The organism is Brevundimonas guildfordensis (assembly GCF_014836405.1).
In the GTDB taxonomy this organism is placed as follows: Bacteria; Pseudomonadota; Alphaproteobacteria; order Caulobacterales; family Caulobacteraceae; genus Brevundimonas; species Brevundimonas guildfordensis.
Genome location: NZ_JACSQU010000001.1, coordinates 1,455,731 through 1,510,507 on the forward strand (window position 1 = coordinate 1,455,731; position 54,777 = coordinate 1,510,507).

Annotated in this window: 56 protein-coding genes, 1 tRNA gene and 1 other annotated feature (2 of these 58 only partly in view); of the genes, 26 read left to right on the forward strand and 31 right to left on the reverse strand. The window is 66.9% G+C overall.

The genetic code is table 11. The features are described from left to right. On the reverse strand, nucleotides 1–445 hold the beginning of the coding sequence (locus tag H9656_RS07105; protein ID WP_191743466.1) for a tetratricopeptide repeat protein. 2,384 nt of this gene lie to the left of the window's left edge; the window shows 445 of its 2,829 coding nt (coding positions 1–445); its start codon is at nucleotides 443–445; its stop codon lies beyond the left edge, outside the window. Nucleotides 446–603: 158 nt separating this feature from the next. Between H9656_RS07105 and H9656_RS07110 the strand changes: the two genes are divergently transcribed. After that, a complete protein-coding gene (locus tag H9656_RS07110; RefSeq protein ID WP_318240604.1) occupies nucleotides 604–1,056 on the forward strand; it encodes a DUF983 domain-containing protein in 453 nt (150 codons plus the stop codon). 58 nt (nucleotides 1,057–1,114) lie between these two features. Here the strand turns inward: H9656_RS07110 and H9656_RS07115 are convergent, their stop codons facing one another. From H9656_RS07115 to H9656_RS07130, 4 genes are all read right to left on the reverse strand, one after another. Then, entirely contained in the window at nucleotides 1,115–3,490 is a 2,376-nt protein-coding gene (locus H9656_RS07115; protein ID WP_191743467.1) for a TonB-dependent receptor, read from the reverse strand. A 119-nt stretch (nucleotides 3,491–3,609) separates the two neighbouring features. Next, nucleotides 3,610–3,843, reverse strand: a complete 234-nt coding sequence (locus H9656_RS07120) for a hypothetical protein (protein WP_191743468.1) — start codon at nucleotides 3,841–3,843, stop codon at nucleotides 3,610–3,612. 37 nt (nucleotides 3,844–3,880) lie between these two features. Beyond that, nucleotides 3,881–4,357: a hypothetical protein gene (locus tag H9656_RS07125; protein WP_225212258.1), complete on the reverse strand. Its 477-nt coding sequence runs from the start codon at nucleotides 4,355–4,357 to the stop codon at nucleotides 3,881–3,883. A gap of 81 nt (nucleotides 4,358–4,438) precedes the next feature. Beyond that, nucleotides 4,439–4,999 (reverse strand): response regulator transcription factor, encoded by a 561-nt coding sequence (locus tag H9656_RS07130; protein ID WP_191743469.1) that lies wholly within the window; start codon nucleotides 4,997–4,999, stop codon nucleotides 4,439–4,441. 82 nt (nucleotides 5,000–5,081) lie between these two features. On the opposite strand from H9656_RS07130, the gene H9656_RS07135 reads away from it, so the two are divergent. After that, the gene (locus tag H9656_RS07135) at nucleotides 5,082–5,867 is read left to right on the forward strand and encodes a prepilin peptidase (RefSeq protein WP_191743470.1); all 786 of its coding nucleotides are present in this window, start codon (nucleotides 5,082–5,084) and stop codon (nucleotides 5,865–5,867) included. Here H9656_RS07135 and H9656_RS07140 read toward each other — a convergent pair. Continuing rightward, nucleotides 5,864–6,709: a hypothetical protein gene (locus tag H9656_RS07140; protein WP_191743471.1), complete on the reverse strand. Its 846-nt coding sequence runs from the start codon at nucleotides 6,707–6,709 to the stop codon at nucleotides 5,864–5,866. The two genes, H9656_RS07135 and H9656_RS07140, sit on opposite strands and share 4 nt — an antisense overlap. A gap of 367 nt (nucleotides 6,710–7,076) precedes the next feature. Here H9656_RS07140 and H9656_RS07145 point away from each other — a divergent pair, with 367 nt between their 5' ends. Continuing rightward, nucleotides 7,077–7,601, forward strand: a complete 525-nt coding sequence (locus H9656_RS07145; protein WP_191743780.1) for an OmpA family protein — start codon at nucleotides 7,077–7,079, stop codon at nucleotides 7,599–7,601. Between the two features lie 263 nt (nucleotides 7,602–7,864). Then, nucleotides 7,865–7,925: a sequence feature (sul1 is cis-regulatory element that is thought to sense ions involved in sulfur or methionine metabolism; They are found in Alphaproteobacteria), on the forward strand. Nucleotides 7,926–7,963: 38 nt separating this feature from the next. After that, entirely contained in the window at nucleotides 7,964–9,436 is a 1,473-nt protein-coding gene (locus tag H9656_RS07150; protein ID WP_191743472.1) for a SulP family inorganic anion transporter, read from the forward strand. A 42-nt stretch (nucleotides 9,437–9,478) separates the two neighbouring features. On the opposite strand, the gene H9656_RS07155 is transcribed toward H9656_RS07150, so the two are convergent. After that, entirely contained in the window at nucleotides 9,479–9,850 is a 372-nt protein-coding gene (locus H9656_RS07155; RefSeq protein ID WP_191743473.1) for an SdpI family protein, read from the reverse strand. Next, entirely contained in the window at nucleotides 9,847–10,140 is a 294-nt protein-coding gene (locus tag H9656_RS07160; RefSeq protein ID WP_191743474.1) for an autorepressor SdpR family transcription factor, read from the reverse strand. Before H9656_RS07160 ends, H9656_RS07155 begins: the two co-directional genes overlap by 4 nt. Nucleotides 10,141–10,413: 273 nt before the next feature. Between H9656_RS07160 and H9656_RS07165 the strand changes: the two genes are divergently transcribed. Continuing rightward, the gene (locus H9656_RS07165) at nucleotides 10,414–13,494 is read left to right on the forward strand and encodes a DUF3857 domain-containing protein (RefSeq protein WP_191743475.1); all 3,081 of its coding nucleotides are present in this window, start codon (nucleotides 10,414–10,416) and stop codon (nucleotides 13,492–13,494) included. 250 nt (nucleotides 13,495–13,744) lie between these two features. Here H9656_RS07165 and H9656_RS07170 read toward each other — a convergent pair whose 3' ends face one another. From H9656_RS07170 to H9656_RS07180, 3 genes are all read right to left on the reverse strand, one after another. Further along, entirely contained in the window at nucleotides 13,745–15,013 is a 1,269-nt protein-coding gene (locus H9656_RS07170; RefSeq protein WP_191743476.1) for a surface lipoprotein assembly modifier, read from the reverse strand. A gap of 74 nt (nucleotides 15,014–15,087) precedes the next feature. Further along, nucleotides 15,088–16,833, reverse strand: coding sequence for a transferrin-binding protein-like solute binding protein (locus H9656_RS07175; protein WP_191743477.1), 1,746 nt, complete (start codon nucleotides 16,831–16,833; stop codon nucleotides 15,088–15,090). Nucleotides 16,834–17,131: 298 nt separating this feature from the next. Then, nucleotides 17,132–17,208: transfer RNA gene (locus H9656_RS07180), tRNA-Arg, on the reverse strand. 287 nt (nucleotides 17,209–17,495) lie between these two features. On the opposite strand from H9656_RS07180, the gene H9656_RS07185 reads away from it, so the two are divergent. Next, the gene (locus H9656_RS07185) at nucleotides 17,496–20,021 is read left to right on the forward strand and encodes a helicase-related protein (protein ID WP_191743478.1); all 2,526 of its coding nucleotides are present in this window, start codon (nucleotides 17,496–17,498) and stop codon (nucleotides 20,019–20,021) included. Then, entirely contained in the window at nucleotides 20,018–20,302 is a 285-nt protein-coding gene (locus H9656_RS07190) for an RNA-binding S4 domain-containing protein (protein WP_191743479.1), read from the forward strand. Before H9656_RS07185 ends, H9656_RS07190 begins: the two co-directional genes overlap by 4 nt. On the opposite strand, the gene H9656_RS07195 is transcribed toward H9656_RS07190, so the two are convergent. After that, on the reverse strand, nucleotides 20,299–20,949 hold the full coding sequence (locus H9656_RS07195; protein ID WP_191743480.1) for a YceI family protein: 651 nt from the start codon (nucleotides 20,947–20,949) through the stop codon (nucleotides 20,299–20,301). The genes H9656_RS07190 and H9656_RS07195 overlap by 4 nt on opposite strands. Nucleotides 20,950–21,118: 169 nt before the next feature. Here H9656_RS07195 and fdxA point away from each other — a divergent pair, with 169 nt between their 5' ends. Together fdxA and H9656_RS07205 are read left to right on the forward strand one after the other, a co-directional pair. Further along, nucleotides 21,119–21,460 carry a ferredoxin FdxA gene (fdxA, locus tag H9656_RS07200; RefSeq protein WP_003166185.1) on the forward strand — a complete coding sequence of 114 codons (342 nt, stop codon included), beginning with the start codon at nucleotides 21,119–21,121 and terminating at the stop codon, nucleotides 21,458–21,460. A gap of 308 nt (nucleotides 21,461–21,768) precedes the next feature. Beyond that, nucleotides 21,769–22,311 (forward strand): CarD family transcriptional regulator, encoded by a 543-nt coding sequence (locus H9656_RS07205; protein ID WP_191743481.1) that lies wholly within the window; start codon nucleotides 21,769–21,771, stop codon nucleotides 22,309–22,311. A 75-nt stretch (nucleotides 22,312–22,386) separates the two neighbouring features. Here the strand turns inward: H9656_RS07205 and H9656_RS07210 are convergent, their stop codons facing one another. Further along, the gene (locus tag H9656_RS07210) at nucleotides 22,387–22,872 is read right to left on the reverse strand and encodes a DUF3617 domain-containing protein (RefSeq protein WP_225212259.1); all 486 of its coding nucleotides are present in this window, start codon (nucleotides 22,870–22,872) and stop codon (nucleotides 22,387–22,389) included. A 229-nt stretch (nucleotides 22,873–23,101) separates the two neighbouring features. Between H9656_RS07210 and rpmB the strand changes: the two genes are divergently transcribed. The 7 genes from rpmB to H9656_RS07245 all read left to right on the forward strand — a co-directional run bounded on the left by rpmB (nucleotide 23,102) and on the right by H9656_RS07245 (nucleotide 31,136). Further along, nucleotides 23,102–23,398: a 50S ribosomal protein L28 gene (gene rpmB / locus H9656_RS07215; protein WP_003170390.1), complete on the forward strand. Its 297-nt coding sequence runs from the start codon at nucleotides 23,102–23,104 to the stop codon at nucleotides 23,396–23,398. 105 nt (nucleotides 23,399–23,503) lie between these two features. Next, nucleotides 23,504–25,201, forward strand: coding sequence for a M1 family metallopeptidase (locus H9656_RS07220; protein ID WP_191743483.1), 1,698 nt, complete (start codon nucleotides 23,504–23,506; stop codon nucleotides 25,199–25,201). Between the two features lie 344 nt (nucleotides 25,202–25,545). Next, complete coding sequence (locus H9656_RS07225) at nucleotides 25,546–26,109, forward strand: hypothetical protein (RefSeq protein WP_191743484.1); 564 nt, start codon at nucleotides 25,546–25,548, stop codon at nucleotides 26,107–26,109. Between the two features lie 125 nt (nucleotides 26,110–26,234). Then, nucleotides 26,235–26,852 (forward strand): hypothetical protein, encoded by a 618-nt coding sequence (locus H9656_RS07230; RefSeq protein ID WP_191743485.1) that lies wholly within the window; start codon nucleotides 26,235–26,237, stop codon nucleotides 26,850–26,852. A gap of 117 nt (nucleotides 26,853–26,969) precedes the next feature. Continuing rightward, entirely contained in the window at nucleotides 26,970–27,722 is a 753-nt protein-coding gene (locus tag H9656_RS07235; RefSeq protein ID WP_225212260.1) for a fimbria/pilus periplasmic chaperone, read from the forward strand. A 4-nt stretch (nucleotides 27,723–27,726) separates the two neighbouring features. Then, nucleotides 27,727–30,183 carry a fimbria/pilus outer membrane usher protein gene (locus H9656_RS07240; RefSeq protein ID WP_191743487.1) on the forward strand — a complete coding sequence of 819 codons (2,457 nt, stop codon included), beginning with the start codon at nucleotides 27,727–27,729 and terminating at the stop codon, nucleotides 30,181–30,183. Beyond that, nucleotides 30,183–31,136: a hypothetical protein gene (locus H9656_RS07245; protein WP_191743488.1), complete on the forward strand. Its 954-nt coding sequence runs from the start codon at nucleotides 30,183–30,185 to the stop codon at nucleotides 31,134–31,136. Before H9656_RS07240 ends, H9656_RS07245 begins: the two co-directional genes overlap by 1 nt. Here the strand turns inward: H9656_RS07245 and H9656_RS07250 are convergent. The 4 genes from H9656_RS07250 to H9656_RS07265 all read right to left on the reverse strand — a co-directional run bounded on the left by H9656_RS07250 (nucleotide 31,133) and on the right by H9656_RS07265 (nucleotide 33,766). Beyond that, nucleotides 31,133–31,555, reverse strand: a complete 423-nt coding sequence (locus H9656_RS07250) for a hypothetical protein (protein ID WP_191743489.1) — start codon at nucleotides 31,553–31,555, stop codon at nucleotides 31,133–31,135. The two genes, H9656_RS07245 and H9656_RS07250, sit on opposite strands and share 4 nt — an antisense overlap. Nucleotides 31,556–31,677: 122 nt before the next feature. Next, complete coding sequence (locus tag H9656_RS07255; RefSeq protein WP_191743781.1) at nucleotides 31,678–32,250, reverse strand: HNH endonuclease; 573 nt, start codon at nucleotides 32,248–32,250, stop codon at nucleotides 31,678–31,680. 139 nt (nucleotides 32,251–32,389) lie between these two features. Then, a complete protein-coding gene (locus tag H9656_RS07260) occupies nucleotides 32,390–33,052 on the reverse strand; it encodes a trimeric intracellular cation channel family protein (protein ID WP_191743490.1) in 663 nt (220 codons plus the stop codon). 60 nt (nucleotides 33,053–33,112) lie between these two features. Continuing rightward, the gene (locus H9656_RS07265) at nucleotides 33,113–33,766 is read right to left on the reverse strand and encodes a DNA-3-methyladenine glycosylase family protein (protein WP_191743491.1); all 654 of its coding nucleotides are present in this window, start codon (nucleotides 33,764–33,766) and stop codon (nucleotides 33,113–33,115) included. A gap of 44 nt (nucleotides 33,767–33,810) precedes the next feature. Between H9656_RS07265 and H9656_RS07270 the strand changes: the two genes are divergently transcribed. Further along, nucleotides 33,811–34,944, forward strand: coding sequence for a JmjC domain-containing protein (locus H9656_RS07270; RefSeq protein WP_191743492.1), 1,134 nt, complete (start codon nucleotides 33,811–33,813; stop codon nucleotides 34,942–34,944). 14 nt (nucleotides 34,945–34,958) lie between these two features. Beyond that, entirely contained in the window at nucleotides 34,959–35,804 is an 846-nt protein-coding gene (gene gluQRS / locus H9656_RS07275) for a tRNA glutamyl-Q(34) synthetase GluQRS (RefSeq protein ID WP_191743782.1), read from the forward strand. A gap of 82 nt (nucleotides 35,805–35,886) precedes the next feature. On the opposite strand, the gene H9656_RS07280 is transcribed toward gluQRS, so the two are convergent. Together H9656_RS07280 and H9656_RS07285 are read right to left on the reverse strand one after the other, a co-directional pair. Continuing rightward, the gene (locus H9656_RS07280; protein WP_191743493.1) at nucleotides 35,887–36,090 is read right to left on the reverse strand and encodes a cold-shock protein; all 204 of its coding nucleotides are present in this window, start codon (nucleotides 36,088–36,090) and stop codon (nucleotides 35,887–35,889) included. A gap of 198 nt (nucleotides 36,091–36,288) precedes the next feature. Then, nucleotides 36,289–37,086 (reverse strand): extensin family protein, encoded by a 798-nt coding sequence (locus tag H9656_RS07285; RefSeq protein WP_225212262.1) that lies wholly within the window; start codon nucleotides 37,084–37,086, stop codon nucleotides 36,289–36,291. A 93-nt stretch (nucleotides 37,087–37,179) separates the two neighbouring features. On the opposite strand from H9656_RS07285, the gene ppk2 reads away from it, so the two are divergent. Continuing rightward, nucleotides 37,180–37,923 carry a polyphosphate kinase 2 gene (gene ppk2, locus H9656_RS07290; RefSeq protein WP_191743494.1) on the forward strand — a complete coding sequence of 248 codons (744 nt, stop codon included), beginning with the start codon at nucleotides 37,180–37,182 and terminating at the stop codon, nucleotides 37,921–37,923. 47 nt (nucleotides 37,924–37,970) lie between these two features. Here ppk2 and H9656_RS07295 read toward each other — a convergent pair whose 3' ends face one another. Continuing rightward, entirely contained in the window at nucleotides 37,971–38,186 is a 216-nt protein-coding gene (locus H9656_RS07295; protein ID WP_191743495.1) for a DUF4287 domain-containing protein, read from the reverse strand. Between the two features lie 125 nt (nucleotides 38,187–38,311). Here H9656_RS07295 and H9656_RS07300 point away from each other — a divergent pair, with 125 nt between their 5' ends. Continuing rightward, nucleotides 38,312–39,331, forward strand: coding sequence for a UbiA family prenyltransferase (locus H9656_RS07300; RefSeq protein ID WP_191743496.1), 1,020 nt, complete (start codon nucleotides 38,312–38,314; stop codon nucleotides 39,329–39,331). A gap of 25 nt (nucleotides 39,332–39,356) precedes the next feature. Next, nucleotides 39,357–40,199, forward strand: coding sequence for a DUF3298 and DUF4163 domain-containing protein (locus tag H9656_RS07305; protein WP_191743497.1), 843 nt, complete (start codon nucleotides 39,357–39,359; stop codon nucleotides 40,197–40,199). A 7-nt stretch (nucleotides 40,200–40,206) separates the two neighbouring features. Here H9656_RS07305 and H9656_RS07310 read toward each other — a convergent pair whose 3' ends face one another. From H9656_RS07310 to H9656_RS07320, 3 genes are all read right to left on the reverse strand, one after another. Beyond that, nucleotides 40,207–41,139 carry an alpha/beta fold hydrolase gene (locus H9656_RS07310; protein WP_191743498.1) on the reverse strand — a complete coding sequence of 311 codons (933 nt, stop codon included), beginning with the start codon at nucleotides 41,137–41,139 and terminating at the stop codon, nucleotides 40,207–40,209. A 124-nt stretch (nucleotides 41,140–41,263) separates the two neighbouring features. Beyond that, the gene (locus H9656_RS07315; RefSeq protein ID WP_025978509.1) at nucleotides 41,264–41,461 is read right to left on the reverse strand and encodes a helix-turn-helix transcriptional regulator; all 198 of its coding nucleotides are present in this window, start codon (nucleotides 41,459–41,461) and stop codon (nucleotides 41,264–41,266) included. Next, on the reverse strand, nucleotides 41,461–41,868 hold the full coding sequence (locus H9656_RS07320; RefSeq protein WP_191743499.1) for a hypothetical protein: 408 nt from the start codon (nucleotides 41,866–41,868) through the stop codon (nucleotides 41,461–41,463). Before H9656_RS07320 ends, H9656_RS07315 begins: the two co-directional genes overlap by 1 nt. 124 nt (nucleotides 41,869–41,992) lie before the next feature. Between H9656_RS07320 and H9656_RS07325 the strand changes: the two genes are divergently transcribed. Both H9656_RS07325 and H9656_RS07330 read left to right on the forward strand, forming a co-directional pair. Then, on the forward strand, nucleotides 41,993–42,565 hold the full coding sequence (locus H9656_RS07325) for a hypothetical protein (protein WP_191743500.1): 573 nt from the start codon (nucleotides 41,993–41,995) through the stop codon (nucleotides 42,563–42,565). Beyond that, entirely contained in the window at nucleotides 42,552–43,217 is a 666-nt protein-coding gene (locus H9656_RS07330) for a class I SAM-dependent methyltransferase (protein ID WP_191743501.1), read from the forward strand. The genes H9656_RS07325 and H9656_RS07330 overlap by 14 nt, the downstream gene beginning before the upstream one ends. A gap of 7 nt (nucleotides 43,218–43,224) precedes the next feature. Here H9656_RS07330 and H9656_RS07335 read toward each other — a convergent pair whose 3' ends face one another. The 3 genes from H9656_RS07335 to H9656_RS07345 form a co-directional block, all read right to left on the reverse strand. After that, nucleotides 43,225–43,797, reverse strand: coding sequence for an NADPH-dependent FMN reductase (locus tag H9656_RS07335; protein ID WP_191743502.1), 573 nt, complete (start codon nucleotides 43,795–43,797; stop codon nucleotides 43,225–43,227). 78 nt (nucleotides 43,798–43,875) lie between these two features. Next, entirely contained in the window at nucleotides 43,876–45,186 is a 1,311-nt protein-coding gene (locus H9656_RS07340) for a nicotinate phosphoribosyltransferase (RefSeq protein ID WP_191743503.1), read from the reverse strand. Between the two features lie 6 nt (nucleotides 45,187–45,192). Next, nucleotides 45,193–47,058, reverse strand: a complete 1,866-nt coding sequence (locus tag H9656_RS07345) for a monovalent cation:proton antiporter-2 (CPA2) family protein (protein ID WP_191743504.1) — start codon at nucleotides 47,056–47,058, stop codon at nucleotides 45,193–45,195. 154 nt (nucleotides 47,059–47,212) lie between these two features. On the opposite strand from H9656_RS07345, the gene H9656_RS07350 reads away from it, so the two are divergent. The 3 genes from H9656_RS07350 to H9656_RS07360 all read left to right on the forward strand — a co-directional run bounded on the left by H9656_RS07350 (nucleotide 47,213) and on the right by H9656_RS07360 (nucleotide 50,799). Beyond that, entirely contained in the window at nucleotides 47,213–47,626 is a 414-nt protein-coding gene (locus tag H9656_RS07350) for a CBS domain-containing protein (RefSeq protein WP_134582385.1), read from the forward strand. Between the two features lie 89 nt (nucleotides 47,627–47,715). Next, nucleotides 47,716–48,309, forward strand: coding sequence for a hypothetical protein (locus tag H9656_RS07355; protein WP_191743505.1), 594 nt, complete (start codon nucleotides 47,716–47,718; stop codon nucleotides 48,307–48,309). Between the two features lie 102 nt (nucleotides 48,310–48,411). After that, entirely contained in the window at nucleotides 48,412–50,799 is a 2,388-nt protein-coding gene (locus tag H9656_RS07360; protein WP_191743506.1) for an ATP-binding protein, read from the forward strand. On the opposite strand, the gene H9656_RS07365 is transcribed toward H9656_RS07360, so the two are convergent. The 5 genes from H9656_RS07365 to H9656_RS07385 form a co-directional block, all read right to left on the reverse strand. Next, complete coding sequence (locus tag H9656_RS07365; RefSeq protein WP_225212263.1) at nucleotides 50,784–51,314, reverse strand: periplasmic heavy metal sensor; 531 nt, start codon at nucleotides 51,312–51,314, stop codon at nucleotides 50,784–50,786. The genes H9656_RS07360 and H9656_RS07365 overlap by 16 nt on opposite strands. Before the next feature lie 2 nt (nucleotides 51,315–51,316). After that, nucleotides 51,317–51,748, reverse strand: coding sequence for a hypothetical protein (locus H9656_RS07370; RefSeq protein ID WP_225212264.1), 432 nt, complete (start codon nucleotides 51,746–51,748; stop codon nucleotides 51,317–51,319). Between the two features lie 18 nt (nucleotides 51,749–51,766). Next, nucleotides 51,767–52,342 carry an RNA polymerase sigma factor gene (locus H9656_RS07375; RefSeq protein ID WP_191743508.1) on the reverse strand — a complete coding sequence of 192 codons (576 nt, stop codon included), beginning with the start codon at nucleotides 52,340–52,342 and terminating at the stop codon, nucleotides 51,767–51,769. A 62-nt stretch (nucleotides 52,343–52,404) separates the two neighbouring features. Further along, complete coding sequence (locus H9656_RS07380) at nucleotides 52,405–53,046, reverse strand: EF-hand domain-containing protein (RefSeq protein WP_191743509.1); 642 nt, start codon at nucleotides 53,044–53,046, stop codon at nucleotides 52,405–52,407. A 67-nt stretch (nucleotides 53,047–53,113) separates the two neighbouring features. Beyond that, nucleotides 53,114–54,777, reverse strand: the 3' portion of a protein-coding gene (locus H9656_RS07385; RefSeq protein WP_191743510.1) for a bifunctional [glutamine synthetase] adenylyltransferase/[glutamine synthetase]-adenylyl-L-tyrosine phosphorylase. It continues 1,222 nt past the right edge of the window; 1,664 of the gene's 2,886 nt are visible here — the last part of the coding sequence; its start codon lies off the right edge, out of view — the gene reads right to left on this strand; it ends in the stop codon at nucleotides 53,114–53,116.

Genomic DNA, 54,777 nt, shown 5'->3' on the forward strand with positions numbered 1-54,777 from the left:
GCACGGGCGAGGGTCGCGAGCCGTCGGCGCGCGCGCCGGGGGCGTAGAGATTCAGCCAGACGGCGCCGTCGGCGGTCCCGCTGGTGACGCCTGCCCCTTCGGCGAGGGTCAGGACCAGCTCCGTAGCCCCCTGGGCGGCGCGCGTCTCGATCTTCTCAAGCCCCTTGGGCGGATCGACGCGCAGGCGGCTGACATCTGGCGCGGCGGTCGCGCCGATGCGCACGACGACGGTGCGGTCGTCCTGGCGCACGCGCGCGCGCGATCCGACCACCCCGGCGAACTCGATCTTGGTGAAGCCCGCATTCGCTCCGATGCGGATCTCGACCGGTGCGCCCGTCTGCGCCTGGGACGGCGCCGGAGCCAGCGGCGCGAAGACGACGACGCCCGCCGCGGCGGCCGCCACGGTCGTCTGCAGAACGCGCTTCTTGGCGGGGGCCCCGGACATATCGCGCGCATGCTCGCGCGAAGGGCTTTAATCGCAGTTAACGGGGCCTAAATCGCCCAAAGCGCCGCTTCGGCCGGCAGATAGGACAAAACACCCGCTTGCTTCCCGGTAGCGAACGGCCGACATCATGGCCATCGTTCGCCGTAGGAACAGGTTGCGTGTCCGATCCCCTTTATCCTCCGATCAGTCCTGTAAAGACTGGCATCCGCGCTCGCTGCCCTCGTTGCGGCAAGGGCCCCGTATTCAAGGGCTATCTGAGCCTTCGCTCGTCCTGCCCCGAATGCGGCCTGGACTACAGCTTTGCCGACCCCGCAGACGGTCCGGCGTTCTTCGTCATGTGCGCGGTCGGCGTGGTCGGCATGGTCGCCTTCATGATTTTCGAGTTCACCGTGCACCCGCCGGTCTGGGTCCACTTCCTGGTGACCTTCCCGGTGCTGGCGGCGATGTGCCTGTCGGTGCTCCGCCCCTTCAAGGGCTGGATGGTGTCCGAGCAGTATTTCCACAAGGCTGAGGAAGCGACCTTCATCAGCGTCGGCAAACATGGCGAAGGCTACGGCTGGCGCGGCCAGGCCGAGCGCGCGGCCAAGGCCGCGGCCCGCGACAAGGACTGAGCGTCCGCGCCGTCAATCAAAAGGACGCCAGCATCGCCGGCGTCCTTTTTTCATGGCCTCAGCGCATGACCCGCAAGGTCACGCCCACCATGCGCGGCGCGCCCAGAAACGCCCCTAGCGTCCCTGTCTGGAACGGCGCGCCGAAGGCCACCTGGCGATAGTCCTGATCGAACAGGTTGCGGCCCCACAGCTCGACACTCCACGCATCGTCCCGCGCCAGGGCGACGCGGCCGTCCACCAGCCAGAAGCCCGGCTGGCTCTTGGCCGGATCGAGGTCCGACCCGGTGTTGTATTCCGACGAATACTTGGCCGCCAACGTCACCCGTCCGGTCAAGCCGGCCGCAACCGGCCGCTCATAGGTTCCGGCCAGCGATCCGCTCCAGAGAGGCGCGAAATTGACTCGCTTGCCCGCCAGCAGCGGCAGACCCGGGACCGGATCGTCGCCGTATTCCGTCTGCGCGTAGGTCAGGCCGCCCTGCAGCGACAGGCCTTCGAACGGCAGGAACATGAAGTCCGCCTCCACGCCCTTGGCCCGCACCTCGGGAATCGATCGGACCAGGAAGGTCGTGCCCAGGAAGGTGTTCAGCTGGAAGTCGTCATAGGTCTGGCGGAAGGCGGCGGCCGAGACCAGCAGGCGGTGGTCCAGCATCACGCTCTTGACCCCCGCCTCGAAGGCGTCGGCGCTCTCGGCCGGGAAGGCGCGCGAGGCGTCAGGGACCAGGTTGGTCTGTCCGCGGTCCAGGTTGAAGCCGCCGTTCTTGCGCCCTCGCGACCAGGAGGCGTACAGGCGCGTCCCCTCGGTCGCCTTGACCTCAGCGCGGGCCATGCCGGTCCAGGCCTCGTCCTTGACGGTCTCCGACTGGTTCAGACCGTTGAACGCCGGGTTCGACCACGGCAGGCACAAGGTGGCGTTGGTCACGCCGTTGGCCAGCGCGGCGGCGCAGGCCCGCCCGCCGTCGGTGTTGTGATAGGCGGCCGTCATCTCCTTGGTCTCATGGGTGCGGCGCAGCCCCCCCGTCAGCGTCAGGCGGTCGGTCACGGCGTAGGAGACCTGGCCGAACAGGGCCGCGCTGCGGGCCGTCTGCCAGTAGCGGTCCAACTGACCTTCGCCCTCGATGAAGCTCGCCCCGACAGGCAGACCGGTCAGGCTCGACACGTAGTTCGGGTCGCCCAGCGGGTTGGACGCCGAGCGTGACAGCAACCGGCTGACGTAGCCTTCGTAGTCGGCGCCGTAGAACAGGCTGTCGCGGCGGGTTAGTTTCTCATCGGCGAAGAAGGCGCCCGCCGACCAGTCCAGCTTTCCGCGCCGGCCCGACAGACGGAACTCCTGCGTCAGGGTGCGGAAGCGGTTCGACCAGCTGCCGTCGTCGGGGCGATAGGCCAGATCGGCCGAGGTGAAATCCCAGTCCTGACTGATGACGCCGCGCCAGTCGCGCACCGCCGAGGTGCTCTCCAGCGTCGCCCAACCCAGGTCGGCGGTCAGATGCAGGGCCAGGCCCTTGTCGCGGATGCGGGTGTTGGTGTCGCGGTTCGAGTAGGCCACGCGATCCCACGGCTTCGGCGTCGCGGCCACGCCTCCGTCGGGCGCGAAGCTCGCCAGCAGAGGGGCCGTTCCGCCCGTGACAAGCTGCACGCCGACGCAGCAGCGCTCGTCCCGCTCGGTCCAGTCAGCGGTAAGGCGGGCGGTCAGCTCCGGCGTCGCGCGCCACAGCAACTGGCCGCGCACGGTGTCGTAGTGTTGGGTCTGATCGTCGGTAGAGGTGCGCGGGCCGTCGCCTGTCTTGACGTCATAGAGGCCGTCGCGGCGACGGGCGGCGACATACAGCCGTCCGGCCAGAACCTCATCCACGATCGGGCCGGTCAGGGAGACGGAACCGCCCTGCGTTCCATAGTCGCCGAAGGTCGCCTCGCCCGCCATGCGCGCGTCGAACGACGGGGCGACGGTGACGACGTTGATGACGCCGGCCGAGGTGTTTTTGCCGAACAGGGTCGCTTGCGGCCCCTTGAGCACCTCGATGCGTTCGACCTCGCCCAGATCACCCAGGGCGGCGCCGTTGCGCGGGCGATAGACGCCGTCGATCATCACGCCGACCGAGCTTTCCACGCCCGGATTGTCGCCTACGGTGCCGACGCCGCGGATGCGGGCGGTGGTGAAGGTCTGGTTCGAGGTCGAGGCCACGATCAGCCCCGGCGCCAGGATCTGCAGATCCTTGATGTCGCGCACGCCCACATCGTCCAGCAAAGGCTGGCTCGCCACCGTCAGCGACAGGGGCGTGGCCGCCAGCGGCGCTTCGCGTCGCTCGGCCGTCACCACGATCTCAGACACCTGGGTCGGGCCTGTATCGAAGGGCGCTTCCGCCAAAACAGGTGCGGCGAAAGCGAGCACGGATACGGAGGCGGACGCCAGAGACGCGGCGCGAACGACAGAAAGCATGGGAGGAAAAACCGCTTGGCGGAGCGACGGCGCATGGCTTCGTCGCGGACTGTCAGCGGCTGTAACAGTCAAGTCGGCCAGGCGAAACCCTGGCGCTGACCTTCATCCCCGGGTCAGTCTTAGGCGCGGCCAGCGAGCGGCCCTGAGGCGCGCGGCGCGAAGCTGTGCTCAACCCGGCTGCGATGCGGCGCGACATCGTTGCGGACCCCGCCGCCGATGCGGCACAGCTGCTCCAACCCGCGTCCGCCGCCGCTTTCATGCGATGTGATCAGGTCCAGCAGGCGCTCCGCTTCCGCCAGGGTCTCGGGCCGCTGCTCTAGCAGCCAGGCCTCAAGCGCGCCTAGATCAGCCATCAGGCCCGCCGCACGAACGGAGGCCTCCAGCCTTTTGTCATTCCATTGACGGAGCAGCGCCCGCGCGGCCTCCATCGTCCAGTGTTGAGCCATGTCGCCCCCCAGAGGCGAAGCGCCGGTCGGCCTCGACCTCCCAGACGCCTAAGAAAAAAGTGAGTGTAATCAAGACCCAGATCAGCCAAGACAGGGTGACTGCCGCCCACGCCAAGGACGCTTCGGACAAAAGCGGCGTGGCGTAACCCACCACAGCGACCAGTTGAAACGCCGCCGCCAACACGATCCACCAGCGCCCGGCGCGCTCAGCGATCAGCCACAGGGCGACGAAGGATAAGGCATCGGCGAGCGCCAGGCCGTAGTGAAAGCCATTCCACGCCAGTCCCGCCAAAAGGAAGGACATCGCAACAGCGGCCGACATCACAGCGGCAGCCACGCGATCGAGAAAATCGCCCCGCCATAACAGCAACGCTAGCCCCGCTGCTCCTGGCAAAAGCAGGACCAACTGCAGCACGCTCATAGACCCTCCAGTCGCTCAGACCGACTTGAGATCGGCGCCTAATTCCCAACAGTCATTCACGTCTCCGCCCCGAAAGAAACGTCAGCGCAGACTGCGGATCATCTCGAGAACAGGAAGGATCAGGTTGGCGGCGATCACCGCGAACGCGATCCAGGCGAACGCCCAACCCAATATCAGCCAAAGAACTGACCCGCCCTTTTTCCTCGGACGCCGCCATTCTCCCAACCCTGCATAAAGTCGATACAGCGACCGGGGCCACACTGGTTTCCTGCCCTCGTTCGTCTCGTTCAAGCCTGCAAGGACGTCCTCTTTTGACATCGCTGAAGGTTCCGAAGACAGCCCGTATAATTCCCCTGAGTAGGAATTACTCAGTACGCTTGCGGCCTGCTGGCGATCAGAGACGCCTAGCTTCTCATAAGCACGATGAAGGTGGTTCTGGACGGTTCGAGGCGACAGGCCGAGGCGCCGGGCGATTTCCTTATCGCCCAGTCGGTGCGCCACAAGTCCGAGAATTTCTCGTTCTCTGGGCGTAAGCTTGTTGACCTTCGAGTTTATAGACACAGCAATCGAGTAGCCGGCAAGAGCGGCGCCCGTCCAGTCCGGCCATGTCTTTCTCTCGACACCGGGCTGCAATCCCGGCAAGCGAACATCCCATGATTGGGCTTATGAACGACAGCGCCGCTGGGCGTCCTCCCAAAGCAGGAAAGCGGAATAGGTGACGCACTTGATCCTTCTGGCGGGCGGACTAGGTCTGATCGTGGGCAGCTTTCTGGGTCTTGTCAGTCTACGCTTGCCCCGCGGCGAAGATGTCGTCGTGCAGCGCTCCCGCTGCGGCTCGTGCGAGCGTCCTCTCAAGCCTTGGCGGATGATCCCCGTCGTCAGTTGGGCGATGTCACGCGGGAAATGCAGCGATTGCAACGCGGCCATTCCCCTAAGATACCCCCTGATCGAACTGGCCGCCGCCGCGATCAGCGTGTGGGCGGCGCTGCGCTTCGACGATCCCGCCTGGGCTTTGGCGGGCGCGGTGTTGGGCTGGCAACTGTTGCTGATCGCCGTCATCGACGCCGAGCATTTCTGGTTGCCGGACGCCCTGACGCTTCCACTGTTTCTCAGCGGACTGTTCGCAGCGGTGGCGCTGGATCCCGCGAACGTGCAGAGCGGTCTGCAGTGGTCGCTGATCGGGCCGTTGCAAACTCCTCTGATCGGCGCAGCCGCCGGTTTTGGGGGGCTTTGGCTGCTGGCCTTTGCCTATCGGCGCCTGCGCGGACGCGAAGGGCTCGGCGGGGGCGATCCGTTCCTGTTGGGCGCGATCGGCGCCTGGGTCGGCTGGATGGGCCTCCCCAGCGTACTCCTTTGGGCGTCGCTGAGCGGCTTGAGCGTCGTCGCGGCCAAGGTGGTCCTGCGGCGTCCCGTCGCGGCGACTGATCGCCTGCCCTTCGGCGTCTTCCTGGCGATCGGGGCCTGGCTGACCTGGCTTTACGGCCCCCTGGGTGTGGGCCTGCCGACCTAGAGCGAGAGTAGGTCGGACCAGCGCCAGCGGCCGCCGTTGCCCAGCGCGACGCGCGGCGCGCCCGGTTGGTCGCTAAGCGTCAGCAACACATAGCCGTTCACCGTCTCAGCCTTACAGGCGCGCGGCGAGAAGCCGACCGTCACGGCGATGGCCTGACGCACCCCGGCCAGCCCCTTGCCTTCTTCGCCAGGGCTTCGCAGCCAGTCGCCGTTCCACATCAGGATGGCCCGGCCCGACGCGCCGGAGGAGCGATAGGCCTGGCCGATGGCGCCGTTGATGCGCGGATCGTTGCGCAGGGCGTCCTGAATGCGCTTGACCATATCGCAGCCCTGTCCCGAGCCCCCGCCCACGCCAGAGCCGGATCCCCCTCCAGAGCCGCCTGCGCCGGAGCCGGCGCCGCCGCCGCCGCCGCTCCCCTGCCCCGCCGTTAAAGCGCCGCTCAGCGCGCCCTCGCCGAGCAGCACGAATGACACGCTGGGCTCAGGCGCCGAAATCGGCAACGGCTCGACCTGCGGCGAGCGGGGCGTCGGGCGACTGGGACGGGGCGTAGGGGGCGTCGGCGCCGTGGCTCGAGCCTTCTCTGGCGTTTTGGCAGGGACCGGCACGGCCGCCGCAACGGCAACCGCGGCTGGCGCCGGTTCCGGCTCAGGCGCAGGTGCGGCCTCGGATCCGCCCGCTGGCGCATCGCCGGGCGCAGGCTCGGACGTCGGGGGCGGAGGCGGCTCCACCAGGATCACCTCGACCGGCGGCGCCAAGGCCGGCTCCACGACAGGCTTGACCGGGGCGGTCATGATCACCGCCACGACCAAGCCATGCGCCGCCAGGCTGGCGGCAACCGACAAGGCCTTTGAACGTTTCCGCCTTGAATCCCGGCTCACCCCTGGCGGCCCTCTACGCTACAGGTTCGGCGAACAACCAACAATGAAACTCGCAACAAAAGCGTCTCGCCTCCAGATCGCGCGAAGCTGATCACCCGAGAGCGTCAGGAAAATGGCAGCCTCTGATAGGCCCGGAGTCAACACGAGAACCGATTATTGAAATTATTTTATAGTTAAGCTGAACCTTTTCACTTCTTCGCGCTTCATTGCTCCGCCGTTTTACAACCGACACCGGTGCGGCGCGTAACACCCCCGGAAGTTGGGCCGGGCACGAAGGAGACTTGATTTGATCAAATTGGCACCCAGAACCGCAATCGTCGGCGCCATCGCCATGCTTGGCATCGCCGTCAGCGGCTGCGCCAGCCATCGGTTCGTCCGCGACAACGTCCAGGTGGTGAACGAGCGGGTCGACGGCGTCGACGCCCACCTCACCCAGGTAGAAGGCACCGCCGGCGAAGCCCTCGCCCGCGCCAACGCCGCTCATAAGCTGGCCCAGGGCAAGTTCTTGTACGAAGTCGTTCTGTCGGACGACTCGGTGAAATTCCCGGTAAACCACACTGAGCTGTCGCCCGAGGCCGAACAGCGCCTGGCCGAACTGGTCCAGCGCCTGCGCGCCGAGAACGCCAATGTCTACCTGGAAATCCAGGGCCATACCGACGCTACCGGCTCCGACCAGACCAACGAGCGTATCGGTCAGGAACGTGCCGAAGCCGTGCGTCGCTTCCTCAGCGACCAGGGCATCGCGCTTAACCGCATGGCGACCATTTCCTACGGCGCAGCCAAGCCGGTGGCGCCGAACAACACCCGTGAAGGCCGCGCCCAGAACCGACGTGTGGCCATCATGGTTCTCGCCTAACGACAGCCGGCTTTCGTTTCAGCCTCCTGCCCCGGCTGAAACGAGGAACGGCGGCGTCCCGCAAGGGGCGCCGCCGTTTTCTTTTGGCCTTCGCGGCGCCCAGCGCCTTGTCGACCCAGGTACGCAGGAAGCGCAGTTCACCGTCGGACCGCGACACCTGCGCTCGCTAGGCGGCCAGATGGCGGGCGCGGAGTTTTGCGGGACCGACGCGTCAGACCATAGCTTGCCTTCCCACGGCTGACGCGGCATCAGGGCGTCCTCACCTTGGACCTGGCCGTCACTGACGCCGGGTGGCTATCCCCGCCGCCGATCCGCAGGGAAACCGAGCCGCCGCGTCGCGGCTCATCCAGATGAACCTCAGAATGTCCCTAATCGCTTCCGCGCGTCAGGAGTGGCTCGCCAACCCCCGCCGCGACCTGCTTGCCGGCGCCGTCGTCGCCCTGGCCCTCATTCCTGAGGCTATCGCCTTTTCGATTATCGCCGGTGTTGATCCGGCGGTCGGGCTCTACGCCAGCGTCGTCATCGCGGTGACTATCGCCTTCGTCGGCGGGCGGCCGGCGATGATATCGGCGGCGACAGGGGCCATGGCCCTGCTCATGGTCACCCTCGTGCGGGACCACGGCCTCGAATACCTGTTCGCCGCCTCGGTTCTCTGCGGCGTCATCCAGATCGTCATCGGCCTGCTGAGGCTGGGCCGGTATATCAAGTTCGTCAGCCGCAGCGTGATGACCGGTTTCGTCAACTCGCTCGCAATCCTGATCTTCCTGGCGCAAATGCCGGAGCTTATCGGCGCCAACTGGCAGACCTTCGCCATGGTCGCGGCGGGGCTGGCGATCATCTATGGCTTTCCGCGGCTGACGCGTGCCATTCCGGCCCCGCTAGTGGCCATCGTCGCGCTGAGCGCATTCGCCATGATGACGGGTCTGGACGTGCGCACCGTGGGCGACATGGGCCAGATGCCGTCGAGCCTGCCGGTGTTCCGCCTGCCCGCCGTCCCCCTGACCTGGGAAACGCTGGCGATCACCGCCCCTGTGTCGGCGACGCTCGCCTTCGTCGGCCTGCTGGAAAGCCTGCTGACCGCCAACCTGTTGGACGACATCACCGACACGCCGTCCGACAAGGATCGCGAGACGCGCGGTCAGGGCATCGCCAACATCCTGTCGCCCCTGTTCGGCGGGATGGCGGGCTGCGCCATGATCGGCCAGTCGATCATCAATGTGACCTCGGGCGCGCGCGGGCGGCTCTCGACCCTGTGGGCCGGGCTGTTCCTGCTGTTCCTGATCCTGGTGCTGCAGGACTGGGTCGCGCGCATCCCCATGCCCGCCCTGGTGGCGGTGATGATCATGGTCTCGATCGGCACCTTCGACTGGCGTTCGGTGCTGAACATCCGCTCCACCCCGTTCCAGTCCTCGATCGTCATGATCGCCACCACAGTCACCGTCGTCCTGACCCACGACCTGTCCAAGGGCGTCGTCCTGGGCGTCGTCCTTTCCGCCGTCTTCTTCATGCGCAAGGTCAGCAAGACCATCGCGGTGACCGAGGTCCCGGCCGAGGACGGCGTGCTGCGATACCGGGTTTCCGGCCAGCTGTTCTTCGCCTCGGCCGAGCTGTTTGCGGCGAGCTTCGAGCATCACGGCCAGCCGCGTCGCGTCGAGATCGACATGGCCGAAGCGCATCTGTGGGATCTGACCGCAGTCACCGCTCTGGAGAAGGTCGTGTCGCGCTATAGGCGGCAAGGCGCCGAGGTCGCGGTGACCGGGATGAACGAAGCCAGCCGCGGCCTGATGGCTCAGATGGGCCGACACGACGCCATGCCGACGCCCGCGACGCTCTGAACAGAGCCGAACCTCGGCTGGCGACGAAGCTCCGGCTCAGGATCAGGCGGCCGCTCGCCTCCTCGTGGAGAGGCAGTAGCCCATCGTGACGATCATGCCGACGATCACCGCTGCGCATCCTCCCGCCACAGCGACGGGGACGGGCGCGAGCATCCAGAGCCCCGCGTAAACGAGACCGCTCAGGACCATCGACCACCCTCCGACGCGTTGCACGCGGCGCGCCTTCTCGGCGGGGACCCAGGCCTTGGGCATCCGGTTTCCGATCCACACGAGCATCAACCCGGTCGCGCCCATGACGATGCGGGTCGCCGCGTCCCCATCGATAAGGCCCGTGCTCCTTGCGGCGGTGGACGCCAGCGCCACGGCGATCAGCCCGCCAGCGATAGCCAGGCTTTTGACGATGTCCTTATTCATTTTCCGGTATCCTTGATGGCCGGCGATGCGGCGCCTGGTTCGAGAGAGTTGACGAAGCCGAGCAGCGCTTCTTCCAGCACCGACAGCTTCAGATGGTAGATGACGGCCTTGCCGGCTTTCTCGGCGTGGACGAGATCAGCTTCCTTCAGCACCGCAAAGTGAGCCGACATCGTGGGCTTGGAGACCTCGAAGTGATCACTGATCTCACCCGCACTCATGGGGCCGCCCCGCAACATCTGCAGCACGCGACGGCGGGTCGGATCCGAAAGAGCTTTGAAGACAGCGTTCATGATGAGACAATTAGCTAAATATCTAATCGTTGTCAACGGAGGATGCGGGTTTGGAGAGCGTTGCTGGCGGATCTGAAGGTGGTCTGAAGGGCCTGGAACGGTTTTGGACGGTCGACAGCCGAGGCATCATAGCTGTCCGGGCAACTCAAGAGCGGCTCACCAGAGGCCGATAGACGCCGGGTCCAGATCTGAGCGCGCCAGTTAAAAACTCTGTCCTCTGCCGCATCCACTCTGCTACGCAGATCACGACAATATGTGAGCAGGAGAAGCGCTTTGCATAACAAACTGGTGCTGGCCGCGTCGGTCTGGTTGTTGAGCACTTCCGCCATGGCGGGCGAGACCATCTTGCGCGCCCCCACGCCCGACTGGATTCCGGCAGTTGCGCCTCATCTGTCCAACAAGCCGGACAACCCGTCCCAACACGTTCGCTACGAAGTGGTCGAAAGCCATGTGCGCGCCTTCGACGCCCATACCGAAACCTATGTCCGCATGCGACTGCGGGTGCTGTCGCCCCTGGGTCTGCAACAGGCTTCTCAGTTGGGCCTGGTATGGAACCCGGCCTTGCAGACCCCTACCGTTCACCACGCGAGCATCATCCGCGCGGGAGAAACCGCCGACATTCTGGACAAGGCCGACTTCACCATCCTCCGTCGCGAGGCGGCGTTGGAGCAGTCTCTGCAGATCAATGGCGTCCTGACCGGCGTTCTGGTGAACCCCGACATCCGCGTCGGCGACACCATCGACTTTGCCTATTCCATCCGCACGCAGTTCGACGTGTTCGACAACCCGCTCGAGACGCTGGCCTATTCCTACTCGCCCACGCCAGTAGATCTGGGCGTAACGACGATCAGCTGGCCGGCAGCGATGAGGGTGCAAACCCGCGCCGGACGGCACGCCGTCCTTCCCCCGATCAGCCAGCAGGGCGACTTCAAGATCCTGACCCATCGCATAACCGACGCCGAAGGGGAGATCTATCCAGACACCATCGCCACCCGCTCTCTTCCGGATTATGGCTGGCAGATCAGCAGCATCCCGCAATGGGGGACCATCGCGGACCACATCCGCACCGCCTATGATCAAGCCAGCGCCTTCCCCGACGCCGCCGACCTGGCCGCGCATGTGGCGCGGATAAAATCCGAGCACGCGACTCCAGAAGCCCGCGCCCTGGCGGCGCTGCGGCTGGTTCAGGACGAGGTGCGCTATATGGCCCTGACGCTCGGCGAGGGCGGCTGGTTGCCAACCTCAGCTCGCGAAGTCTGGGCCCGCCGTCAGGGCGACTGCAAGGGCAAGACAGTGCTTCTGGTCGCCCTGCTGAGGGAGTTGGGGATCGACGCGATTCCCGTGCTGGTGTCGTCGGAGAACCTGCCGCTCGACAAGTATCTGCCGATGGTCAGCGCGTTCGACCATGTGATCGTTAAGGCGCGCATCGACGGTGAGACCTATCTCATGGACGGCGCGCGAATTGGCGACCGCAGCCTGACGCCGGACATTCCGCTGGTTCACGAATACGTTCTGCCCATAGCGGCGCACGCTCGTCTGGAGCCGATCCCGCTCAGACTGCCGCCGCGCCCGACCGGTACGATGCATATCGAGATCGACTTTTCGGACGGCATCTACAGCCCCGCGCGCGTGACATTGACCGATATCGACCGGGGGCACAGCGCCACTGAAATGCAGGCTGCCCTGGCGCAGGCTCCGGCGGCCGAACTGAGCCGCTGGTATGATGAGCGCTGGACCACATTCCTAAAGGATTACGGCCAGATTTCGGACCTCAAGAGTCAGTGGGAGTACCGCGAGGATACGCACGAATTCGTCGCCAGCGTGACGGCTCGCATCGCCTTCGACTGGAGCGGCGGACCGGTCGACATCCCTTTGGCGCACGTCACGTGGAAGGGCTCTGAGCCGCACAAGAACGAAAGGTTCAAGGACGCCGATCACGGCGTGCGCTTCCCCAGTTCGTCCTCATTCCGCACCACCGTCATCCTGCCCGAGGGCGAGGACGTCGTTGACGTCTCGGTCCAGCCTTATGAGGTCCAGGCGGGTGCGAACCGCTACTTCCGCACCGTCCGGCGCAACGGCAACCGGCTGGAAACGGATCGTGGCTCGATCGCATTGCGCCCCTACGCCACTGCGGCGGAAATCCAGACCGAACAGGCGGACATGGACAGCTTCAAGGAGCTGAAGGCCACCATGCGGGTGAGGCGCGGATACACAATGACCGCGGCTGACCGTCAGACCCTGGCAACAGCTCCCGAGGGCCATCCGGAGGTCGCCCTGCGTCGCGGCTATGCCTTGCATAATGGAGGCGATTATGCCGGAGCCATCGCCCAATTCGACGCCGCCATTGCGGGCTTTGCTTCGCCCCACGCCAATGCCTTGGCCAATCGCGCCCTGACCTATCTGGCGCTGAACGAGCTGAAAAAGGCGCGCGCGGACATCGTGGCGGGCGACGCCGCCGATCCGGACGAAATGATCCTGTTCCACGCGAAGGGACGTCTGGCCGAGATCGAAGACGATGATCTTGAAGCCGTTCTGGCCTTCACCGGCGCTCTTCGCTCGTGGCCTGAGAACACCCACGCCCTTTACCGCCGCGCCGCAGCCTATGAGCGGATGGGCCAGTCGGCCCGCGCCCTGGCCGATCTGGAGCGCATCAACGCGCTGCAACCACAGGACAACGGCGCCAAGACCGAACTGGCGACCCAGTTGCTAAGAATGGGCCGCGCCGAACAGGCCTATGAACAGGTCGGCCAGGTGGCGCAGGCCATCGGCTATCCCGACGCCAGGGTCCAGCTGTTCATCGGCATGGCCCAGTCTTTGGCGTCCAACCTCAAGCCCTCAGATCCCGCCATGGCCGAGGCGGTCCTTACCGGCGCACTGTCGGTAGAAGGCGACTTCCCCGCCCTGCTGATCGACCGCGCCGGAATCCGAGAGATGCGGGGCGACAGCCGGGGCGCCGCCTCCGATATGGCGCGCTTCAAGCAGCTGACCCGGATCAACCTCGACGATCCCGCTCAGGCCTGTGTGTCGCAGACCCTTTTCCGGCACAGCCGCGACGCTGCGCTGACCATGTGCGACAAGGCGATTGAGCGTAAAGGAGACGACGCCAAGCTCTACATGCGGCGCGGATATCTGCTGCACGCCCTGAACCGCGAAAGTGAGGCCGTCGCCGCCTATCGCATGGCGACGGAATTGGACCCCTCCAACCAGCAGGCCCGCTACGGTCTAGGCAGAATACTCAAGGACACCGGGCACGTCGCCGACGGCGACGCCCTCATGGCCGCAGCGCTGAGCTCCGACCCGAAGGCTAACGAAGGATACAACACCCCGCTGCTCGAGGTCAGAGGCAGCAACTAAACCAGAGGTCGATTGCGTCGTCATACCACCACGGCAGGCGAGGCGCCTGACCCCATCGCCGAAACGATCACGCCCGGCACGATCAGGGCCAGCGAAGCCAATCACCCAGACCACGATCGCGTCTGGTCGAGACAGGCAAGCGTCCCAGTCGCCGCAAGCTGACCGCTGCGTCCATGGGGCGAGCAACAGTAATGTCTAAGGGCGTACCCTGTCACGCCGTCTACCAGCTCGCGCTGCATCCTGGATGTGATCAGAACGACCGTGACACGCCGATATCGGCGGCGACCCGGCGATAATCGTAAATCCCAACCGTCGAGTTGTTGCGTTCTAACGTGACGCGGACGGTGGGGGCGAAACCATAGGCGGTCAGGGCGCGGAACGTCATACCGAGACGGCCAGCAGCAAGCCATTCGCGACGCTTGTCAGGAAAAAGAAACAATCTCTCGTCTCCTTCTGTGTGGCGCAGGCCTGCCGAAGCGAAGGCCGTCCCCCATCGCATTTCGCGCCATCCTCCCAGGGTCATTCCGCCTGCCCTGGTGGCATAGCCGGGATCTGCCGCGTCCTGCCGCGTGACCGAGGCCGAGATCGAAACGCCCGAGCGCGCGTCCAGCGCCCGCTCGTAGACCGCCGACAGGTCGTGGATATACCCATCCTGCAGGGGGTTGGCGTCGTACTGAGCCTTGCTGGCGCTGTATGAGGTGATCAGTTGCGAACGCGTGTCCATCGCCCGCACCCAGTCGAGCGCCACGGCCGAGGTCTGGGCATAGGGCTCATTTCCGAACCAGCGCCAGGTCAGACCGGCGGACACGGTGAATCGGTTCGCTTGGCTGCGTCGTTCCATGCCCAGCAGCGCCGAAGCGGAAACATCATTGAACTGGCTCTGCCGGTAAACGCTGCCCTGCACAGCACCGCGGGGGAGGAGCGACCACCCTTCGGTCACGGGAAGCCGTCCAAAGACCTGGGACATGGTGCGAAGCCCTGCGCCCGAACGCGCCCGCGCATCATCAGACAGGGTCAGGGGCGCGATGACCGTGTCCAGTGTCCGCGCCTCGGTGGCGCGGTTGATGTTACTGTCGGGCGCCACGGCGATTTCGAAGGCGCCGCCCAGACGTTTCTCACTGCGCAGGGCGCGCGCGAAGCGGTCCACCATGGCGGCGGCTTCATCGGGAACGCCCGAGGCTTGCGCCTGACGCAGTTCGCGTCGGGCCTCCTTTTCGCGCCCCATGGCGGCCAGCATGCGCGCCAGCTCCAGCCGGGCGGCCAAGACGTCCGGCTTTTCGTCCAGCAGGGCGCGGAAGATCACCGCCGCCTCAGCGTAACGCCCCGTATCGGCCAGCAGAAGCCCATGCCGATAGCGCGCTTCGGCCCGAATGTCGGCCTCAGCGTCCTTCGTTAGGGCCTCATAGATGGCGATGGCGTCACCGGCATGGTCTGCCGCCCTACGAGCGTCGGCCAGAGCGAAGAGCTGGGCGGGGCTGACGCCTTCCACCACGTCCTGGGCTGAGGCCCCTCCCGGCATGCCGGCGATCAGCGCCGCTGCTGCTCCGCAACAAAGCCTGCGGCTCCAGCGAACGAGCCTGGCTTGCCTTGGCGTCACCTGCGACGCGCCGCGGTCACGCCGTTGATGACGAGGCCGCCGGCCTGCACGCGCTCTGGCGCATAGACGTGGAAATCACCCGCCAGCTCCTCTCCGGTCGGACCATAGAAGCGCGTGTTGATCTGGCCGATTTCTGCATCGCCCTCGATGATCAAAGCCGAGTTGCCGTTCCAGAAGAGGCGACCGCCGAATTCATAGCGACCGAAATCCAGGGTTTGTCCCGACGACTTGCCGTTCAGAACCAGGGCACCGGTATAGGCTTGTTTGGAGAAGTCGACATCAAAGCTGGACGTCCCTCCTACATCGTACATCGCTCCGGTCGTCCTGTTGGCCCCGGCTCCATAGACGACGCCTTCGTAACGGGCGCTGCCCGTGCGGCGGGTGAGCATGCTATCGCCCGTCGCCAGGCCATAGACGAAGTGGTGTCTTTGAAACTCAACGCTTCCAGGGCTGTTGACCTGACTGGCCCACCGCCCCAGGCCGACATAGGTCAATGCGATTTCTGAGTTCGCAGATCCCAGCTTGTAGAGCTGCAGTCTGACGTCGCGATCGCCGAACGTCTTGGCATAGTAGACGAAGCTCGGATCGTCGCCCGCCACGATGTCTGAAGCCGTGAAGTTGCCGCCCGCCATAGAGGAAAGGCCGGGACCAAAGCTGAAATTGCCGTTTGTGCGATCATGGAGCTGACCGACCAGCGGGATCTGAGACACGTTCTGGACGTCGTTCGAACCTGTAGCCTTACCGACCAACAGGGCGCGCCCTTGGGCGTAAAAGACTTGCGGCGTCGCGATATCCGTCATCCGCAGGTTAACGCCCGCCGCTCCGCTGCGCTGTCCTGTGAAGCTGCCCACGGCGCTCGCCCCATCCGTATTGGATGTGCTGAAGCTGGCTCCCACCTCTTCGCTTCCGGGCCCAAAGAATCGCCCTGAGATGGTCCCGGACGTCTTGGCGTTGAACGAGCCGACCGTAACATGGCCGGAAAACGAGCCGTCGCCGCTGCTCAGGCGGCCGCTTGCAGCCATCTCGATGCCGCCCCCGACTACGCCCTGGCCCGTCAACAGGGCGGTTTCTTGCAGGTAGGAATGAGCAGCAAACTCTCCGCCCAGGAAGTCCACGTCAAAACGGCCGTCGCCTTGATAGACGACAGGCTCATAGCCGGGGGCGGCCGTCACGCCGAAGACGTCAATATTGTAGCGCGCGGTCCCGGTGCGCGGCATCGCCGACGCAGGCGTGTCCAGGCCATAGACGAAGGTGCTGAAGCGGTCGTTCTGGCGGGCGTCCGCCGCTGAGTAGCGCTGCCAATAGCCCATGCCGACATAGCGGTTGCTGATCCAGCCCGAATAGGGCGTCGTCACGAGAGTCAGCAACTGGACGCCATCGGCGTTGCGCTGCTCGTATCGGGCCTCGCCTTGACTGTTGGACTTCAGGTCCGAGGGGCGGAAGGTTGCGCTCTCGCTATTCAGTGAGACCGTGTAGCTCTTCGAGGCGGCATCATAGGCCACCTGCAGATTGGCCGAACTGCCGCTTGCAGACACCACGGTCCCGCTGCGAAGGTCAAAGATAGACTGCTGATTATTCCCTATGGCGTTAAACGTCTGACTCGCCGTTGGATTGGCGATGTTGCTGTTGCTCGGCGGAGGTGTGATCGGAACGATCGGATCCACTCCGCCTCCGCCTCCGCCGCCACAGGCGGCCAACGCACTCGTCGTCAGGACGGCAATCACCATTGAAAAAAGGCGCATGTCGTCCCCTCTCGCGTGTCAAAAATGGGCCATAACCGTGATCGCCACACGTGCCGTAGTATCGAGACGCGGCCCCCGCAAGCTTAGGGTCCAGACTAATCGGTAGAGCCGGCACGAGTAGTTCGCGAATGTCTGGAATTCAGAGCGATCGCAGCTTTCACTTTTGGCGCGCTGCTGACATTGCCTGCTTGGCGAAGCCGCACAGAGTCGCACAGAGCCGCACACTCTTAAAAGCGATTCGCATCTTGAATCATCCTTAGCCTGTTTGAGCCAGTTCTAAGTTGTCTCGACAAACGATTGGCGACCCCGCCAGGACTCCAACCTGGGACCTCGGCTTTAGGAAAGCCTTGCTCTATGCAGCTGAGCTACGGGGCCACGCAGGCGTGTGCGTAAAGGAGGTTGGGCCGTCAGGGAAGCCCTGATCGGTCCGCCCTGCCCGCGGTCCCAAGGCCAACGAATGTCGCCTTGTGGTTAAACGCCATTAACCTACAATCCCTAGTAGGGAACAAAGCCTGAATCGGGCGAGGTCGCTGATTCGGTCATGATTCGTTTCGCCCGTGTTCCAGGCCTGGTAAGGTTCCGCTTACCATTCCCCCCACCCTCGCTGCCGCCTCCCAGCGCCGCTTGTGAAAGCCGGCGCGGTTCGCCACCTTGGGCTGGTCATGAGTGATCGTTCCGCAGGCATGGCCCCTTCGCGCGTCACGGCGATCCTGGGCCCCACCAACACCGGCAAGACCCACCTGGCGGTCGAGCGCATGCTGGGCCACGGCTCGGGCATGATCGGCCTGCCGTTGCGGCTCTTGGCGCGCGAGATCTATGAGCGGATCGTCAAGCGGCGCGGGGCGGCCTCGGTCGCCCTGATCACCGGCGAGGAGAAGATCGTCCCGCCGCGCCCCGCCTTCTTCGTCTGCACGGTCGAGGCCATGCCGCTGGAGCGGTCAGTCGACTTCCTGGCGGTGGACGAGATCCAGCTGGTCGCCGATCCCGAGCGCGGTCACGTCTTTACGCAGAGACTGCTGCATGCGCGCGGGCGGTTCGAGACCATGTTCCTGGGCGCCGGGACGATGGCGCCGCTGATGCGCGCGCTGGTTCCCGACGCGGAGATCGTCACCCGCGACCGGCTGTCGACGCTCAGCTACGCCGGATCGAAGAAGCTGACCCGCCTGCCCCGCCGTAGCGCCGTGGTCGCCTTCTCGACCGAGCAGGTCTACGCCATCGCCGAACTGCTGCGGCGTCAGAGAGGCGGGGCGGCGGTGGTCATGGGCTCGCTTTCGCCCCGCACCCGCAACGCCCAGGTCGAGCTGTTCCAGTCGGGCGAGGTCGATTTTCTGGTCGCCACCGACGCCATCGGCATGGGGCTGAACATGGACGTGGACCATGTCGCCTTTGCGGGCCTGAGGAAGTTCGACGGGCGGCGCACCCGCTGGCTGCACGCCGCCGAGATCGGCCAGATCGCCGGGCGGGCGGGGCGGCACCTGCGCGACGGGACCTTCGGCGTCACCGGCGAGGCGGAGGAGCTGGACGAAGACCTGGTCGAACAGGTGGTCGAGCATCGCTTCGATCCGGTCGAAGCGGCCGAGTGGCGCCACGGGCGGCTGGATTTCGACACCCTGCCCGACCTGCTGCGGTCGCTGACCATCACGCCGGATCGGCATGGCTTGCGGCTGACGGCCCAGGCGCTGGACGAGACCCTGCTGCGCCGCTTTGCGGTCGATGAGGACGTCAGGAAGATCGCCCGTTCGCGCGGCGCCCTGATGCGGCTGTGGGAGGCGTGCCAGCTGCCGGACTTCCAGAAGACGACGCTGGACGAACACGCGCGTCTATCGAAGGACATCTTCACCGCCCTGACCAGCCGACGCGGGCGGTTGACCGAGGACTGGATCGCGCCGCGGTTCAACGACCTGGATCGGGACGACGGCCAGATCGACCAGCTGTCGGCGCGGCTGTCGGGGGTGCGGACCCTGTCCTACATCGCCAACCGGCCCGACTGGATGGCGGGCGCGCAGGAGTGGCGCGACAAGACCAAGGCGCTGGAGGAACGGCTCAGCGACGTGCTGCACGAACGGCTGACGGCGCGCTTCGTCGACCGGCGCACGGCGGCCCTGATGCGGGCGCTGCACGTGCGCTCCGACGTGCTGGCGGGCGTGGCCGACGACGGCGAGGTGACGGTCGAGGGCGAGGTGGTCGGCCATCTGGACGGGGTGCGCTTCACCGTCGACGCGGGCGGCTCGGCCCTGGCCGACCGGGCGCTGCGACAGGCGGCGACGCGGGCCGTAGGGCCGGAGGTGGCGCGGCGGCTGGGACGACTGGCGGCCGACGGCGACGACGCCTTTTCCGTCACGCCCGAGGGCGGGGTGCTGTGGACCGGGGCCCTGACCGGCCGCATCGTCAACGAAGACCCCTTCTCGCCGCGCGTGCGGCTGCTGGGCGAACTGGGGCCGACGCCTGCGCGCGAGCGGGCCGAGCGGCGCATGGAGGCCTGGCTGGCGGGCGAGGCCGGGCGGGCGCTGAAGCCGCTGAAGCGGCTGCGCCACGCCATCGAGAGCGGCGCCCTGACCGGCCTGCCGCGCGGGCTGGCCTTCCGGCTGGTCGAGGCGGGCGGCCTGATCCCCCGGCGCGAGGTCGAGCGCGACCTGGCGGCCTTGAGCCAGCACGAGCGGCGCACGCTGAAGACGTTCGCCATCCGCGTCGGCGCCCATTCGGTCTGGCTGCCCGGCGTGATGAAGCCGCGCGGCGCGGCGCTGGCCCAGGCCTTCCTGTCGCGCGAGGCGACCAACGGCCTGGCGGGCGAGGGCCTGCTGCCCCTGCCGGAGCCAGCGCCGTCGGCGCGCGCCCTGTCCGCCTTCGGCCGCCGCGCGGTCGACCGCTGGACGGCGCCGGTCGAGGCGCTGGAGGCTTTCGCCGATGCTGCGCGGGCGGCGGGCAAGGCGCCGCTGTCGGAGCAGACGCTGACCACGCTCGGCTGGACGGCGGAGCAAGCGAAGACGATCCAGGCGGCCTTGCGCACGCCGCGCGCCGAACGGGCGCCGCGCCCCGGCCAGCCGACGCCGCCGCCCAAGGATTCGCCCTTCGCCGCCCTGGCGCAGCTGACCCAGCCAGCGCGCCCCGTCGCCTCCGCCAAGCCCAAGGCCGCGCGCAGACCCCGCCGACGCCCCCGGCGCGCGGCGGCCGGCAAGACCGCGGAATGAGCGTGGAAAGCTGCCGCATCGACGTCTGGCTGTGGCGGGCCCGTTTCGCCAAGACCCGCAGCCTGGCCGCCGCCATGGTCGAGAAGGGCGCGATCCGGCTGACGCACCACGGCGTCCAGACCCGTCTCGACAAGCCGAGCCGCAGCGTCCACCCGGGCGACGAGGTCATGTTCGCCCAGGGCGGGCGGCTGGTCGCCGTGCGCGTGATGCAAATGGGCGAAACGCGCGGCGCCGCCGAGGAAGCCCGCGCCCTTTACGAGCCGCTGGACGCGGAGCGTTAGCCGCCCGCCATCACGAACTCGCCTTCGATGTGCAGCTCCACCTCGTCGCCCAGCGCGGGCAGGCCGAAGTTGATGCCGAAGTCGGACCGCTTGATCGTCGCCTCGCCGTCGAACCCGGCCTTGTAGCCCCCGCGCGTCGGACCGGCCTGATTGAACTCGACTTCCATGACCACGGGGCGCGTGATTCCGCGCAAGGTCAGTTCGCCATGGACCGTCGCCTCGTCGGGCTCGTTGGCGTCGATCACGATCCGCGTCGAGCGGAAGGTGGCGACGGGATGGTTGGCGGTGTCGAAGAAGTCCGCCGTCTGCAGGTGTTTGTTCAGGCCGTCGGAGTTGGACGCGACTTCCGTCAGCGGAATGGTGGCGGTCAGGGTGCTGGCGGACGGATTGGCGGAATCCAGCTTCAGTTCCGCCTGCACGTTCACGAACTGACCGACATAGGTCGAGAAGCCCAGATGATCGACCGACCAGGTGATCTTGCCGTGTGCGGAATCCAGCTTGTAGTCGCCCGCCTGCACTTCGGCCGGGACCTTGGTCATGGCGGCCTGAGCGACGACCGCGCCGCCTGTCAGCAGGCTAAGCGCCACACCGGCGGCGCCGATGCGGCCGAGAGCCGATCGAGGGATGAAACCTTGGTTGAAAGTCATTGGACCGGCCTCCAGAAAGACGATGATTTGGCGTTGGGAAAAGGAAGCGCGGCCCGGCGCCGTCGGGCCTGAACAGCGTTGCAACAGCGCCGTCGGTTGACAGTTGGTTCCGTCGGGGCCATGTGCCCGCCCTCAACCTCCTCGCTGCCACAGGCCCGCCCGAAACGCCATGACCTACATCGTCACCGACGCTTGCGTGAAATGTAAGTTCATGGACTGCGTCGAAGTCTGTCCTGTCGACTGCTTCTACGAGGGCGAGAACTTCCTGGTCATCGCGCCTGACGAGTGCATCGACTGCGGCGTGTGCGAGCCGGAGTGCCCCGTCGACGCCATCGTCCCCGACACCGAGGACGAGCCGGACGGCAAGTGGCTGCAGGTCAACGCAGAATACGCCAAGGTCTGGCCCAACATCACGGTCAAGGGCGTCCCCCCGGCGGACCGCGAGCAGTACGAGCGCGAAACAGGCAAGTTCGAGAAGTATTTCAGCCCCAAGCCGGGCAAAGGCTCCTAAGAACTCGCCACATTGCAGTCACAATGTGCCAGTCGTCGCCGACGGCCCTGTGGATGTTTTGAGATTTCCTAATTTTATGATAGGTTCCTCCCTATTCGAAACGGGCGGTTCCGCAAGTCTGCGCGCCGCCCGCATTTACGACAGAACCTCGCCGCGAGGACGGGGTCGGCCAGAGGTTCGGTGATCCTTTTTCGCGTCTGACAATATGACCTCCGCTCAACCGCCTGGCTCCTTGCCCGGCGGACGGGCGGATTTTGCTTTGAAAGACACGGCGGAGATCTCGCCCTTCGGTTCGGGAAAGGAATGACATGACGAGCAAGACCGGTCTGGAATTCAAGGTTGGCGATGCGGTGGTCTATCCCGCGCACGGCGTCGGCAAGGTCGCCGCTATCGAGACTCAGGAAGTCGCCGGCATGGCGCTCGAGGTCTACGTCGTGACCTTCGAGCACGAGAAAATGACCCTGCGCGTCCCGACCAAGAAGGCCAAGACCGCCGGTCTGCGCACCCTGGCCGCCGACGACACCGTGTCTAAGGCCCTGACGACCCTGAAGGGCCGCGCCCGCGTCAAGCGCACCATGTGGTCGCGTCGCGCTCAGGAATATGAAGCCAAGATCAACTCGGGCGACCTGATCTCGATCGCCGAAGTGGTCCGCGACCTGCACCGCGCCGACACCCAGCCGGAACAGTCTTATTCGGAGCGCCAGCTCTATGAATCGGCCCTGGACCGGATGGCCCGTGAAGTCGCCGCCGCCAACAAGATCGACAAGGACGCCGCCATGGCCCTGCTGGGCAAGTCGCTCAGCGCCAAGAAGGTGGTGACTCCTGCGGCCGAAGAAGCCGAAGCCGCCTGATCCCAGGCGACAGACTGATAATGAAAAAGGCCCGGCGGCGACGCCGGGCCTTTTGTCTTGGTCGAACCGCTGAGTTTAGAAATACTCAGCACCGGCCGGGCATTGCGCCGCCAGGCGCCGCGCCGTGATGCTGGCGGGAATGTAGGGCGTGCCGCGCGCCAACTGGGCGCCGCCGTTGAAGCGGAAGGCCTGCTCCTCATAGGTGCCGTTCAGACGCACGTTGATGCGGCGGCCCTTGCGATCCTGACAGCTGCCTTCAAAGCGGGCCTTGCCGTCGCCGACCTCGCGCGTGGGGTAGGTGCAGCGCCATTTGCGCGTCGACAGACCGCCGAAGAAGCGGTTGATCTCGCTCGGGCGAACGCATTTCTGCTCGGTGTCACGAGCGCCCATCACGCTGGTGGTGTATTCCCAATAGCCGGGCAGGACCTCGGATTGGGCGGCCGACTGGGCCTGGGGCGCCGACGCCGGCGCGGCCAACATCACAGCGCCCGCGACCATGGGGGCGGCGATGGCCATCAGCTTGGCCAGGTTAGGCAGGGTCTTCATGGATTTGCCGTTCATGGGACTCATCATGGGGCTCTCTATATAGTCACGGCTTGAACGGCTGCTGAACGAAGGTGATCCCTCGCCTTCACAATGACTCGACGCGTACTGCGCCACGACTCCGGCCTTGACGCGCGATGATTCATTCCTCTATACGGCCCCCTCTCGCGTAGGCCTCCTTGGCTTGCCGCGCCCCTGTTTCATGCGTCCGCGCCGGTATTGCGGATGTGACCTTGAGGATCTTCAGATGTCGCGTCGCTGCGAACTCACCGGTATCGGCCCCATGGTCGGCAATCACGTGAGCCACTCCAACATCAAGACCAAGCGTCGTTTCCTGCCGTCGTTGAAGACGGTCAAGGTTCAGTCGGACGCTCTGGGCCAAACCTTCTCGCTGCGCATCTCGAACGCCGCGCTTCGCACCCTGGACTTCAAGGGCGGCCTGGACGCCTTCATCGTCAAGGCTCGCGACGAGCAGCTGTCGATCGCCGCCCTGCGCATCAAGCGTCAGGTCCGCGCCAAGCTGGCCGAGCAAGCCGCCGCCTGATCGGCGTCGACTGACGGATTTTGAAGAGGCCGGCGGAAACGCCGGCCTTTTTCTTTTGTGCGCGCTCCCGCTACCCTCACGGCTCGTCCAGCCGGAGTCTCAGCCTTGCGCCCTCTCGCCGCCCTTGTCCTGACCTCGGCCCTGCTGTCGTCTCCAGCCTTCGCGCAGGAGGCGGCGCGCGAAACCTCGGCCTTCACCCTGTCCAGCGGGACGCCGCGCACGGCGGAGCAACTGGCCCTGCGCTTCGACAAGGCCGACTTGTCGTTCACGCTGCTGCCGGAAAGCCAGTCGCTGGAAGGCGTCGCGGTTCTGGACTTCACCGCTACAGCGCCGACAGCGGCGGTCGTGGTCGAGCTGGACGCCGTCTTCGCCATCGCCGCCATCACCGTGGACGGTCAAGCGGTCGGCGACTGGTCGAACCCTGAGGGGCGGCTGACCATCCCCCTGCCCCGCCCTCTGGAGACCGGCGAGACGACCAACGTCCGCATCGCCTATTCCGGCCGCCCGCATCAGGCCAAGCGCGCGCCCTGGGACGGCGGCTTCGTCTGGACGACCACGCCCGACGGCCAGCCGTGGATCGCCAGCGCGGTCCAGGGCGAGGGCTGCGACCTGTTCTGGCCCTGCATCGACCATCCGCAGGGCGAGCCGGAGCGCGTCGACCTGCACATCACCGCCCCCTCAAGCCTCAGCGCCCCCGCCAACGGCCGTTTTCTCGGCAAGAGCGACAACGGCGACGGCACGACCACCTGGAACTGGACCACGCGCCAGCCCGACACCTACGCCATCAGCCTGAACGTGGGCCCCTATGTGGAGATGGCCGCCGACTATCAGAGCCGATTCGGGAACGTGATTCCTTTACGGTTCTGGCGCCTGGCCTCGGCCGACCCGATCAAGGCGCAGCGTCTGTTCGACGAGTTCCCGCAGATGCTCGACTTCTATGAGGCGACCATCGGCCCCTTCCCCTTCGGCGACGAGAAGATGGGCGTGGTCGAGACCCCGCACCTGGGCATGGAGCACCAGACCATCAACGCCTACGGCAACGGCTATAAGCTGGACGGCAAGGGCTACGACTGGCTGCTGCAACACGAACTGGCGCACGAGTGGTTCGGCAATCAGCTGACCAACGCCGACTGGGACGACATGTGGCTGCACGAAGGATTCGGCACATACATGCAGCCCCTCTACGCCCGCTGGCTGAACGGCGAGCGGGCCATGCAGGCCGAGCTTCAGACCATGCGGCTGACCCTGGCGAACCGCTTCCCGGTCGTGTCCGGTCGGTCTCAGGACGCCGGGACAGTCTATGACGACAAGACCGGCCCGGCGCTGGATCTGTACTATAAGGGCGCGCTGATCGCCCACACCCTGCGGCTGCACATCGGCGACGACGCCTTCTATGAGAGCCTTCGTCGTCTGGTCTATGGCCGCGCCGATCCGCAGCCAGGGAACTTCCAGCCCCGTTACGCCACGACGCCGGAGTATGTGGCCATCGTTAATGAGGTGACCGGCCGCGATATGGGCTGGTTCTTCGACGCCTACCTCTATCAGGCCGCCCTGCCAGATCTGGTCATGTCGCGACAGGGAGAACAGGTAACGCTGGAGTGGAAGACCGGGAACGGCCGCCCCTTCCCCATGCCGGTCGAGATCGAGGTGGACGGCGAACTGCGCTCCCTGCCCATGAGCGACGGCCGCGCGACCTTCACCGCGCCTCAGCGCGCCCACATCCTCCTCGACCCCGGCTCCAAAGTGCTGAGGCGGCTCGAGTATCTGGAAACGTGGAAGGCGTCGCAGGTCAAGCCCGACTGAGGCCTGCGGCTCCCGCTCAGGTCCCGGCAACGAGGGCCTGTAGACCCAAGAACGCGGTCAGCCGACCTAGCCTTGCGGGACCAGGGTTTATGCGCCGTTTCGAGAGGACGGGCGCTTACTCCGACACGCACCATAATGGCACAGCGTTGTTGGGCCTATGCGCCCCACGACGGAAGGCGCCCGACGCCCGCCGGCAGGTGATCTGGTTAAGAAAACTTTAAATTTCTCTTGATTGCCCGGCCTAATTCCGATCAACGTTGTCCCAAATTGGGATGGCCTAGCTTTTGAAGGCGACATTTCAGGTGTTCGCCGTGGGGGCGTTCGGGTGATTTGGGGATCAGGGCTTGTTCGTACGCTTCAGCACGTTGGCGGCCATCTGCGTGGCCGCATCGACTCTGGCCGGGGTTGCCTGCGCTCAGGCGACAGACGGCGTCGAGATCGCCCTGAGCGCGACCGTGACGGAGCGTTGCGGTTTTGCGACGACTGCCCCTGCAAGCGTGAACGTCGCCGCCGATCTGGAAGACGCGAATTCCCAAAGTCTGGCCCTGCGCGTCGATTGTAATACGCCGTTTCACGTATCGGCCAGGTCGGAAGATGGCCGCCTGATCAACCGCTCGGCCTCCGACGATTTCTCAGGCTACGCCTTCACGAAGGTCTACGGCGTTCGGCTCGAACTAGAGACCGATGCCGGCCGGGTCAGCAGCGGACGGTGCCTTTCCTCCGCCCTAGTTGAAGGCGGCGACTGCGTCCTCGCTCAGCCCGGCGGGCTCGGCTCCGGCGATGGCGTGGCTATCGGCCGCGACGCCACCCTGACGGTGGATTGGCCCGCCCAGACAACCCTGGGCCGCCGGCTGGCCGCTGGCGACTACAGCGACACCATCACAATCAGCATCGCAGCCCGCTCATGACGGCGCTGCGGCCCAACTATTCGCACTGACGCCCCGGCGCCAGTCGAAGCCTTCGGGTCGGACATAATGTCTGCCTCGAGTAACCCGTCGGTCCCGGCCGACTTTTATGTTCAGGAACTGATCTTATGAACCGCATCGCTTTCGTCGCCGCTACGGCTGCTGCTCTTCTCGTCGCTGGTGCCGCCTCCGCCGAGGACACGCAAACGGTGGCCATCAACGCCTCCGTCGCTCCCAAGTGCGGCGTCTCGGCCCAGAAATCCACAGTCACCGTGGCCGGTGACCTGACCGGCACCGACGCCAAGGTCCGCAGCGGCGTCACCACCGAGATCGCCAACGCCTTGAACGACGCCCAAATCGTCGCCTTCTGCAACGGCGTGAACAACAGCGTTGAAGTGAGGCGCGGCGTGCTGGCGCGCACTGGCTCGACCGGCTTTGGCCTGGCTGACGGGGGCTTCGCCCAGTTCATCAACTACCATCTTGACGCCTCGCTGGGTGGCGTGGCTCTGGATTCGACCAGCACGGATGGCGCCTCGATCGTCGCTGCTCGCTTCGGCGGCCACACCAGTCTGTCGGACAGCAACACCCACGTCCGCTTTGCTCAAGCTGCCAGCAACGGCGCTGCAGTGGCGTCGGCCGGCGGCTCCAGCCTGACCGCAACCGACTGGGGTTCGAACACGGACCGTCGTCTGGCTGCCGGCGCCTACACCGGCTCGGTCGAAGTGATCGTGACGCCGGGCGCTTAATCTAAGTCCGTTAATCCCGGTTTCATATCACCGGGATATCGCCGGACCGGCTAGCCCTGTCGGTCCGGCGCCCTTTTCCAATCAGTATATTCAAGGATTGCCATGTTCGGCGGTGCGTTGCGGACTGTTAAAGCCCTTTGTCTGGCCGGAGCCGCGCTTCTAGCCTCGGGCATTCCGGCTGCCGCCCTGAACGTGCAGCCGGTCGTTTTGGATCTGCTGTCGTCGGGACGACGCAGTTCCGCGGTCGTCACCCTGCAGAACACCTTCACCACCACGGTGCCGGTCGAACTGGTGGCGCGCCCCGTGGAACTGGTCGACGGCGAATTCCGCGAAACCGACGAAGAGAGCGAAGACCTGATGGTCTTCCCCGCCACGGCAACCGTCGAGCCGGGGCAGTCGCAAGCGTTTCGCGTGCAATGGGTCGGCGACCCTGCCCCTTCCGCCAGCAGCCACTATTACGTGTCGGTGGCGCAACTGCCTGTCCAGCTGCCGGAAAACGAGAACGCCGTGCAGGTCCTCTACAACTTCAAAGTCTTGGTCAGCGTCGGCGCAAACGGCGCGAAGTCCGCTCTGAGGGTCGCTTCGGCCGCGATCGAGACGGACAAGGACGGTCGCGTCTTTCCGGTGATCCACGTCAGCAACAGCGGCGACACCTACGGCTATGTCGGGCGGGGCCGCCTGACCGTCACCCAGCGGGATGACGCCGGCGCCGTAGTCTTCCGCCAAGCCTTCGCGCCGGACGAGATCCAGCGTCGCATGGGCCTGGGCTTGATACCGTCGGGCGCGACGCGCCGTCTGCCGATCAATCTGGACCTGCCAAGCGCTGGCGGTTCGATCGAAGTGGACATCGCGCCCGTCGAAGGGCGCTGATCCGATGAAGTTCTGGCCTCTGGCCGTCGTCACTGCGGCGGCCGGCACATTGAGCCCTGCGTGGGCCGCGAGCTATGCCGACGTCATCCAGACGGCGCCGGCTCTGCTGCCCGACCGCCTCAATCCCTCCGGCCGCGACATCCCGCTGGGCGGGCCGTTACGCGACGGGCCCTTCGTCCTGGGCGAAGTAGACTACATCCTGACGGCCGATGACCGGATCCTGGTCCAGCTCGACACCTTGATGCCGCTGGTCGAGCCGCGCGTGTCTGCGCAGGAGCTCGAGCGCATTAGGCAAGAGCTCGCGGGCCGGGACCGGCTGTCGACCGAGGAATTGGCCGACCTCGGCCTGCCGCTGGCCTATGATCCGGCGAGCTTCGGCCTGGTGCTGACGCTGGATCCCGCCATGCGGCCGCGTCAGGCGATCAGCATCGCCGGGTCGAACTATGGCGTTGTGGGCCGCCTGGCCGAGCCGGCGCGGCTGTCGGCCTATGTCACCGCCTTCGCCACCGCCGACTATGTCCACCAGGGCCTGAGCGACGACGTCGGCTTTGAAACGCCGACCATCCTGCTGGACAGCGCCGTGCGTTACCAAGGTTTCGTCCTTGAAAACGAAGCGACGATCAGCGAGCGCTTCAGCCGAGACGGCACACGCCTCGTCTACGACGATCTGGCCCGGACCGCCCGCTACACGGCCGGCGATCTGGAACCGGCGTCTCGCGGTTTTTCGGGCGCGACCTCGATGGCGGGCCTGTCGATCGTCCGATCCTATGCCGAGCTGGAGCCCCAGCGAAACGTCCAGCCGCGCGGCCAGCGCACCTTCACTCTGGAACGCGCCTCCACCGTCGAGACCTTCATCAACGGGCGCTCGGTGCAGCAGACGCGGCTGAACCCGGGCACCTACGACATCCGCGACTTCCCGTTCGCACAGGGCGCCAACGACGTGCGTCTGGTGATCCGCGACGACACAGGTCGTGAGAACGTCATCAACTTCTCGCTGAACTTCGATCGCAGCCTGCTCGCTAGCGGCCTGACCGAGTTCGGCCTTTTCGGCGGGGTCGAGAGCAACCCTGGCGGCGACGGGATCGACTACTCCGACACCCTGGGCGCGTCGGGCTTCTACCGTCGCGGCCTGACCGACGAACTGACGGCGGGCGGCAATTTTCGCGTCAACGACAATGGCGGCGTTATAGGCGCCGAGATGATCTGGGCCTCGCCGATCGGCACCCTTGGCGGCGACATCGCCGCCTCGTCGATCAACGGCATTGGCGAAGGCTACGCCATCAACGCCAGTTTCGAGCGCACCTTCGGCGACGGCTTCAGCGCCGCGCGAACCCTCACCGCCACCTTCCAGACGGTCAGCGAGGACTTCGCTACTCCCGGTTCGCTCAGCGCCGACAACCGCTACGCCTGGGAAGCCGGGCTGACCTACGCCCACACCATCGGCGCCACCCAGTACATCACGACCGACGCCTTCTATTCCGCCGGCCGCGGCGCCGAGCCCGACCAGCGCACCGTGCGCGCCACCTACGGCTGGCGGGCCAGCCCGCGCCTGATGTGGAGCGTGGAAGGGGTCTATGAAGACCGCCGCAACCAGGAAGAGTACGGCATACGCCTGGCTCTCACCTACCGCTTCAGCCAGTTTTCCAGCGGGACAGCCGAGGTCGACACCCGCCGCGAGCGGGCGCGGGTCGGCTATCAGACCTCGCGCGGACGCGGCGTCCATTCGTGGAGCGCAGCCGCCAATATCGATCGCTCGGAAACGGCGACCGGGGTCAACGCCTCGATCACCAACGTTCTGAACCGCGTCGAGATCGGCGGCAGCCACCAGACCTTCTTCGACTCGGACGGCGGCGACATCACCGACCAGCGCACCTCGGTGAGAGCGGGAGCCTCGCTGGCGTTCGCCGACGGCGCCTTCGGCGTCTCGCGCCCCATCTACGACAGCTTCGCCCTGGTCCGGTCGCACAAGTCGCTGAACGGCGCAGAGGTCTATGTCGAACCGCGCGAACAGTTCTTCTCAGCGCGTTCCGGACCTCTCGGGGGAGCTGTCTCGCCCGAGCTCAGCGCCTATTCGCCGCGCGTCCTGACCTTCGACGTTCCAGAAGCGCCTCCTGGCTATGACCTCGGCGCCGGATCCGCACAGGTCCTGCCGCCCTATCGTTCCGGGTATCTGATCACCGTAGGCTCCGACTATTTCGTGTCGGCGGTCGGCGAGTTGATCGACGCCGCAGGCCAGCCGCTCAAGCTCTGGGTCGGCCAGGCTGTAGAACTGTCTCAGCCGGATCGCGCGCCGGTGCGGATGTTCACCAACGCCTCGGGCCGGTTCGCACTTCAGGGATTGCGGCCCGGTCGCTGGCGGATCGAAAGCGCAGCCGCCTCGTCCACAGTCTATATTCTCGATGTGCCCGCCGATGCCGAAGGCCTGGTGCGGGTCGGTGTCCTTCGTCCGGAGAACCGCTGATGAAAAAGCTTCTGCTCGCCGCCGCCGCGTTCGCCGCCCTGGCTGCGCCCCAAGCCGCCGTCGCGGGTTGCGCCGAGTTTCAGATCACGGGTACAGACCTGTCGCTGTCCTATGATCCCTTTTCGGCCGCGCCTGTAGAGCGCAGCTTCACCTTGCGGGTACGTCGAGTGGACAGCATGGCGACGGCCGTGCGCTTTCTCCTGGCCGACACCGATTCTCCGGCGGCCGCACCGCGCATCGGAACGGGACCTGCCGGTTACGACATCCGCTGGAACCGCGACACCTCGCGTCAGGTCTTCGTCGGCGGCGCGGTCCAGCCCAACGCCACCAACGGCGCTCTGGTCCATTTCGGCGAGGGGCCGTCCGGCGACGTCGTGACTGAAACCCTGAGGTTCAGCCTCCCCGCCGGTCAGGATGCAGCTGCGGGCGACTACTACGAGGCGCTGGAGGCGCGCTTCGTATGCTATTCTGGCGATCAGATGCTGGGCTCGCCCGATTTTCAGCAAGGGGCGGGCCTAGCTGTGGATCTGAACGTGCCAGAGCGCATCTCCACCTATGTCGGGGCTGCCGGAGTCCGCCGCGGCGAGATCGCCTTCGGTCCGCTGGATTCTACAGGCGGCGTTGCGTCGCGCAGTCTGGTCGTGACGACCCAGTCGACCGTGCCTTATGACATTGGCGTGGCCGCTAAATGGGGTCGGCTGCAGCGACGCGATGGCGATTCCTATGGGCTGAACTACGCCATGCGCTTGTCGGGAATCCCGGTTCAGGCGGGTTCGGCGCTCAGCTGCACGCGCACGCCCGCGCCGTCCGGCCGCGCCCACCCCTTCCAGGTCGATCTGGCGCAGGATCAGGCGGCCAGAATTCCGGCCGGCGGCTATACGGATACCGTCACCCTGACCTTCACGCCGCGCGCCGGGCTGTCATCGCCCGATGGTTGCTCGGGCCGCCTCTAGAAGATCATGCCTTTGGGCTGCGCCTCGATGTTGACGGCGACGGCCTCCGTCCCTTCCGCCAGCACCAGGGCTAGATCGCGTTCACGATAGGCGGGTCGGTTGCTGTCCACGATGACAGTGCGGGTCGCATCGGCCGCAATCGCAATCCGCTCGCCGTCCAGAACGACATAGGCGTCCTCAAGACCAGCTGGATGCAGCAGAACCAGGCGATAGCCTTCCACGTTGTTGCACAGTTCGGTCAGGCGGCCGAGCATCTGTTCGCCAGGCTCGACTGGCGTTGCGCCGCCGGCCAGAGACACTCGGCAGACAGTGGCCACGCGTCCCATAATATCGATCACCGGACCAGCGGCGGCCGGCTCCGCAAGCAGCATAAGCGCCGCCAGGGAAGAAAGTACGCCTTTGGTTTGGTTCGCCGTCATCAGAACATCCCTGTCTAGAAAGGCGAACCTAGGACGTGAGTTTCAAGGCCGCTTTAAGCAGGATGGTGAACGGCGGTTAGCCAATTTAGGCAGACGCTTGGGATACAGCTGAAAACACTACCCTACGGCTCCAGTTCGATGTCCCAGTAGAGGTAGTCGAGCCAGCTCTGGTGCAGGAAGTGGGGCGGAAAGCGCCGGCCCGCCTGCTGCAACTGCCAGGCGCTGGGCTGGTGGGCGGTGCGGCGCAGGGGCATGTGGGCCTGGCCTGGGGTGCGGCCGCCCTTGCGCAGATTGCAGGGGCCGCAGGCGGCGACGATGTTCTGCCACGTCGTGCGCCCGCCGCGCGAGCGCGGGATGACATGGTCAAAGGTCAGGTCCTGGGTCGTGCCCGGCTCGCCGCAGTACTGGCAGGCGAAGCCGTCGCGCAGGAACACGTTGAAACGCGTGAAGGCCGGCTTGCGGTCCTGGTCCACATAGGACTTCAGGCAGACCACGCTGGGTAGTTGCATCTCCAGCGACGGGCTGCGGACCACCTTGTCATAGGTGGCGACCACGTCGACGCGGTCCTGCCACACGGCCTTGACGACCTCTTCCCAGGGCCAGAGCGACAGGGGGAAATAGGACAACGGCCTGAAATCGGCGTTCAGCACCAAGGCTGGAAAGCCGGACGGCGGGCGGGTCAGGACCTGCATCAGGCCCTCCCGCCGATACGGGGGGTTATCGACGCGACAGGACTGAAGACACGTCTCCTTCCTTGGTCTGATGCAGAAATCCTACGCCTGATTCCCCCGCATCGCCATGACCAGTACGCAGCGTTTTCGTGACATCCGCGGATCAGCGTCTGGAGATGAAGCTGGGGCAGGCCGGCAGGCTCCAGCCCCACTTCAAGGCGCCCGCGCGCAGCATGAAGCCCGCCGCCAGCCCCACGGCCACCGCCGGCCACGTCGGAACCGCCAGCGCCTTCAGGCCGACGAAGACGCCGGCCGACGCCAGCGCCGCCGTAATGTTCAGCTCGCGGCGCAGCAGAATCGAGGGCTGGTGCGCCAGCACGTCGCGCACGATGCCGCCGAAACAGGCGGTCAGCACCCCCATGACGATGCAGATCAGGGGCGCGACATTATAGGACGCCGCCTTGGCCGCTCCCATGACGCCATAGGCCGCCAGCCCCACCGCATCCAGCCACAGCAAGGCCCGGAACCGCCATGGGCGCGAGCCCAGCAGCCAGAAGCCGACCGCCACCACCAGACAAACGGCCACATAGACCCAGTCCTGCACCCAGAAGACCGGCGCTCCGATCAACAGGTCGCGCAAGGTGCCGCCGCCCATGCCGGTGACGGCGGCGAAGAAGGCGAAGGTGATCACGTCATGCTTGGCGCGCGACGCGGCAAGAGCCCCGGTGGCGGCGAAGACGGCCACGCCCGCAAAATCCAGCAACGGCAGCACCGCAGCCGGACGAACCAGGTCTGCGCCCGCGATCGGCTCCAACATCCTCATCATCCCCAGGGCGCCGCCCCGGCGCCGCCTTCGGGGTCGCCCCCGGCCTCGGTACGACGAAGGTTAGACGCCCTCGTCCAGCGCGATGTCGCCGCGCCGAACGCCACCATACCACCCCCAGAGCAAATGCGCCGCCACCGCGCGATGCGGTCGCCAGATCTCGGCCCGGGCATAGGCCTGTTTCTCGCTCGGCCGAGCTTCGGCCCGGTCGGCCCAGCGCATGGCCTCCTGAAGCGCCACGTCGCCGCCGGGGAAGACGTCCTGTCGCCCCTCGCAGAACATCAAAAAGGTCTCGGCGGTCCACCGCCCCACCCCCTTGATGGACACAAGGGCGGCGATAGCCTCGGCGTCGTTCAGCCGTTCCAGGTGGTCGAAGTCGATATGCCCCTCGGTCTGGGCGCGGGCGATCTCATGGCCGTATCTCGCCTTCTGCCCCGACAGGCCGAAGGTGCGCAGCGTCTCGACGTCGCGCGCCAGCACCGCCTCCGGCGTCACCTGCCCGTCCAGCCCCTCGACCACGCGTTTCCAGATCGACGCCGCCGCCGCCACCGACACCTGCTGTTCGACAATCATACGGAACAGGCCCTCATAGCCGCCGGGCCGCAGCCGCCATTCAAAGACCGGCGTCGAGGCGTGGGCGCGCGCCAGCGCCGGATCGGCGGCGGCTAGAGCCTCGCGGGCGGCGGCGACGGAGGCAGAAGACGGAGCAAGGGCCATGGGATCGTATCGACAGAAAAACGGCGCCGCTTTAGCATCGCGCCATGCGTACCTTGGACGATCTTCTCTACCCGATCACGCCTGATCGCTTCTTCGCCGAGTTCCACGGCCGAAAACCGCTGCACATCCCCGCGCCGGCCGGCGTGCCCAAGCGGGCCCTGCTGGACTGGTCGACGTTCAACGGCCTGCTGAACCAGCCCTCGATCTGGACGGCGCAGAGCCTGAAGCTGGTGCAGAACACCCAGCCCGTGCCGCCCGAACGCTATTGCCGCACCGTCCAGAGCCAATCCGGGCCGGCCTTCCGCCCGGATCCGGCCAAGGTGGCGCTTTTCGTCGCCGAGGGCGCCAGCCTGATCGCCGGCGATGTGCAGGACCTGACAGGGCCGATCGCCGCGCTTTCGTCTGTCCTCAGCCGGACCTTCGCCGCCAACGCGGGGGCGAACATCTATTGCTCGTTCAAGGGTGTGCAGGCCTTCGGCGCCCATTTCGACCTGACTGACGTCTTCGCCGTGCAGACCGAAGGCGAGAAGCTGTGGCGCATCTACGAAAATCGCGCGAACGCTCCGGTGGAGATGCCCTCTGACGTCGGCGACATGCGGCGCTGGCTCGACCAGACGAAGGGCCGTCTCCAGGCCGAGGTGATGATGCGGCCGGGCGACGTGCTCTACCTGCCGCGCGGCTGCTATCACGACGCCTTGGCCCAGGACGCGGCGTCCCTGCACGTCACCTTCTCCATCGCCGCCTTGCATGGCCGCATCATCTTCAACCTGCTGGAACAGGCGGCTATGCAGGACCCCGCCTTCCGGGCCTATCTGCCGCCGTCCGGCCAGGACACCGGTCGCGCCCTGCAGCAGCACCTGGCGGGCCTGGGGCAGAGGCTGGCGCAACTGGCCGCGTCGCCCGCCTTCCGCGACGAAGTGGCTATGACGCAGGAACGGCTGACGCCGCGCGCCCATCGCTTCGCCCTGCCTCATCGCGAGCCGCTGACCCGCTACGGCCGCACCGCCATAATGGCTCCGGCCTATGCCGGACCTGTAGCCCACGCCATGCACTGGGCGCTGTCACAGCAGGTCTTCAGCCTTGAAGACCTGATCGCCCAGTTCGACTTCGTGTCCGAGGCCGACATCCGCACCGCCGTGGATCAGGCCGAAAAGGCGGGAGCGCTGAAGCGGGCGTGACCCGTTCGCCCGCCATGTTCGTCACCCGCTTCGCACCCTCCCCTACCGGCCGCCTGCACAAGGGGCACGCCTTCTCGGCCCTGACGGCCTGGCGGGCGGCGAAGGCGGCGGGCGGGCGCTTTATCCTTCGGATCGAGGACATCGACCCGACGCGCTGTCGGCCCGAGTTCGAAGCCGGGATCTACGAGGATCTGGCCTGGCTGGGGCTGGACTGGGAGACGCCGGTGCGGCGCCAGTCCGATCACCTGGCCGACTACGCTGCCGTGGTCGAGTCGCTGGACCATCGCGGCCTGCTCTACCGCTGCTTCCGCACCCGCAAGGAGATACTGGACGCCATCGGCGCTGCACCTCACGGGCCGGCCGAGGCCGCCCGGCCCGGCCCGCACCCGGCTGACGAGGAAGCGCGCCTGCTGGCTGAAGGGCGTCCCTTCGCCTGGCGGCTGTCGCTGGATCGGGCGAAAGAGGCGCTGGGCGTGGCGGCCTGGGACGCCTTGAGCTTCATCGAGGAAGGCTCAGGCCCGAATGGCGAAACCGGCCGCATCAAGGCGCGGCCGGAGACGGCGGGCGACGTCGTGCTGGCGCGCAAGGACGCCGGGACGGCCTATCATCTGGCGGTCACCCACGACGACGCCCTGCAGGGCGTCAGCCATGTCATTCGCGGCCAGGACCTGTTCGAGGCGACCCATGTCCAGCGGTTGTTTCAGGCCTTGATGGATTGGCCCGCGCCCGTCTATCGCCACCACCGCCTGCTGGCCGGGCCGGACGGCCGCCGCTACGCCAAGCGCGACCAATCCGTCACCCTGGCCGAACTGCGCGCGGGCGGCCTGTTGCCGGATCGGCTCGGGGCGGAGCTGGCGTAATGAGTCCGCACGAGCCGCCCAACAAAAAAGACGCGGAGGTCGCCCCCCGCGTCTCTTCGTGGAATCCTAGGGATTCGTGGGCTTAGAGAACCTTGAGGTCCACAGCCGAGGTCTTGCCGCGCTGGGATTCCAGCTCGTATTCGACCTTGGCGTTTTCATCGAGGCCGACCAGACCCGCCTTCTGAACGGCGGTGATGTGGACGAAAACGTCCGCGCCGCCGGTGTCGGGTTGAATGAAGCCGAAGCCCTTGGTGGGGTTGAACCACTTGACCGTGCCGGTCGCCATATTGCGTCTCCGTAAACGCGCTTTTCCAGGCGGACGTCCTTGCAGGAGCGCCCGTCAGCCCATCTGGACAAGCTCGTTCAGGCGAAGGAGCAAGACGTGGGTTTGGACCCCACGTGAAATCCGGACTGCACCATTGTTGTCACCCGACTATCCACAGCGGTCAACTGTAAAGCGAATCTGAAACAACGGCCTTTACAGTTAATTTCGCTTCCTTGCGCACACACCTATGGCGGCGGCATCCAGATGAAAGTGGTCCCGGTGCGCCGCATTGTAGTCGGGGGTCAGAACATTTCCGAACACCTTGCATCCGCCGTCCCGCAGACGCCGAAGAAAGATTTCGCCCTCCCGTCCGGCAGGGCCTGATCCATCCCAATCATCGGCCACAGACACGCGCCGGCCGTCTGAAAGTCTTACCGCGCTGACATCCAGCGCATTGGCGCGCGCATGCTGGCTGGGTCGCGCCGCCGCGTCGCGCGAGCCATAGACCCGCCGGCAGGCGAAGGTCCCCAGGTTGTCAATTCGCGTCGCCTGCGCCCCCAGGATGGCGCGCGCCGCCGGCTGCACTGTCTCGCGATCCCACAGAAGAAGACGCGCGGCCATGGGGCAGCGCATGACCACCCCCGCCGGACTGAGCGGCGCCTGCTCGCCGCCGGAAATCCTCACCGCGCCGCGCACTACGCAGAAGCCGCCGTCATCCTGATCTGGAACGCGCGACGCGGTCACGCCGGCTTGCCGCAGCAGCGTCAGGCATTGCGCCGTCAGTTTTTCGGCGCGTTGCGCAGAGTCCGCATCGGAAACCTCCAGCGCCGCCAGCTTGGCCGCTGTCGCCGCGCCGACCGGCTGGCGCAGGTCGAGCGCCTTCCAAGGCAGGTCCTGAGGCGGCGCGAACGCGTCCACGAGCGCAAACAAGCCGCAGGCGGCCAGGATCGCCGCCCATAGTCCGCTCCACAGATCCGCAACAGGGGTCGCACGCGTCGCCATAGGGGCCCAATGCATCGAACCGCGCCTTGATCCTTCAAGCCGCCTGCCTCTGGCGCGGTCGGCTAAATGGCCGCAAGGTCGATGGATCGCTGCACGAGGACGCCGCCGATGGCCAAGGACGACTACGCCGACATCCTGGAAGCCCTGCAGATCCAGATGGTCGAGACCCAGGCCTGGGCCATCGAACGGGGGCTGAAGGTCGTCATCGTCTTCGAGGGACGCGACGCCGCCGGCAAAGACGGGGCGATCAAGCGCATGACCGAATACATGGCACCGCGGCAGACTCGGGTCGTCGCCCTGCCCAAGCCGACCGATCGCGAGACGTCGCAGTGGTATTTTCAGCGCTACGCGGCCCACCTGCCTGCAGCGGGCGAAATCGTGATCTTCAACCGGTCGTGGTACAATCGGGCCGGGGTCGAGCCGGTCATGGGCTTCTGCACCCCCGAACAGCATGAGCGATTCCTGCACGACGCCCCGCATTTCGAGCGGATGCTGACCCAGTCCGGGACCTTATTGATCAAGCTATGGCTGGACATCAGTCGCGATGAACAGGCCCGCCGCCTGGAAGAGCGCGCCGATCACCCGCTGAAACGCTTCAAGGTCTCAGCCCTGGACGCCGAAGCCCAGGCGCGCTGGAGCGCCTATTCGGCCGCTCGCGACGAGATGCTGAAGCGCACGCATCTGGACTACGCGCCCTGGACCGTGGTGGCGACCGACAAGAAGAAGACGGCGCGCCTGAACATTCTGCGCCACGTCCTGCGGACGCTGGATCGCCCCGGCCTGGAATGTCGCGAGCCGGACCCGGCCGTCGTCTTCCCAGCCGACCAGGCGGCGGGGCGGCTGGCGCAATAGGGCGACGTCAGCTGTCGCGCCAGGTCGCGTCAGCCGGCGACGAAGCGCTATTTCAAGCCATCTTCCGCCAGGGTGTGCGCCACAAGGGCGTTGGCGTGGCCGTGTCCCATGTCGTGCTCGTCCTTCAGCATGGTGACCAACTCCATGTGCTTGGCCGGATAGGCGGCGCGGATCTCCGCCTTCCACTCGGCGACTGGACGGCCGTACTTCTTCTCAATGGAAGGAAAGTAGGATGCAGGCCCCTGGATCGGCGCTTCGGTCATCGGCGGCTCGCTTCTGTTTCGGCGCCAGTTAAGGCGGGGCGGCAGGCCGATGCAACCGCCTTGAAGAACGGCGTTTCAACGCCGCCCCTTCACCCTCGGCGGCATCAAGGTCTATGACCGACCACATGAACACAGCCCCGCTTCCCGACGCCGCCGGCCAGAACTGGGTCGACCGCCATGCGCCCGAACGGCTGAAGCCTTGGCTGAAGCTGGGCCGCTTCGACCGGCCGATCGGCACCTGGCTGCTGCTGCTGCCTGGCTGGCAGGGGATCATGCTGGCGTTGAACCAGTACGGCCGGCCCTTCGGCGGCTATGAGCTGTGGCTGCTGGTCGGCTTCGCTATCGGCGCCGCTCTGATGCGCGGCGCCGGCTGCGCCGTGAACGATATCGTCGACCGCGACTTCGACGCCCAGGTGGCGCGCACGGCGATGCGGCCCATTCCGGCGGGCCAGATCAGCGTCAAACAGGCCTGGGCCTTCGTCATCGGCCTGTGCCTGGTCAGCCTGTGCATCCTGCTGACGATGAACCTGATGTCGGTGCTGCTGGGCGCCCTGTCTCTGGGGCTGGTGGCGGCCTATCCCTTCATGAAGCGGATCACCTGGTGGCCCCAGGCGTGGCTGGGCCTGACCTTCAACTGGGGCGCCCTGCTGGGCTTCGCCGCCGCCACGGGCGGCCTGTTCGCGCTCGGCTGGATCTATGTGCTGCAGGTGAAGCTCCGCGGCGACAGCTACTGGATGGCCGAGGGACTGGATCGGATGGGCGACCTCGCCCTGTCGGCGGGGCTGCTTTACGCGGGCGGGATTTTCTGGACGCTTGGCTACGACACCATCTACGCGCTGCAGGACATCGAAGACGACGTCATGGCCGGGGTGAAGTCCTCGGCGCGGGCGCTGGGCGGCAATGTCAAGCAAGGCGTGGCGGGCTTCTACGTGCTGGCGGTAGCCCTGGCGGGCGCCGCGGGTTGGGCGGCTGGTCTGGGACCGATCTTCTTTGTCGGCCTGACGCTCTACGCATTCCACCTCGCCTGGCAGGTCGTCCGATTGGCCCCGGAGGACACGACCTTGTGTCTGCGTCTTTTCAAGTCAAATCGCGATGCGGGGTTGATCCTTCTGGCCGCCATCGCGTTCAACGGCTTAGCTTTCTGATCGAACCGTTCCCAAGGAGCCCGGCATGATCCCTTCGCGCGCCCTTCGCGTCCTTCTCGTCACAGCCGCCGTCGCGGCCTCGCTCGCCGCCTGCCAGCGCAACGAGAAGAAGGAAGCGCCAGCCGCGCCTGCAGCCTCCGCGCACGCCGTCGAAGGCCCGCTGAAGTACGATAGCGCCACGCCCTACGCCAAGGTCAGCCTGACCCTGCCGGAGAACGTACTGTCCTACCCGGCGCTCTACACTCCGCTTTACCGCGACGAGGTGGCCAAGCTGAAAGAGTACGCCGAGGGCGCGCAGGCCGATCGCACCGAGGCCGGCTCGCCCGAAGGCATGCCGCCTTATGAGAAGACCATTGTCTACGGCGCCCCGATCGAAACCGGCCGTCTGTTCAGCCTGATGCGGACAGACTTCGATTATTCGGGCGGGGCCCATCCGAACACGGTCGCCACCGGCCTGCTGTGGGACAAGGCCGAGGGCCGCCGCATCGCCGCTGCCGAACTGTTCGCCGATAGGGCCGACAAGACCACTGTGGAGCGGGCCCTGTGCCAGGCGGTGAATGCGGCCAAGACCAAGCGCCCCGGCGCCTCGCCCGTCTCCACGACCAGCGAAACCTGGTCCTGCCCCAAGCTGAAAGACGTAGCCGTGACCCTGGCGCCCGGCACGGTGCCCGGCAAGGCGGGTGGGCTGACCTTCCTGCTCGATGCCTATGCGGTCGGCCCCTATGTCGAGGGCGCCTACTATCTGACTCTGCCGCTGGCGGCCTTCCAAAGCGCCCTGTCGCCGGAATATGCGGGCGAGTTCGAAGGCGCCCCGGCCAAGGCGGGCGACGTGACCGATGACCTGCGACTGAAGGCGCCCGCCGCCTGATCCGCGATCAGTCGGCGCTCTTCAAAAAGGCGTCGACCAGGGCGTCCAACCGTCCGGGCTGGTCGATCATGATGAAGTGCCGGGCGTCATCGACGCGCTTCAGCGTCACGCCCGGCAAGGCGGCGTACTCGCGGCTCCACATAGCGTCGGCCAGGGCGGCGGGCGCTCCGCCGTTCGCGTCTGCGGCGTAGACCGCCCAGACCGGCGTGGTCATGGCAGCCAGACCCGGGCGCGCGTCGATGGTCATCACCTCGCGGATGGCCGAGGCCATCGCCTGTCGGTCCGAGGCCATCGACCACTCGACCATGGCGGCGCGCCCGGCGGCATCACGCATCATGCCCACAGCCGTCTGCTGCTGCTGGACGCGGAACGCCTCCGCGTCCGCGTTCACAATGCCCGCCGCCGCCTGATCGGCGAACGGCTGCGCCGTCTGCGGCGTGACCTGCGGGCCGAACATGGCGCTGAAGAAGGGCAGGCTGTCGACGCTCATCACCCGACTGCCCCCCTCGGGATGCTGCTGGGCCAGCAACAGGCCGCTGAGGCCGCCCATTGAATGGCCGATGACAACGGGCCGCTCCAGCATCGCCGCATAACGGGCCAGTTCATCGACGACCGGCTCGACAAAGGCTCCGTCGCCGTGCGTCCAGGGCTCGCCCGCAAAACCCGCCAGTTGCACCAGATGGACACGATGCGAGGCAGACAGACGCCGGGCCAGCGGCCGCCACACCTCGCGCGATGAAGCGAAACCGGGGATCAGGATCACGTCCGGCCCCTGCCCGATCACCTCGACCGACAGGCGATCGGAGACGTAAGCGGCCGGCTGGGCTTGGGCCGGTTCAGACTTGGCCGGCGACGCCGTCAGACTAGCGGCGCTGAAGCCGATGGCGGCGGCCAGACTGAAGGCGCGCAGGATCTTGGCGGGCGCGGAGATCTTGGTCATGGCGTTTCCTTTGTGTGACGACCCTGCCCGCTGTTCGGCGCTCAGCAAGGTTCGCTCCTCGGATCAGGACCGAGGATGACGAGGTTGAAACGAGACAAGGAGTAAGGTTTTCCTCACTTTCGCGTCAGGCGTGCGGATTCTCGAAAATGTCCTCGACCGGCTGCTCGAACAGCGCGGCGATGCGATAAGCCAGGTCCAGCGACGGGTCGTGCTTCTCGGTTTCGAGGGCATTGACCGCCTGTCGCGAGACTCCCAGCGCCTGCCCCAGCTGCTCCTGGGTCCAGTTACGCTCGGCGCGCAGCAACTTCAGCTTGTTCTTCATCAGTTCGACGACCGGACGAAGGGCGAAACCAGACCGAACGCGGCCCAGAACAGCGGATAGATCAGCCAGGCCGGCAGATGCGGCGCCCCGGCGAAACTCTCGCCGAAGCCCCAGAAGGTCGCCGCCGCCATCGCCAGGCCCGAGGCGATGATGAACTGTTTGGCGGTGACCATGCGCACAAACTCGTCGCTCTCGCGCATCAAGGCCAGGGTCGACCAGATCTGGCCCACCACCGGCGCAGCCACCGCCGCCGCCAGGATCCATCCTGCAGGCTTGCCCATCACGCCGTCGAAAGCGTCCGTGGTCATCATCGCCACGCAAATCAGCATGTAAGGGATCATAAAAGCGAATGTGCGCAGGACGTAGCGGCGTCCGGCGGGCGTGTGTTTCGGGGCAAGGCTCAGCATGGCAGGCGCTCCTGACTTTATGTAATGAGAACCTGACACCAACACCATGTCATGTCAACCTGACTTTTTATCAGCCTGAGCTGACTTTGTTGCCAGCGGCTTCGACGCCCCCTAGCTTGCCGTCATGCGTAGTCTATCCGCCCTCGTCGCCGTTTTCCTGACGACAGCCGCGCCGCTTCCAGCGCTGGCCGCCGCCCCCGCGCCAGTCCATGCGGAGGACGTCCGCGGCGCGCGCGACTACGCGGACCTGCCGCGGCTCGAGGGCGCGCGCATTCGCGCCTGGCGGCAGTTGTCGGTGGCCGAGATCACCTTGCCGACCGCCGCCGTCTCGGAAGGCGCCGCCACCGAAGACGCCCATCGCATCCAGGGTCAGATCAGTCATCTGGACTATGTCGTCCGTCCCGCCGTCGCCCCGATCGATATGGCGCGCCACTATGAAGAAGCTCTGCGCGAGGGCGGCTATGAGACCGTCTTCGCCTGCACCGGCATCGCCCGCTGCGGTTCGGGCATGAGCGCTCTGATCCTTCTGAGCGACGCGGTGGCGCCGGCCGGCTTCGCTGACGGCGTGTTCAATGATCAGGTCAGAGTGATCGTGGCGCGCAAGGGTTCGACCTGGGTCTTGCTGCATATGACGCGCGGACCGGACCGGTCGCTGGTCTATCAGGCCGTGATCGAGGGCGCCCGTGAGCTCGACTAGGCGCATCGCCGACCCCGCCCGCTTCATCCGCGACAACACCCGCCTTCAGCCCGTCTCGCACACGCCCGAAATCGCCCTGTGGCTGGCCGACGAGGTCACGCCGATCTGGCGCCTGACGGAAGAGGAGCTGGGCGAGATGGGCCTGCCGCCCCCGTTCTGGGCCTTCGCCTGGGCGGGCGGACAGGCGTTGGCGCGCTGGCTGCTGGACCATCCAGAGGCTGTGGCGGGGCGCCGGGTGCTGGATCTCGCGACCGGCTCAGGCCTGGTGGCGATTGCGGCGATGAAGGCGGGGGCGGCCTCAGTTCTGGCCGCCGACATCGACCCCTTCTGCGCCGCCGCCGTCGCCGCCAACGCACAGGCCAACAGCGTCGAGATCGCCTTCACCGCCGACAATCTGCTGGAGACGCCGCCCCCGCCCGTCGATGTCATCTGCGCCGGGGACGTCTTCTATGAAGGACCGATGGCGCAGGCCGTCCTGGCGTGGCTGACGCAGGCGCGAGCGGCCAGGACGACCGTACTGGTTGGCGATCCCGGCCGGAGCTATTTCCCGAAGCAGGGCCTCAGCCTGCTGGCGGAATACCGCGTGCCGACCACGCGCGAGCTGGAGGACCAGGAGGTCAAGCGCACGCGGGTATGGTCGCTGGACGCCTGACGAAGCCTCAGGCGTCGCGCGGCAGGACGGTCAGCACCCGCGCCATGTGCTGATGGAAGGCTTCCATATAGTCGCGCAGGAACTGCTCCGTGCCGGGAACGCTGACATTGCCGTCGTCATCGATCAGGTCAGGAGTCATCTGGATATAGGCCTCGACCGAGTTCATCTGCGGGGCCTGGAGGAAGCCCAGAATGGGTCGAAGGACCTGCTGGCCCACCGCCGTGCCGATCGCGCCGGGCGAGGCGCCGATGACGGCCGTCGGCTTGTTCTTGAAGACATTGGTCCCATAGGGGCGACTGGCCCAGTCGATGGCGTTCTTCAGACCGCCAGGGATGGAGCGGTTGTATTCCGGCGTGACGATCAGGATGGCGTCCGAGCCCTTGATCGCCGCCTTGAAGTCGTTGGCCACCGCCGGATAGTCGGCGTCGTAGTCGTAGGAATACAGCGGCAGGTCGGCGAAGCTGATCTCGGTCATGTTCAGCTTATCCGGCGCCAGACGGACCAGCGCCTTGGCCAGCTTACGATTGATCGAGCCCTTGGCCAGGCTGCCGATGATATAGCCGACGTTATAGGTGGTCATGAGGAGCGTCCTACTGCAGAGGGGCGGCGTCCGCAGCCGCTGGCGAGTCAATGCCCAGCCAAGCTTGGCGGTTCCGCGTCAGACACGCACCTTATGTCGCCCCCGCCCCGCCTCGCCGAAGACGCGCAGATAGCGCTCGATCTCGCCGCGCTCGCCGGTCGCCTTTTCGACGTTGTCCGACAGCTTGACCGCAGGACGCCCCGCCGCCTGCGTCACCTTGCACACCAGCGACAGGGGCAAGAGCTCGGGCGCCTCGACAGGGGCGCAGTCGCGGAAGTCGTTGGTCAGGTTCGTGCCCCAGCCGAAGCTCGTCCGCACCCGGCCCTTGAAGTGGGCGTGCGCCGCCTCGATGCCGTCGACGTCCAGGCCGTCGGCCAGAACCAGCAGTCGCTCGCGCGGGTCGCGGCCCTTTGAGGCCCACCACTTCATGATGGTCTCGCCGCCCTCGATCGGCGGAGCGGAGTCGGGGCGGAAGCCTTTCCAGTCGGCCAGCCAGTCCGGCGCGTCGTCCAGGAAGGCCTGGGTGCCGAAGGCGTCCGGCAGGGCGATCAGCAGATTGCCGTCATAAGCCGCGCGCCATTCCTCCAGCACGCGATAGGGCGCGGCGCGCAAGGCCGCCTCGTCCTCGCCCGCCATCGCCGCCAGCACCATCGGCAGTTCGTGACCGTTAGTGCCGATGGCCTCCAGATCGTTGTTCATCGCCAGCAGCACGTTGGAGGTGCCGATGAAGGCGGCGCCCAGCCCTTCCTTCAGGGCCTCGACGCACCAGCCCTGCCACAGGAAGCCGTGGCGACGCCGCGTGCCGAAGTCGGACAGGGACAGCGGTTCGAGCTTTCTCAGGCGCTCGATCTTGCTCCACAGCTTGGTCTTGGCGCGCGAATAGAGGATGTCCAGTTCGAACCGGCCCATGCGGCGCAGGGCGCGGCGGCTGCGCAGCTCGTTCAGGATCGACAGAGCCGGGATTTCCCAAAGGGTGACGTCGGCCCAGCTCCCCGAAAACTCCAGTCGATACTGGCCGTCGCCGCTGCGCGACAGGTCATATTCGGGCAGGCGATAGTCGGCCAGCCAGGCCAGGAAGTCGGGGCTGAAGATCGACTTCACCCCATAGAAGGTGTTGCCGCCCAGCCAGATCAGCTCGCGATTGGTGAAACGCAGGGACCGGGCGTGGTCCAACTGGGCGCGCAGTTCGGCCTCGTCCACCTCGTCGGCCAGGCGGACCGACGTGGTGCGGTTGATGACCGAGAAGGTCACCGACACGTCACGGAAGCGCCGCCAGATCAGCTGCAGCATCAGCAGCTTGTAGAAGTCGGTGTCCAACAGGCTGCGGACGATGGGGTCCAGGCGCCAGCCGTGGTCATAGGCCCGCTTGGCCAGGTCGATGTTCGCCATGCCTGATCAGTCCGCCTTTCGTTCCGCCGGTTCGATGACCGCTTCCGCCGGGGCCTCGTCCTCGTTGACGAGGCGCCCCTCGCGGTGAGGCTTGATATAGGGAGTCGGCTGCGGCGTGGGCATATTGCCCCGCATCATGGATCGCCCCGCCCCCAGGCCGCCGGTCACCTCCAGGTCCAGCCGCGCCTCGTCGCGACGGCGCACGTCGGCGATGACCTCGGCCGCTTCGTCCTGCGACAGGCCCAGAGCTTCCAGCACGGCCCCTCCAAACTTGAGGGCGGATTCGAAGGTCTCGCGCACCTGATAGTTCACGCCCGCCTGGATCAGGCGCAGCGAGTGGCCGCGATCGAAGGCGCGGACCAGCAGCTTCACGCCGGGAAACTCCGACCTCACCAATTGGACGATGCGGTCGGCGGTGTCGGGCTTGTCGACGCACACCAGCACCGCCTCGGCCTTGCCCGCGCCTGAGGCCCTGAGCGTGTCCAGACGCGTGCCGTCGCCATAGTAGACCTTGAAGCCGAAGTTTCCCGCCGCCTGGATCATCTCCACGTCATTCTCGATGATCGACACGTCCACGGCCCGCGCCAGCAGCGGCTGGGACACCACCTGGCCAAAACGACCGAAACCGATGATCAGCACTTGGCCGCCCAGACCGTCGGCGCGGTCGACGCCTTCGGCTTCTTCGGGCGATAGGCTCGCCTCCTTTGGCAGGAACCGTTTCAGCGCCAGCGTCGTCAGGGGCGTCAGCGCCATCGACAGGATGACGATGGCCGTCAGGGCCGCGCCGGCGTTGGCGTCGATCACGCCGGCGCCGGCGGCCGCACCATACAGGACGAAGGCGAATTCGCCCCCTTGCGCGAACAGGGCCGCCCGCTCGACCGCCTCATGATGGCGCGCCCTGAACAGGCGGGCGACGACGTAGATGACCAGGGCCTTGACCACCATGAAGGCGGCCAGACCGGCGACGACGATGCGCCAATCGCTGACGACCACGCCGATATCCAGCGCCATGCCGACCGACAGGAAGAACAGGCCCAGCAGGATGGCGCGGAACGGCTCCACGTCGGCTTCCAACTGGTGCCGGAAGGTCGAGTCCGAAAGCAGCACCCCCGCCAGGAAGGCGCCCATGGCCATCGACAGGCCGACCTCGTTCATGATCCAGGCCGTGCCCGCCACCACCAGCAAGGCCGCCGCCGTCATCACCTCACGCCCGCCGTTGCGCGCCAGGGATCGGAACGCCGGATTGATGGCGTAGACGCCCACCGCCAGCACGCCCGCCAGCGCCGCCAGCGCCAGGCCGATCGATCGCCATAGCGGCGTCGTGCTCTCGGCCGCATGGCCAAGGGAGGCGCCCAGCAAGGCCACGATGGCCAGCAGCGGCACAATGGCCAGGTCCTCGAACAGCAGGATGCTGACCGCCCTCTGGCCGCTGGGGGTCGGCAGGTCGCCGCGCTCTTCCAGCATCTGCACGATGACGGCCGTGGAGGACATGACGAAGCCCATCGCCCCGACGAAGGCGACCGGCGCCGAAACCCCCGCCGCCATGGCGACGCCGGTCAGGGCCAGTCCCGCCAGCCCGACCTGGGCCGAACCCAGGCCGAAAATCTCGCTACGCATCCCCCACAGGCGCTTGGGCCTCATCTCCAGTCCAATCAGGAACAGGAAGATGACCACGCCGAACTCGGCCACGTGCAGGATGGTCTGCGGCTCGCGAAACAGGGCCAACCCGAAAGGGCCTATGGCGGCTCCGGCGGCCAAGTAGCCGAGCACTGAGCCCAACCCTAACTTGCGGAATACAGGCACGGCCACCACGCCGGCCGCCAGCAGGGCCGCCACATGACCCAGGTCCAGTCCCGTCGCCGCCTCGGCCATCGCTCACCTGTGAGGATCGTGTCATTTCATAGTGGGGGCGAACGCGGTCGATTGCGAGAGCGCCTCGCCAAATGCGCCGCCGTCGGAACTGCCCGCCCGGGACGCGGGTTTCCCCCGCTGGGCCGCCAGGAGCCCTTTTTGCCGGGAGAACGCCATGAAGATTCGCGACGTGATGAGCAAGGACGTGCAGGTCGCCCGCCCCGAAGACACCCTGCAGGCCGTCGCCGGGCGGATGGCGGCGGGTGATTTCGGCTTTATCCCCGTGGCCGATGGCGACCGACTTATCGGCGCCCTGACCGACCGTGACATCGTCGTGCGCGGTGTCGCTTCGGGCGCCGGGCCGGACGCGCGGGTGCTGGACGTGCTGTCGCGCGACGCCCTTGTGGTGCGAGCCGACGACGACCTGAAGGTCGCGCTGGACCTGATGTCCTCTCGCCAGATCCGCCGCCTGCCGGTGGTGGACAAGGACGGCCGTCTGGTCGGGGTGGTGTCGCTGGGCGACCTGTCCACGCGGGTCAAGGAGCGCTACGCCGGTGAAGCACTGGAAGAGATTTCCCGCCCCGGCTGACGGCTTAAGACCTCGCTAACCATGTCGCGGAACCCCGCGATAACAGCTGCGCCGCCATGCTGTCCCTTTCTTTGCGAGGGGAGATCGGCATGGCGCGCGCTCAGTTCCAGAAGGGCCAGAAGGTCTGGGTCGAGAGCGTTGGCGTCTGGGCCCAGATCGAGCAGGTCAATCCCGTCTGGGCCAAGGGTTTCGACGAGCCTGTCCGCATCACCTACGACGTCGGTCTGGGCCGTGAATTCGCCGGCGCCGAGCTCCAGCTGCCGGCCGAGGATCACGCCGCCGCCGGCGCCCTGGGCGACTGGCGCATCCTGCGCGCGCGCAACAAGTGGCAGGACGCCGCCGACTGCGCGCACCACCCCTTCCCCGGCAGCTATCCGGTCGTCGTTACCGACAAGGCCGATTGGGGCGGCTGGCGCGTGCCCGGCGCCGAATACGACCGCGATCCCCAGCGCATCGAATTCCAGTCCCGCCTGATCGCCGCTGCGCCCGAACTGATGGATCTCGCTCGCGAACTGCTGGCGTCCGTGGCTGAGGCCCCGGACGACGCCCCGCCCGAGACCGTTCGCCTGGCGCGCCGCGCCCAGACGATGCTGCGGCGGATCACCGACGTCCTGGCGCCGCCGCCTGAGGTCGCGCGACAGGGATCTGCCGACGCCTCCGCGCCAATGGAAACCGAAGCTTAGCGGCTGGACGCCGCCGTGCAGCCTCCTCCCAGCCGCCGACCCTCGACAGGAGTCGGCGACACAGCCTAGATTCCTGGCTGAATCGGCACAGGAGGTCGCCTTTTGCAGGGCATAGAGCGGCGCAGCTATGGGCCGGGCCGCAGGGCCACGGACGGGCAAGGGCGGCGTTCCGCGCCTTGGACCCGCATCCTGGCGCTCGCGGTCGCCTTGGCGCTTGCCGCCTATGCGCTCCTCGTGCTCCGCGAGGCGGACCGACCGCGCCGCGAAGCCGAAGCCGCCCGCATCGAAGCCCTCAGCCTTGAAGCCCGCCTCGCCGCTTCGCAGGTCGAGGCCCAGGCCAACCGCGCCGCCCTGGCCTTGCGCGCCGGAGCGCGCACCCTGGCCCAGACGCCCGGCCAGCCCGCCACCGCTCTTGATCACGCGCGCAGTCTGGCCCCCGAGGCCGCCTTCATGATCCTGGATCCGCAGGGTCGCATCCTGGCCGCCAGCGGCCCGCGTCTTGCCGCCCCCGTCGCCGCCATCGCCGCCGTCCAGCTGGGCGAGGACGGCATGACCCAGAGCCTCACGACCAGCGACGGCGCGGTCCTGCTGGCGCGCACGCCCCTGCCTGAGCTCAAGGCCAGCCTGAAGGACGTCGCCTTGTCGGTCATGCCCGCAGGCCAAACCCCGGCCGAGCCCGGCCGAGCCGTCAAGGGGCCGGACGGTCAGGCGCGCTCAGCGGCGGTCGCGCCCATAGGCGACACCGGGCTTGCCGTTGTGGCCGGCCTGCCCCGCGCCCATGGCGTAGCCGCGTGGCTGGAAGACGCCTGGATGCTGGCCGGGCCCCTGCTGCTGATGGTGTTGATGCTGGCCGTCATCGCCGTGCAGAACAGCCGCCAGATGCGCGCCGGTCGTCGCTGGGCCGAGACCGAGCGACGCTTCCGCGTGGCGGTCGAGGCCGCCCGTTGCGGCATTTGGGAATGGGACACCAGCCGCGGCGAGATGGTCCTGTCTGACTATATGGCCGCCCTTCTGGAGGTCGAGGAGGGTTCGCGGCTGACCACACAGGCGCTGATCGAGCGCGTCCATCCCTCCTATCGCGATGTCCTGCATCAGGCCCTGGACGAAGCCGCCGTCAGCGGCGCCTTCGAGGCCGCCTTCCCGATCCCGCTGCGGTCCGGCGGCGTCCGTTGGATCGATGCGCGCGGCCAGTCGCGCCAGCCGCGCCAAGACGGCGCCTTCGTCAGCCTGATGGGCGTGGCGCTTGACGTCACCGACGCGCGCCGCACCAAGGCTCAGGCCCAGGCGGCGGAGAGCCGGCTGCGCGACGCGATCGAAAGCGTGTCGGACGCCTTCGTCCTGTTCGACCGACGCGGCAGGCTGATCCTGTGGAACCAGGGCTTCCAGGACGCCTTCGCCTTTCCGCCCGACGTAGTGCGGCGCGGCGCGCTGAAGGACGAGTTGAACCGCATCGCGGCCGACGCCATCAAGTCCGAGCGTCCCTCCGTCGAAGGCCGCCCCGGCGTGCGGGAGGTCGAGCTGAGGGACGGCCGATGGCTGCAGATGGCCGAACGCTTGACCGGGGATGGCGGGACGGTGGTGATCTGCGCCGACATCACCGTGGTCCGCCGCCAGGAAGCCGAGCGGCGCCGCGCTGCCGATGAGCTAAGCGCCATGGTCGAGGAGCTTGAGGCCAGTCAGGACAAGCTGTCCTTGCTGGCGCGCAAGTACGAGGTCGCCATGATCCGCGCCGAGGACGCCAACCGCGCAAAGTCCGAGTTTCTGGCCAATATGAGCCACGAGTTGCGCACGCCGCTGAACGCCATCAACGGCTTCTCGGAGATCATGGCCGGCGAGATGTTCGGCCCCCTGGGCGACCAACGCTACAAGGGTTATGCCGCCGACATCCACGCCTCGGGCCAGCATCTGCTCAGCCTGATCAACGACATTCTCGACATGGCCAAGATCGAGGCGGGCAAGCTGACCCTCCATTATGAACCTTTGGCGCTGGACGTGCTGTGCGCCGACGCGGTGCGGCTGATGCGCGGCAAGGCGATGGAGTCCCAGTTGCGGCTGGCCCTGTCCTGCCCCGACGGACTGCGCGTCGAGGCGGATCAGCGCGGACTGAAACAGGTCCTGCTGAACCTGATTTCGAACGCCGTGAAATTCACGCCCGAGGGCGGGGCGGTGCGTGTCAGCGTGGTTCAAAAGGACGATGACGCCGTGCGCATCGCCGTCGCCGACACCGGCATCGGCATTTCGGCGGAAGATCTGGCGCGTCTGGCTCAACCGTTCGAACAGGTCGAAGGCCAGCATTCGAAATCGACGCAGGGCACGGGCCTCGGCCTGGCGCTGACCAAGTCGCTGATCGAGCTGCATCGCGGCCGAATGACCATCGAAAGCGAGCCGGGGCGCGGCACCACCGTCTGGTTCGACCTGCCCGTCCGCGCGCCAGAGGGCGCGGTGAAGCCGGCGGACGCGCCCGCTCAGCGGGTTCAGCGGGCCGCCTGATCCCCTGACGTCTCTCGCGCCTGTTCCACGACCTTTTTCGCCGCTGCATCGCCCTTGTCGCGGGTCTTCGACTTATGGCGAGACAGAATGGGCGCCAGGGCCTTGCGGTTCTCCGGCGACAACCGTCCAAGCGTCTCGACCGCCCCGGCCTCCAGGCGAGCCCGTCCCCGCATTTCCGACGCGCGCGACCGTTCCAGAAGAGCGGCGACCGCCACCGCGTCAAAGCGGTCCGAGGCCGTCAGAGCGATGGCTTCGCGCCGCGCGGCGCGGGCGTCCTCGAAGTCCGGCCGCGCTTCCAAGGCGCTGGCCCGCAGTTCGCCCTTGACCTGATCGCGCACGGCCGCCGGCAAGGCTTCAACCACAGTCCAGACGGGTTCGCTGCGGCCAGGCTTGCGGGCCTCGAGCGCCTGCTCCTCCGCCTTGCGCGACAACACCCACGCGGTGCCGCCGCCAACAACGACGAAAATGTTCAAGGCGACCGAGGCCGCCAGGGCGATCTTGAGACCCTTGTTCATGCTTATCCCCCAAGGCCCGCAGCCAGGATTTCGGCGTCGTCCGTCGCCGTCAGGCTGGCCTGATATAAGACGGTGTCAGCGCGGATTTCCGCCGTCATCTGGCTGGTAAGAACCATGCCGAAGGCCACGCCAGCGCAGGCTGCGGCGGCCCAGCCCGCCCCCGACGCCCAGGCGATTGGTCCCCACAGCCGCCGCGTCCGGCCCAGTCGCGCGCCCGCCGCGTCAGCGATGATGCGCTCGCGCAGCACGTGCGAAGGCGCCGGCCGCGGCGCGGCGTCCAGTAAGGCGTCCAAAACGTCCGCCTCGCCCAGAACCAGCCCCGCGCGGGGATCGGCGGCCAACAGCAGCCGCGCGGCTTCGCGCTCCGCCTCAGGCCAGCGCCGCAGGTCGGCGCCATAGGCGCCGGCCAGATGCTCAAAGCGTTCAAGATCCATCGTCATCATCTTCCGCCCCTATCTCCCCGCCACCTTCACGACGCCCTGCGGCGCGATGTCCGCCAGCGCCGTCCGCAACGCCCGCCGTCCGCGCGACAACAGGCTTTCCAGCGCCTCGACGCTGATCTCCATCAGGGCGGCGGCCTCGATATTGCCCAGCTCCTGATAGTGACACAGGACGATGGCCTCGCGCTGGCGCGGCGGCAGGCGCGACAGGGCCGCCTCGACCTGGGCGCCCGTCTCGGCCGCCAGCAAACCCCGATCCGGGGTCGGCCCGTCGTCGATCTGATCGGGCATGACGTCCGTCGCGATCTCGCGGCGGCGACGCAGCCGGTCGTAACAGAGATTAAGGGCCACGCGATGCAGCCAGGTATCGAAGCGCGCCTGACCGGGCGTCCAGCGCGGCGCCTGTTTCCAGGCTCTGAGCATCGCCTCCTGAGCCACGTCCTCAGCCTCCGCCGCGTCGCCCAGCATCCGCTGAGCGAGCGACAACATGCGCGGCAGCTTGCGCGCGACCATGGCCTGAACGGCGGCAGGATCGCCCGCGCCGACGCGCTTCACCAGGTCCTCGTCGGGGTCGGCGGTCTTCGCCAATCACGCCTCTTTGCTCGGCTGCAACAAGGGCGAGCGGTCCAGCCGTCGTCCCCGACATCACCTTACTCCGAAACGGGCGCCGAAGGCGACGCCGTCCCCTGCGGGCTCATGGCCGCCGGACGCTGCATCCGGCGCATTTCGCGCTTCTGACGCATCTCGGCGCGACCGGCCTCCATGGCGGCGCGGCGCTCTTCGACGCTCAACATCCCGTCGCTGTTCGTATCCATGCGGGCGAAGCCTTCCGTCGCCTTGCGCTCTACTTCGGCGATGACGATGGGGAAGCCGTCGGCGCCGTCACGCATGGCGCGGTCGCCCATGCGCCCCTGCTTCATGCCGCCACGCGCATGGCCCCAGCGGCCGGCGCCCATACGGCCTTCACCGCGCGCCTGCTGGCGCGGTGCCTCGAACTCGACGCGGCTGATCGAACCGTTCTTGTCGGCGTCCAGTCGGTCGAACTGCGCGGCGCGACGTTCGGCCCGGCGGGCTTGAGCATGAGCGCGCATTTCTTCGGCCGTCACCTGGCCGTCCCCATTGGCGTCGGCGGCCCGCAGTCGCTCGACGCGGCGCTGGACAAAGTCGGCCTGACTGACCGGCTCGGCCATGCGCGTCTGGCGTCCTGTTTCCGGCGTCGTCTGGGCCACAGCGGCGCCGCCCAGGGTCAGCATGAGGGCGGATACGGCGGCGGCGGCGAATATGGTCTTCATCTCGATGATCTCCTGGGGCGAAGTCGCCCCGAAAGCATCCCTGTCGAGAGATAGAACGGAGGTCGGATCAGTTTCCGTCGCTGATCGGCGGCAGAACCGCATCAAACGCCCGCCGCGCGTCCAGCCGCAGGTCGATCAGACGCGCCTTCAGCGTGTCGAAATCAGGCGCGCCGGCCGCTGCGGCGAGGCGCTGCTGAAAGCCTGACGGCTCCTGATCGGGGTCGTTTTTATCTTCGAAAGCGCAGGCGGTCAGTTGCGACAGTTGCTGGTGGATGCGCCAGCTGTCGGCCAGCACGCGGTCATCCTTCAGCGCCTCCAGCGTGGAGACCGTAAGGGGCCGGCCCGCCGCCGCCGCCATCAGCTGGCGGTATTGGCCGACGAACTCGGCGTCCACCTGAGCCCCCGCCGACAGCTTCAGATCCCAGAACCCCTTGGGCGCCCGTTCGCGCTCCATCAGATCGCGCATGGCCCGCACTTCGCGCGCGGTTTGCACCGCATCCCTCGGCCGCCGCAAGGCCTCGTCCAGCGCCGCCGTGACCTCGGCGCCGAAGCCGTCGTCGCTGGCCCACACCACCCGCGCCCGGGTCAGCGCCATGAACTCCCAGGTATCGGCTTCGTCGGCGTAGTAGGCGCGCAGGGTCTCAAGCCGCACCGACACCGGCCCCTTCGAACCCGTCGGCCGCAGACGCATGTCGACCTCATACAGGCCTCCCTCGGCAGTGTGGGCCGACAGGGCGGCGATGAACCGCTGGGTGAAGCGGCCGTAGAAGGTCTCGGCGCTCCAGCCGCGCCCGGCGGATGCGGCCTCAAGCGGCGCCGCATAGACGGTCATCAGGTCCAGATCCGAACTGGCCGACATCTCGCGTGAGCCCGCCTTGCCGAGGGCGACGACTGCGACCGCCCCGTCCAGCGCCCCGCCCATGCGTTCGGCCTCCTTCAAGGCCGCCGGCGCCAGCGCCCGCATACAGGCGTCGGCCAGATCGGTGTTAGCGCGCCCAGCCTCTTCCGGACCCGCGCGGCCCGTGATGGTGTGCATGCCGATGCGGAAGACCTGCTCGCGATGCTGGCGGCGCACGACGTTCATCGCCTCCTCGAAATCGGTCGCGGCGGCGGCCTCCGCCAGAAGCTGGCTGACGATGCCCGAGTCGGCGTCCAGATCCGTCAGGAAGCGCGCGTCCAGCACGCCGTCCAGCGCCTGCGGCCGCCGCCCCAGCATCCGCGCCAGCCGCGGCGCGAAGGCCATCACCTCGACCACCAGGTCGAACAGCTTGGGCTGGTTCAGGAACAGGGCCTGCACCTGCACCCCGGCGCTGAGCCCGGCAAAGAAGACGGCGAACCGACGAAAGGCCGCGTCCGGGGCCCCCGTCTTGGCCACCGCCGTCAGCAGTTGCGGCGCCAGCCGGGTGAACAGTTCGCGCCCCCGCGCCGTGCGCGTCGCCTGAATGCGGCCGTGGTGCCAGCTGCGGATGGTGTCGGACACGCTGGCGGGCTCGGAAAAGCCCATGCGGGCCAGCGTCTCCAGCGTGCCGGGGTCGTTCTCCACCCCGGTGAAGACGAGGCTGCCATAGGGAGAGGACAGGTCTTCGCCGCCCTCGAACAGTTCGCCATAGCGGGCGTTGACCCGCACCAGCAGGCGCTCGATCTCGGCGTCGAAGGTCGCCAGATCACCCTGCCCCGCCAAGGCCGCCACATCGGCGCGGCGTTCGGGATCAACGGGCAGGAGGTGCGTCT

What these genes read in the sequence shown, in the direction of transcription:
- H9656_RS07115 (WP_191743467.1), bottom strand. Translation starts at nt 3,490, where the DNA reads ATGCTTTCTGTCGTTCGCGCCGCGTCTCTGGCGTCCGCCTCCGTATCC.
- H9656_RS07120 (WP_191743468.1), bottom strand. Translation starts at nt 3,843, where the DNA reads ATGGCTGATCTAGGCGCGCTTGAGGCCTGGCTGCTAGAGCAGCGGCCC.
- H9656_RS07125 (WP_225212258.1), bottom strand. Translation starts at nt 4,357, where the DNA reads ATGAGCGTGCTGCAGTTGGTCCTGCTTTTGCCAGGAGCAGCGGGGCTA.
- H9656_RS07145 (WP_191743780.1), top strand. Translation starts at nt 7,077, where the DNA reads ATGCTTGGCATCGCCGTCAGCGGCTGCGCCAGCCATCGGTTCGTCCGC.
- H9656_RS07150 (WP_191743472.1), top strand. Translation starts at nt 7,964, where the DNA reads ATGTCCCTAATCGCTTCCGCGCGTCAGGAGTGGCTCGCCAACCCCCGC.
- H9656_RS07155 (WP_191743473.1), bottom strand. Translation starts at nt 9,850, where the DNA reads ATGAATAAGGACATCGTCAAAAGCCTGGCTATCGCTGGCGGGCTGATC.
- H9656_RS07160 (WP_191743474.1), bottom strand. Translation starts at nt 10,140, where the DNA reads ATGAACGCTGTCTTCAAAGCTCTTTCGGATCCGACCCGCCGTCGCGTG.
- H9656_RS07170 (WP_191743476.1), bottom strand. Translation starts at nt 15,013, where the DNA reads ATGCCGGGAGGGGCCTCAGCCCAGGACGTGGTGGAAGGCGTCAGCCCC.
- H9656_RS07175 (WP_191743477.1), bottom strand. Translation starts at nt 16,833, where the DNA reads ATGCGCCTTTTTTCAATGGTGATTGCCGTCCTGACGACGAGTGCGTTG.
- H9656_RS07185 (WP_191743478.1), top strand. Translation starts at nt 17,496, where the DNA reads ATGAGTGATCGTTCCGCAGGCATGGCCCCTTCGCGCGTCACGGCGATC.
- H9656_RS07190 (WP_191743479.1), top strand. Translation starts at nt 20,018, where the DNA reads ATGAGCGTGGAAAGCTGCCGCATCGACGTCTGGCTGTGGCGGGCCCGT.
- H9656_RS07195 (WP_191743480.1), bottom strand. Translation starts at nt 20,949, where the DNA reads ATGACTTTCAACCAAGGTTTCATCCCTCGATCGGCTCTCGGCCGCATC.
- fdxA (WP_003166185.1), top strand. Translation starts at nt 21,119, where the DNA reads ATGACCTACATCGTCACCGACGCTTGCGTGAAATGTAAGTTCATGGAC.
- H9656_RS07205 (WP_191743481.1), top strand. Translation starts at nt 21,769, where the DNA reads ATGACGAGCAAGACCGGTCTGGAATTCAAGGTTGGCGATGCGGTGGTC.
- H9656_RS07210 (WP_225212259.1), bottom strand. Translation starts at nt 22,872, where the DNA reads ATGAACGGCAAATCCATGAAGACCCTGCCTAACCTGGCCAAGCTGATG.
- rpmB (WP_003170390.1), top strand. Translation starts at nt 23,102, where the DNA reads ATGTCGCGTCGCTGCGAACTCACCGGTATCGGCCCCATGGTCGGCAAT.
- H9656_RS07230 (WP_191743485.1), top strand. Translation starts at nt 26,235, where the DNA reads ATGAACCGCATCGCTTTCGTCGCCGCTACGGCTGCTGCTCTTCTCGTC.
- H9656_RS07240 (WP_191743487.1), top strand. Translation starts at nt 27,727, where the DNA reads ATGAAGTTCTGGCCTCTGGCCGTCGTCACTGCGGCGGCCGGCACATTG.
- H9656_RS07245 (WP_191743488.1), top strand. Translation starts at nt 30,183, where the DNA reads ATGAAAAAGCTTCTGCTCGCCGCCGCCGCGTTCGCCGCCCTGGCTGCG.
- H9656_RS07250 (WP_191743489.1), bottom strand. Translation starts at nt 31,555, where the DNA reads ATGACGGCGAACCAAACCAAAGGCGTACTTTCTTCCCTGGCGGCGCTT.
- H9656_RS07260 (WP_191743490.1), bottom strand. Translation starts at nt 33,052, where the DNA reads ATGATGAGGATGTTGGAGCCGATCGCGGGCGCAGACCTGGTTCGTCCG.
- H9656_RS07265 (WP_191743491.1), bottom strand. Translation starts at nt 33,766, where the DNA reads ATGGCCCTTGCTCCGTCTTCTGCCTCCGTCGCCGCCGCCCGCGAGGCT.
- H9656_RS07270 (WP_191743492.1), top strand. Translation starts at nt 33,811, where the DNA reads ATGCGTACCTTGGACGATCTTCTCTACCCGATCACGCCTGATCGCTTC.
- gluQRS (WP_191743782.1), top strand. Translation starts at nt 34,959, where the DNA reads ATGTTCGTCACCCGCTTCGCACCCTCCCCTACCGGCCGCCTGCACAAG.
- H9656_RS07280 (WP_191743493.1), bottom strand. Translation starts at nt 36,090, where the DNA reads ATGGCGACCGGCACGGTCAAGTGGTTCAACCCCACCAAGGGCTTCGGC.
- H9656_RS07285 (WP_225212262.1), bottom strand. Translation starts at nt 37,086, where the DNA reads ATGCATTGGGCCCCTATGGCGACGCGTGCGACCCCTGTTGCGGATCTG.
- ppk2 (WP_191743494.1), top strand. Translation starts at nt 37,180, where the DNA reads ATGGCCAAGGACGACTACGCCGACATCCTGGAAGCCCTGCAGATCCAG.
- H9656_RS07295 (WP_191743495.1), bottom strand. Translation starts at nt 38,186, where the DNA reads ATGACCGAAGCGCCGATCCAGGGGCCTGCATCCTACTTTCCTTCCATT.
- H9656_RS07300 (WP_191743496.1), top strand. Translation starts at nt 38,312, where the DNA reads ATGAACACAGCCCCGCTTCCCGACGCCGCCGGCCAGAACTGGGTCGAC.
- H9656_RS07305 (WP_191743497.1), top strand. Translation starts at nt 39,357, where the DNA reads ATGATCCCTTCGCGCGCCCTTCGCGTCCTTCTCGTCACAGCCGCCGTC.
- H9656_RS07310 (WP_191743498.1), bottom strand. Translation starts at nt 41,139, where the DNA reads ATGACCAAGATCTCCGCGCCCGCCAAGATCCTGCGCGCCTTCAGTCTG.
- H9656_RS07315 (WP_025978509.1), bottom strand. Translation starts at nt 41,461, where the DNA reads ATGAAGAACAAGCTGAAGTTGCTGCGCGCCGAGCGTAACTGGACCCAG.
- H9656_RS07320 (WP_191743499.1), bottom strand. Translation starts at nt 41,868, where the DNA reads ATGCTGAGCCTTGCCCCGAAACACACGCCCGCCGGACGCCGCTACGTC.
- H9656_RS07325 (WP_191743500.1), top strand. Translation starts at nt 41,993, where the DNA reads ATGCGTAGTCTATCCGCCCTCGTCGCCGTTTTCCTGACGACAGCCGCG.
- H9656_RS07335 (WP_191743502.1), bottom strand. Translation starts at nt 43,797, where the DNA reads ATGACCACCTATAACGTCGGCTATATCATCGGCAGCCTGGCCAAGGGC.
- H9656_RS07340 (WP_191743503.1), bottom strand. Translation starts at nt 45,186, where the DNA reads ATGGCGAACATCGACCTGGCCAAGCGGGCCTATGACCACGGCTGGCGC.
- H9656_RS07345 (WP_191743504.1), bottom strand. Translation starts at nt 47,058, where the DNA reads ATGGCCGAGGCGGCGACGGGACTGGACCTGGGTCATGTGGCGGCCCTG.
- H9656_RS07350 (WP_134582385.1), top strand. Translation starts at nt 47,213, where the DNA reads ATGAAGATTCGCGACGTGATGAGCAAGGACGTGCAGGTCGCCCGCCCC.
- H9656_RS07355 (WP_191743505.1), top strand. Translation starts at nt 47,716, where the DNA reads ATGGCGCGCGCTCAGTTCCAGAAGGGCCAGAAGGTCTGGGTCGAGAGC.
- H9656_RS07365 (WP_225212263.1), bottom strand. Translation starts at nt 51,314, where the DNA reads ATGAACAAGGGTCTCAAGATCGCCCTGGCGGCCTCGGTCGCCTTGAAC.
- H9656_RS07370 (WP_225212264.1), bottom strand. Translation starts at nt 51,748, where the DNA reads ATGGATCTTGAACGCTTTGAGCATCTGGCCGGCGCCTATGGCGCCGAC.
- H9656_RS07380 (WP_191743509.1), bottom strand. Translation starts at nt 53,046, where the DNA reads ATGAAGACCATATTCGCCGCCGCCGCCGTATCCGCCCTCATGCTGACC.